General features: G+C 39.5%; 37 protein-coding genes and 1 pseudogene. 22 read left to right on the top strand and 16 right to left on the bottom strand.

The annotated features are described in order from the left end of the window. Positions 1 to 141: 141 nt before the first annotated feature. The 4 genes from GQR53_RS13220 (at position 142) to GQR53_RS13205 (ending at position 5,595) form a co-directional block, all read left to right on the top strand. On the top strand, positions 142 to 855 hold the full coding sequence (locus GQR53_RS13220) for a response regulator transcription factor (RefSeq protein WP_024604903.1): 714 nt from the start codon (positions 142 to 144) through the stop codon (positions 853 to 855). After that, a complete protein-coding gene (locus GQR53_RS13215; RefSeq protein ID WP_165744153.1) occupies positions 852 to 2,210 on the top strand; it encodes a histidine kinase sensor domain-containing protein in 1,359 nt (452 codons plus the stop codon). Before GQR53_RS13220 ends, GQR53_RS13215 begins: the two co-directional genes overlap by 4 nt. A 208-nt stretch (positions 2,211 to 2,418) precedes the next feature. Next, positions 2,419 to 4,455, top strand: coding sequence for a TonB-dependent receptor (locus tag GQR53_RS13210; protein WP_165744152.1), 2,037 nt, complete (start codon positions 2,419 to 2,421; stop codon positions 4,453 to 4,455). Between the two features lie 18 nt (positions 4,456 to 4,473). Next, the gene (locus GQR53_RS13205) at positions 4,474 to 5,595 is read left to right on the top strand and encodes a PepSY-associated TM helix domain-containing protein (protein WP_024604906.1); all 1,122 of its coding nucleotides are present in this window, start codon (positions 4,474 to 4,476) and stop codon (positions 5,593 to 5,595) included. Between the two features lie 125 nt (positions 5,596 to 5,720). Here the strand turns inward: GQR53_RS13205 and fadE are convergent, their stop codons facing one another. Then, a complete protein-coding gene (fadE, locus tag GQR53_RS13200) occupies positions 5,721 to 8,177 on the bottom strand; it encodes an acyl-CoA dehydrogenase FadE (RefSeq protein WP_165744151.1) in 2,457 nt (818 codons plus the stop codon). 323 nt (positions 8,178 to 8,500) lie between these two features. Here fadE and GQR53_RS13195 point away from each other — a divergent pair, with 323 nt between their 5' ends. Further along, positions 8,501 to 9,265: a class II glutamine amidotransferase gene (locus tag GQR53_RS13195; protein ID WP_165744150.1), complete on the top strand. Its 765-nt coding sequence runs from the start codon at positions 8,501 to 8,503 to the stop codon at positions 9,263 to 9,265. Between the two features lie 309 nt (positions 9,266 to 9,574). Here GQR53_RS13195 and GQR53_RS13190 read toward each other — a convergent pair whose 3' ends face one another. The 5 genes from GQR53_RS13190 to cmoA form a co-directional block, all read right to left on the bottom strand. Then, on the bottom strand, positions 9,575 to 10,309 hold the full coding sequence (locus GQR53_RS13190) for a DUF3108 domain-containing protein (RefSeq protein ID WP_165744158.1): 735 nt from the start codon (positions 10,307 to 10,309) through the stop codon (positions 9,575 to 9,577). Positions 10,310 to 10,325: 16 nt separating this feature from the next. Further along, complete coding sequence (purN, locus tag GQR53_RS13185) at positions 10,326 to 10,973, bottom strand: phosphoribosylglycinamide formyltransferase (RefSeq protein WP_002959994.1); 648 nt, start codon at positions 10,971 to 10,973, stop codon at positions 10,326 to 10,328. After that, positions 10,973 to 12,025, bottom strand: coding sequence for a phosphoribosylformylglycinamidine cyclo-ligase (purM, locus tag GQR53_RS13180; RefSeq protein WP_165744149.1), 1,053 nt, complete (start codon positions 12,023 to 12,025; stop codon positions 10,973 to 10,975). The genes purN and purM overlap by 1 nt, the downstream gene beginning before the upstream one ends. 190 nt (positions 12,026 to 12,215) lie before the next feature. Then, positions 12,216 to 13,184 (bottom strand): tRNA 5-methoxyuridine(34)/uridine 5-oxyacetic acid(34) synthase CmoB, encoded by a 969-nt coding sequence (gene cmoB, locus GQR53_RS13175; RefSeq protein ID WP_165744148.1) that lies wholly within the window; start codon positions 13,182 to 13,184, stop codon positions 12,216 to 12,218. Positions 13,185 to 13,196: 12 nt separating this feature from the next. Next, entirely contained in the window at positions 13,197 to 13,922 is a 726-nt protein-coding gene (gene cmoA, locus GQR53_RS13170; protein WP_007378000.1) for a carboxy-S-adenosyl-L-methionine synthase CmoA, read from the bottom strand. A 116-nt stretch (positions 13,923 to 14,038) separates the two neighbouring features. On the opposite strand from cmoA, the gene GQR53_RS13165 reads away from it, so the two are divergent. Beyond that, positions 14,039 to 14,725 (top strand): DUF3334 family protein, encoded by a 687-nt coding sequence (locus GQR53_RS13165; RefSeq protein ID WP_165744147.1) that lies wholly within the window; start codon positions 14,039 to 14,041, stop codon positions 14,723 to 14,725. Positions 14,726 to 14,894: 169 nt separating this feature from the next. Beyond that, a complete protein-coding gene (locus tag GQR53_RS13160) occupies positions 14,895 to 15,719 on the top strand; it encodes a hypothetical protein (RefSeq protein WP_165744146.1) in 825 nt (274 codons plus the stop codon). Here GQR53_RS13160 and GQR53_RS13155 read toward each other — a convergent pair. Together GQR53_RS13155 and GQR53_RS13150 are read right to left on the bottom strand one after the other, a co-directional pair. Beyond that, the gene (locus GQR53_RS13155; RefSeq protein WP_165744145.1) at positions 15,710 to 16,207 is read right to left on the bottom strand and encodes a YgjP-like metallopeptidase domain-containing protein; all 498 of its coding nucleotides are present in this window, start codon (positions 16,205 to 16,207) and stop codon (positions 15,710 to 15,712) included. The two genes, GQR53_RS13160 and GQR53_RS13155, sit on opposite strands and share 10 nt — an antisense overlap. A gap of 24 nt (positions 16,208 to 16,231) precedes the next feature. After that, positions 16,232 to 17,080 (bottom strand): DUF72 domain-containing protein, encoded by an 849-nt coding sequence (locus GQR53_RS13150; protein ID WP_165744144.1) that lies wholly within the window; start codon positions 17,078 to 17,080, stop codon positions 16,232 to 16,234. Between the two features lie 247 nt (positions 17,081 to 17,327). Between GQR53_RS13150 and aspS the strand changes: the two genes are divergently transcribed. The 3 genes from aspS to GQR53_RS13135 all read left to right on the top strand — a co-directional run bounded on the left by aspS (position 17,328) and on the right by GQR53_RS13135 (position 20,067). After that, on the top strand, positions 17,328 to 19,106 hold the full coding sequence (aspS, locus tag GQR53_RS13145) for an aspartate--tRNA ligase (protein ID WP_165744143.1): 1,779 nt from the start codon (positions 17,328 to 17,330) through the stop codon (positions 19,104 to 19,106). Between the two features lie 119 nt (positions 19,107 to 19,225). Further along, positions 19,226 to 19,456 (top strand): hypothetical protein, encoded by a 231-nt coding sequence (locus GQR53_RS13140; RefSeq protein WP_002959972.1) that lies wholly within the window; start codon positions 19,226 to 19,228, stop codon positions 19,454 to 19,456. 14 nt (positions 19,457 to 19,470) lie between these two features. Then, positions 19,471 to 20,067: a pentapeptide repeat-containing protein gene (locus tag GQR53_RS13135; RefSeq protein WP_165744142.1), complete on the top strand. Its 597-nt coding sequence runs from the start codon at positions 19,471 to 19,473 to the stop codon at positions 20,065 to 20,067. Positions 20,068 to 20,138: 71 nt separating this feature from the next. Here the strand turns inward: GQR53_RS13135 and GQR53_RS13130 are convergent, their stop codons facing one another. Then, entirely contained in the window at positions 20,139 to 20,462 is a 324-nt protein-coding gene (locus tag GQR53_RS13130; RefSeq protein ID WP_007377991.1) for a hypothetical protein, read from the bottom strand. Between the two features lie 129 nt (positions 20,463 to 20,591). Between GQR53_RS13130 and GQR53_RS13125 the strand changes: the two genes are divergently transcribed. Beyond that, on the top strand, positions 20,592 to 21,353 hold the full coding sequence (locus GQR53_RS13125) for an alpha/beta hydrolase (RefSeq protein WP_165744141.1): 762 nt from the start codon (positions 20,592 to 20,594) through the stop codon (positions 21,351 to 21,353). Between the two features lie 103 nt (positions 21,354 to 21,456). Here the strand turns inward: GQR53_RS13125 and GQR53_RS13120 are convergent, their stop codons facing one another. The 4 genes from GQR53_RS13120 to GQR53_RS13110 form a co-directional block, all read right to left on the bottom strand. After that, positions 21,457 to 22,029 carry a hypothetical protein gene (locus tag GQR53_RS13120; RefSeq protein ID WP_165744140.1) on the bottom strand — a complete coding sequence of 191 codons (573 nt, stop codon included), beginning with the start codon at positions 22,027 to 22,029 and terminating at the stop codon, positions 21,457 to 21,459. Continuing rightward, the gene (locus GQR53_RS13115; RefSeq protein ID WP_240917473.1) at positions 22,026 to 22,433 is read right to left on the bottom strand and encodes a M35 family metallopeptidase; all 408 of its coding nucleotides are present in this window, start codon (positions 22,431 to 22,433) and stop codon (positions 22,026 to 22,028) included. The genes GQR53_RS13120 and GQR53_RS13115 overlap by 4 nt, the downstream gene beginning before the upstream one ends. After that, entirely contained in the window at positions 22,430 to 22,630 is a 201-nt protein-coding gene (locus GQR53_RS21150) for a hypothetical protein (RefSeq protein WP_240917472.1), read from the bottom strand. The genes GQR53_RS13115 and GQR53_RS21150 overlap by 4 nt, the downstream gene beginning before the upstream one ends. Positions 22,631 to 22,776: 146 nt before the next feature. After that, positions 22,777 to 23,979: a bifunctional alpha/beta hydrolase/OsmC family protein gene (locus GQR53_RS13110; RefSeq protein WP_165744139.1), complete on the bottom strand. Its 1,203-nt coding sequence runs from the start codon at positions 23,977 to 23,979 to the stop codon at positions 22,777 to 22,779. 580 nt (positions 23,980 to 24,559) lie between these two features. Between GQR53_RS13110 and GQR53_RS13105 the strand changes: the two genes are divergently transcribed. Both GQR53_RS13105 and GQR53_RS13100 read left to right on the top strand, forming a co-directional pair. Next, the gene (locus GQR53_RS13105) at positions 24,560 to 25,399 is read left to right on the top strand and encodes a 2OG-Fe(II) oxygenase family protein (RefSeq protein ID WP_008172584.1); all 840 of its coding nucleotides are present in this window, start codon (positions 24,560 to 24,562) and stop codon (positions 25,397 to 25,399) included. Positions 25,400 to 25,599: 200 nt separating this feature from the next. Next, the gene (locus tag GQR53_RS13100; protein WP_165744138.1) at positions 25,600 to 26,994 is read left to right on the top strand and encodes a DEAD/DEAH box helicase; all 1,395 of its coding nucleotides are present in this window, start codon (positions 25,600 to 25,602) and stop codon (positions 26,992 to 26,994) included. 127 nt (positions 26,995 to 27,121) lie between these two features. On the opposite strand, the pseudogene GQR53_RS13095 reads toward GQR53_RS13100, so the two are convergent. Together GQR53_RS13095 and GQR53_RS13090 are read right to left on the bottom strand one after the other, a co-directional pair. Further along, positions 27,122 to 27,864: pseudogene (locus GQR53_RS13095) on the bottom strand (DUF3307 domain-containing protein). After that, positions 27,864 to 28,487, bottom strand: coding sequence for a hypothetical protein (locus GQR53_RS13090; RefSeq protein WP_010555313.1), 624 nt, complete (start codon positions 28,485 to 28,487; stop codon positions 27,864 to 27,866). Before GQR53_RS13090 ends, GQR53_RS13095 begins: the two are co-directional and overlap by 1 nt. 150 nt (positions 28,488 to 28,637) lie before the next feature. Between GQR53_RS13090 and GQR53_RS13085 the strand changes: the two genes are divergently transcribed. The 8 genes from GQR53_RS13085 to GQR53_RS13050 all read left to right on the top strand — a co-directional run bounded on the left by GQR53_RS13085 (position 28,638) and on the right by GQR53_RS13050 (position 36,137). Beyond that, positions 28,638 to 29,141 carry an NYN domain-containing protein gene (locus tag GQR53_RS13085; RefSeq protein WP_165744137.1) on the top strand — a complete coding sequence of 168 codons (504 nt, stop codon included), beginning with the start codon at positions 28,638 to 28,640 and terminating at the stop codon, positions 29,139 to 29,141. A gap of 174 nt (positions 29,142 to 29,315) precedes the next feature. Beyond that, positions 29,316 to 30,236 carry an NAD(+) diphosphatase gene (nudC, locus tag GQR53_RS13080; RefSeq protein ID WP_002962842.1) on the top strand — a complete coding sequence of 307 codons (921 nt, stop codon included), beginning with the start codon at positions 29,316 to 29,318 and terminating at the stop codon, positions 30,234 to 30,236. A 9-nt stretch (positions 30,237 to 30,245) separates the two neighbouring features. Next, positions 30,246 to 31,427 (top strand): cystathionine beta-lyase, encoded by a 1,182-nt coding sequence (locus tag GQR53_RS13075; RefSeq protein WP_165744136.1) that lies wholly within the window; start codon positions 30,246 to 30,248, stop codon positions 31,425 to 31,427. Positions 31,428 to 31,570: 143 nt separating this feature from the next. Then, on the top strand, positions 31,571 to 32,398 hold the full coding sequence (locus GQR53_RS13070) for an ABC transporter permease subunit (protein ID WP_165744135.1): 828 nt from the start codon (positions 31,571 to 31,573) through the stop codon (positions 32,396 to 32,398). After that, positions 32,395 to 33,303, top strand: coding sequence for an ABC transporter ATP-binding protein (locus tag GQR53_RS13065; RefSeq protein ID WP_007377980.1), 909 nt, complete (start codon positions 32,395 to 32,397; stop codon positions 33,301 to 33,303). Before GQR53_RS13070 ends, GQR53_RS13065 begins: the two co-directional genes overlap by 4 nt. Continuing rightward, positions 33,303 to 33,677, top strand: a complete 375-nt coding sequence (locus tag GQR53_RS13060) for a PH domain-containing protein (RefSeq protein ID WP_007377979.1) — start codon at positions 33,303 to 33,305, stop codon at positions 33,675 to 33,677. Before GQR53_RS13065 ends, GQR53_RS13060 begins: the two co-directional genes overlap by 1 nt. Before the next feature lie 199 nt (positions 33,678 to 33,876). Next, complete coding sequence (locus GQR53_RS13055) at positions 33,877 to 34,671, top strand: putative porin (RefSeq protein WP_002962833.1); 795 nt, start codon at positions 33,877 to 33,879, stop codon at positions 34,669 to 34,671. Positions 34,672 to 35,333: 662 nt separating this feature from the next. Then, complete coding sequence (locus GQR53_RS13050) at positions 35,334 to 36,137, top strand: putative porin (RefSeq protein WP_165744134.1); 804 nt, start codon at positions 35,334 to 35,336, stop codon at positions 36,135 to 36,137. Positions 36,138 to 36,203: 66 nt separating this feature from the next. On the opposite strand, the gene GQR53_RS13045 is transcribed toward GQR53_RS13050, so the two are convergent. After that, positions 36,204 to 38,051, bottom strand: coding sequence for a M2 family metallopeptidase (locus GQR53_RS13045; RefSeq protein WP_165744133.1), 1,848 nt, complete (start codon positions 38,049 to 38,051; stop codon positions 36,204 to 36,206). 167 nt (positions 38,052 to 38,218) lie between these two features. On the opposite strand from GQR53_RS13045, the gene GQR53_RS13040 reads away from it, so the two are divergent. After that, entirely contained in the window at positions 38,219 to 40,495 is a 2,277-nt protein-coding gene (locus tag GQR53_RS13040) for an acyl-CoA dehydrogenase (protein WP_165744132.1), read from the top strand. Positions 40,496 to 40,601: the final 106 nt, after the last annotated feature.

Below are 40,601 nucleotides of genomic sequence, written 5' to 3'. Positions count from 1 at the left end.
AAAACACTCAAAACACTCAAAACACTCAAAACACTCAAAACACTCAAAAAATCAACTTTCTCCACACTCACTGATTTTGATATTGATTTGTATTACCATTTGCTTTAATTTGTTTTAATACTATAAAAATTATGGCTTTCTATGTCTGCACCACAGGCCTATCAACGTAACAAATCTGATTTTGATATTTTAGTTGTTGAAGACGATACATTACTTAATGATCAAATTACTGAATTACTAGCCAACCAAGGATACTCTGTTACACAGTGTTTTGATGGTAATCAAGCGCTTGATTTAGCGGTTGCTCAACGTTTTAGTCTTATTTTATTAGATGTTATGTTGCCGGGCAAAGATGGCTTAGCAGTGCTTAATATTTTACGTAGTTGTAATAACACCCCTGTAATAATTGTATCGGCAAAACATGCTGAAGAAGAGCGCATTTTAGGTTTATCAGCTGGTGCAGATGATTACTTAGCAAAACCGTTTAATAGCCAAGAATTATTACTACGAGTAGATTCAGTACTAAGGCGCGTTTTTAAACAAGACACAAATACCCCTTACATTGCTAATATTGATGGACTTGAAATAGATAGCCTACACCAGCAGGTTTTTCTGCATTGTGAGCTATTAGCTTTTACGCCTATTGAGTTTGCCTTGCTGCAAATTTTAATGAAAAACCAAGAACAAATACTGTTAAAACCTTTTTTATATCAAGTGGCGCTTAACAAGCGTTTCAGTCAGTACGATCGTAGTTTAGATATGCATATGAGTCGTATACGAAAAAAATTAAATAACGCCGGCTGGGATGGCAGCCGTTTACACACTGTGCATGGGCAAGGGTACTGTATTAAATGACACGACGTTTATTTTGGAAGCTGTGCTTAATTATTGGTACTGGTGTTGTTGCGATGTTTTATTTAATTAATGTCGCGGTTAATCATTTTGAAAATGATATGAGCATGCTAAGTGACTCAAGTCGAGAAGAGTTAATTAATTGGCAAAAAAAGGCTGAGGTTATATTTGATCAAGGCGATATGAGCGAACTTGAGCGTTGGGTTGATGATTTACAACAACAAGAGAGTATTTGGGCTGTAATTGCTAAAGCCAATGTGGTTGAGTTAGCTGGTAATCGCTCTCATCGTTATGAGTATACAGGGTATAACTTGGGGCGAAGTATTGATTGGAAAATCCATCTGTATTTTGAGCATGCACCCGTTATGCAATTACCCTTTAAAGATGGTGCAACTAGCCTTGTTGTGCAGTTGCCTAAAAGAATGCGCCCAGGATCACTTTGGAATTTAACACGTTTGTCGTTACAAGTTTTATTGCCAATGCTGATATTGGTGTGTTTATCGATTGTGTTATATCGCCATATTATGCATCCTATTAAAGAACTCGACTTAGCAAGTAGAGCATTTAGCAAAGGAGACTTTAGTGTCAGAGTTCGAGAGCAGCTGGGCTCACGCAATGATGAACTATCCCAGTTAGCTGAAACATTTGATTTAATGGCAGAGCGGATCAGTGATCAGATTATGCATCAACGTGTATTACTAACTGATCTGTCTCACGAGTTGAGAACACCTTTAACACGCTTAGATATAGCAACTGACAATTTACTCTCTCACAGAGAAAAGGGTGTAGAAGACACGCAAATCAAATTAGAGCGTATTCACAAAGAGTCACAGCACATCCGTAAGTTAGTGGATGACACGCTTACTTTATCCTGGTTAGATAACGAGTCACCTCAGTTGCGCATCGAATCTTTGGATTTAGTCGATTTACTCGAAATTCTCATTGAAGATGGGCGTTTTGAGTACCCAGATAAACTTATTTTTGCTGACTTACCTAATCAAGCCCATATTGAAAACAGTAATCACAGAGCATTAGGTCAAGCACTGGAGAATATACTTAGAAATGCACTACGTTACACACCCATTAATAAAAAAGTATGGATTAGCCTCATTGATTATAAACATGAATATCAAATTATTATTGCAGATCAAGGTCCAGGAGTACCTAAAGAGCATTTAAATACTATTTTTAGACCTTTTTTCCGGATTGATTCAGCTCGCTCATGCAACAGTGATAGCTTTGGTTTAGGGCTTGCTTTAGCACAAAGGCAATTACATGCGATTGCTGCGACAGTATTTGCTAAAAATGATACTGCAGGTGGTTTAGTAATGACTGTAACGGTTCCAAAAGGTGTATAAATTACATTTCATATTGTGCTTGTAAAAACTGAGCAACGCTTTCTCGTCCTGTTCACGCCCTTACTTACATATTTTTAGGCAACTAAAGTAGATTGCACCTAACGCGTCTTTGTATATGTCCTAAATGTAACAAATGTAAAGTTGCTATACTTTCAATCAAAAGAAAATGATAATTCTTCTTATTTGCAATTAAGAAGGAACGTCCCCCTTGAAAAAATTAGCCCTAATGAGTGCCATTTGTGCATCATTTAGTTCACCTATATACGCGCAAGAACTTGCTAAAAATACAGCGTCTGTTGAAAAAATATCTGTAGTTGGTTCTGCAACTAATTTGAGTATTACAGCTGAAGAAATAGAACAATATCAAGCAATTGATCTGGCTGACATTTTTCGACATTCACCTTCTGTTAGTGTGGGTGGCTCGGTAGGCGTTGCACAAAAGATCTATATTCGTGGTGTTGAAGATTCTTTATTAAATATAACGGTTGATGGTACACAGCAAACATCAACGTTATTTCATCATATTGGTCGTGTAACAATAGATCCTGACCTATTACAGCAAATAGATGTGCAAGCAGGTGCCGGAGAAGCAACAAGTGGTCCTGGTGCGATTGGCGGCTCTATCCGCTTTAAAACTAAAGACGCGCAAGACTTACTTAATCAAGGTGAACAATTTGGTGGACGTGTTAAAGCAAGTTACTTTTCAAATGACGGTACGCGTTTAAGCACCAGTGTATACGGTAAATTAAGTGATACATGGGGCGTACTAGGGTATTTCAGTACTGTGGATCGCGAGAACATGGAAAATGGTGATGGCGATACTATTTATGGTACGGCCGCCGATCAAGATATGATGTTTATTAAAGCCAGTGGTGAGTTAACAGATAATCATCATTTGTCGGTAAGTATTGAAAAACGCGACGAAGAAGGGGATTTTTCAGCACGCCCTAACTGGGCGGTACAAGAAGGTGATGCTTTGTATCCAAGTGAAGCAGAGCGAGAGACTTACGTTGCTAATTATATATTTTCTCACAATAACTTATTGTATTTAGAGGCGACAGCATACAAAACCGAATCATCTTTTAATGGCGGCCGATTTGCTTGGCTTGCTGACATTGACACATATGGCTTAGATATTCGTAATACAAGTATTATTGATGAACATAAATTTGTTTATGGCGTTGATTATAGAAATGATGAAGTATCGAGTGGGTCTGCAGCAGGTGCAAAAGAAAATTCAGAACAAGGCAGTGTACTGGGTGTTTATGCACAAGGTTATAGTGATATTACTCCACAACTTTTACTGAGTTATGGAGTGCGTTTTGATAGTTATAAGTTTAAACAAGACATCCTATTAGATGAATATTATGGCACTGCAATTACAGAAAGTGCATCGAGTTTAGACGACAATGAAGTGAGCTTTAATATCGGTTTAGCATATGACATTAATGAAGCTTGGACAGTAGGGCTTGGGTATGCTGAAGCCGCGCGTGGTAAACAAATAGGGGATGGCTTTACCATTGATGGATATTTATATGACGGTTCAGATATTCCAGTAGCGGATGAAAGTTTAGTACCTGAGACCGTAGCTAATATTGAAGCATCCATAACATACACTAATGAAAATTTATCCGCTAAGGCAAGTATTTATAATTCGTCTTTAGATGATGTGATATTTGAAGGGTATGAAGGAAACTCGGTTTATAACAATATAGGCACGTTAGAGACTAAAGGATTTGAGTTTGACCTAGCATATCGTTTAAATTCATTTGATTTCTTCATTGGATTTTCAGCTACTGATACAGAGCTTGACCCACGTGATGGGTTGTACAGTGTAAGTTATGATGCAATTGATATTAATGGCTATGAGTTTGTCGGTTTAGGTAATAGTAGAGGCAATACATGGGTTGCTGGCGTTGATTACGACATTAACACCGATGCAAAGGTTGGTTTTAGTGTAACTAAAGTCGATTCACTCGATATTGATACTCTTCATCAAGCTGTTGACCTTGATTGGACTGATTCTTTATATACCCTAAATAAACCAAGCTATACCACTGTTGATTTATATGGGCAGTGGAATGTGACGAATGCATTATTATTTAATGTTGCTGTTACTAACTTATTTAATGAGTTATATATCGATCATTCAAGTGTGGGTGATTACAGTGAAGTATTTGACACTGTTGTTGGTCCATACGAATCTGGGCGCGATATTCGCTTATCGATTTCTTATCAGTTTTAAGAATAAGTAACTTATTTTATGTTCTTAAAATTGTTTAAAAAGTGGGTCTTTTGGGCTCACTTAATTATAGGTTTAATCGCCGGTTTATTTATTTTCAGCATGTCGTTCACTGGTTTTTTATTAACCTATGAACGACAGATTGTTGAGCTAGATGAAATGCGATTTACTGTAAAAAACACCTATGCTCAACAGCGGCTATCGACTGATGCTGTTGTAGATATTTTGCAAAAATCGCATCCGAGTCAATCACATATTTATATTCGTTGGGTAAATCGAGAAGGGGCTGCTATTCCTGCCTGGGCGGGAAAAAATAGCTACTTATTACACCCTTATACGGGAGATGTTATTCGTGAAGGAGAGGGGCTAGCGGCTGGTTTTTTTCACGTTGTAACTGATATACATCGTTATTTATTACTGCATGGCGCTTCACAAGTGATTGGCAAAAATATAAATGGCTACGCTAATCTATTTTTTATCTTTTTACTACTATCGGGTGCTTATCTGTGGTTACCAAAGCGATTTAATCGCTCTGCATTAAAAGGATATTTTTTACTAGCAAAGAGTTACAAATCATCACATCATCGAAATAGGCAGTGGCATTTAGTTTTTGGAATTTGGTGTTTGCCGGTTTTACTCGTTTTGTCATTAACGGCTACTTTGTTTCATTTTGATTGGGCGAATAAAGCGTTATATGGCGCGTTTGGGCAAAACGTACCCGAGCGAGAAAAGCATCTACCAGTATTAAATTTATCGGCTGATAAAGTACCTTACGATGCTTTATTCCAACTAGCTCAAATACATGCAATTCATAATGGTGCCACTGATTGGTATTCGATGTGGTTAGAATTAGGTGACAAAAAACACGAAGCACGTTTTTATATTGATACCAGTATCGGGAATCGCCAAGAATATGCATATTCATTATTTTTAGATACTCGCACTGGTGATGCAATTAAAACGCTAAAAAAATCTGATTGGACGCGAGGCGATCAAGCATGGGGAACATCTCGATTTTTACATACCGGTGAATACTTTGGTTTTATAGGGCAAACATTAGCTGGCTTGGCATCATTGCTCGCATGTTTTTTAGTGTATACAGGCATAGTTTTAGCATGGAAGCGATTGATAACTAAGCGCTAATTTACACTTATCGTCGAGTATTTGATTGCTTGATATGTGCGATTTGATATATAAGAATTTATTTTACACAAAAAAGCCAGCGCATTAGGCGCTGGCTTTTAGTATTCAAATGCTTACTTAGTTAATTAAGCAGCATCAGCTTCTTTTTTAACGCTATTACGCGCGGCTTTGCCTGCAAGTAAGTCAGCAGGGTCGAAGTCATCAACGTTAATAACATCTAAACGAGATTGCTCAACAGCAGCTAGTTTATCAGCCTCTGCTTGGCTTAATATGCCTGCTTCAAGCCCCATTTGCGCTACTTTATCAAGCTGGAAGAATGGCAGTTTAAGACCTTTTTCTTTGCATACACGGTCAAATAATGGCTCAACAGCAAGTACGTCTTTAAGCGTTTGCTCTTGACGACCTACAAGGTTAAGCGGCTCATTTGTTAAGTATACATAGCTTGCTAAACGGTTACGCGTTTCGCTAGGTACTTGTAGTAGTTGCGCAAGTTTATGCTCAAGTTGGTCAGTTGGTTTACGAACCGGGCGACCAAACGGGAATAACAATACTTTTAACACGGCACGTAGTGGAGCCGAAGGCATGTTATTAATTAAATCAGCAAGTGCACGTTGGCAATGGTAAAGGTGATCTTGGCAACTCCATTTTACTAGAGCAAAATCTTCTTTTTTACGGCCTTCATCGTTGTAACGCTTAAGCGTTGCAGACACTAAGTATAAGTAACTAAGTAAGTCACCTAAACGCGCTGAAATACGTTCTTTACGTTTCAGTGAACCACCAAATACTGCCATGCTAATGTCTGACATAAGAGCAAGTGATGCACTAAAGCGTGACGCTATACGGTAAAATTCAGCGGTTTCGTCGTTGTACGGCACACTTGTAAAACGAGCGCCAGTAAGTGCAAGCCACTTAGTACGTACAAGGTTCGACATAGTAAAACCAATGTGACCCATTAGCGCTTTATCAAATACGTTAAGCGCTTCTTCGCGGTCTTCAATTTCGCACGCACCTAGTTCGGTAAGTACAAATGGATGACAGCGAATTGCACCTTGACCATAAATAATCATATTACGGGTCAAGATGTTTGCACCTTCAACGGTAATGGCAATAGGTGCACCTTGATAGCCACGACCTAAATAGTTATTTGGCCCAAGCATGATGCCCTTACCGCCAAGTACATCCATTGCATGAATAGTTGCATCACGCATTTGCTCTGTCAGGTGGTATTTAATAATGGCAGAAACTACCGATGGCTTTTCGCCTAAATCAACCGCACCCGTAGACATACTAACCGCAGCATCAGAGCTGTAAGCGTAACCAGCAAGTTTTGCTAGTGACTCTTCAACACCTTCCATTTTACCAATAGGTAAACGGAACTGACGACGAATACGGCTATACGCACCCGTTGCAACGGCAATCATTTTAATGCCACCGGCAGAATTTGACGGCAATGTAATTGCACGACCAACCGATAAACACTCAACCAGCATGCGCCAGCCTTGACCAGCCATATCTGGACCACCAATAATATAATCAAGTGGTACGAAAATATCTTTACCGCGAGTAGGACCATTTTGAAATGGTACGTTTAGCGGGAAATGTCGACGACCAATTTCAACTCCAGGAGTGTCCGTTGGAATAAGTGCACAGGTGATGCCTGGCTCTTTATTGTCGCCAATTAGCCCATCTGGATCTTGTAACTTAAACGCAAGACCAAGTACGGTAGCCACTGGGGCAAGTGTAATGTAACGCTTATTCCACGTTAAACTAACACCCACAACTTCCTCACCATTCCATTGCCCTTTACATACCACACCGTAGTCTGGAATTGAGCTTGCATCAGAACCCGCTTCTGGCGAAGTTAATGCAAAACATGGAATTTCTTGACCGCTCGCTAGGCGCGGTAAGTAATGATCTTTTTGCTCTTTTGTACCATAGTGTTGTAATAATTCACCTGGGCCTAAAGAGTTTGGTACACCAACAATTGACGAAAGTAATGTTGATTTACTTGTTAGTTTTTGAAGTACACAAGACTGTGCAAATGCAGAAAACTCTAAACCGCCGTATTCTTTTTTGATGATCATGGCAAAAAATTTATTATCTTTTAGATACTGCCATACATCTTGAGGAAGGTCGGTTAGTTCGTGCGTTGCTTCCCAATCGTCCAACATGCTACAAACTACTTCAACAGGGCCATCAACAAAGGCTTGCTCTTCAATAGTAAGTTTAGGAACTGGGTATTGGTGAAGTTTTTTCCAATCTGGGTTACCGCAAAATAAGTCAGCTTCCCACCACGTCGTACCGGCATCAATAGCTGATTTTTCAGTATCAGACATACTTGGCGTTACTTTTTTAAACGTAGCAAAAATAGGCTTGATGATATATTGCTGACGAAGGCCAGTAACAGAAAGAGGAACCGTGATGATCAAAAAGATCAACCAGCTAATTAAACCAAAAGCACCCGCAAAGGTACCAATTAATAAAGTTATAGCCGAAACACCAAGTGCTGTGTTCCAACTTGCTCTGTGGTAAACCGCAGTGCAAAGCAACGCGATTAGAACCAGTGTAAATATGAGTGTCATTTTTATTCCTTAATAGAGGTCAGACCACCTCATCTAGAGTAGCGCTAGTAACAGTAATTTTCAAGTACATAACGATGTTAAATTGTAGTAGAAAGTAACTTAAATACGATATTTAATTACCCGACAGAGGAACGCTCAATAACTATCGTATAGTCAAAGCATTAGCCGTAAGTAGTGTTAACGTAAAAATAAATAAATCTAATAGCAAAATGACACTTTTTAAGTAAGTATAGCCGTTATAGCGGGCTGCAATTTAGTGTACGCTTAATACACAAATATTCGCTATTTATTTTAATGTATGGTTTTTAAGGGTTATTTTATTAATGTGTGAATTACTTGGCATGTCAGCCAATGTGCCTACCGATATTTGTTTTAGTTTTTCAGGCCTTTTAGAGCGCGGTGGAAATACCGGCCCGCATAAAGATGGGTGGGGTATTACATTTTACGAAGGTAAAGGCTGCAGAACCTTTAAAGATCCTGAGCCGAGTTATCAATCTGAAATAGCGAAGCTTGTTAAAGCATACCCCATTAAAAGTGTCTCGGTTATTAGCCATATTCGCCAAGGGAACCGTGGGAGAGTGTGCCTTGAGAACACCCATCCGTTTACACGAGAGTTGTGGGGGCGCGAGCTCACCTATGCACATAACGGGCAATTATCTAATTATCATGATTTAAAAACAGAGTACTATCGGCCAGTAGGTAACACCGATAGCGAACTCGCTTTTTGTTGGTTACTTGATAAAATTCGCGAAAAATATCCAAAACGTCCATCTAATATGGCGTCGGTTTTTAGATACGCCGCTAAGCTTTCGCATACGCTGCGCGAAAAAGGCGTGTTCAATATATTATTGACCGATGGGGTGTTTGTTTTAGCGTATTGCACTAATAACTTACATTACATAACGCGCCGTGCGCCATTTGGTAAAGCCACGTTGATTGATGCCGACATGGTGGTTGATTTTCAACAAGAGACCACACCAAACGATGTTGTAACGGTTATAGCTACAAGGCCTTTGACGAATGATGAGCGCTGGCAAAAAATGGAGCCTGGGGAATTTGCATTGTTTAAAATGGGTGAGCTAATTTAGCCCACCTATTTTAAATATTAGGACCTGTTTACCTTTCGAGGTTAAATTTGCAGCAGGCTGTTTGGTATTTAGGCAAGGCAGAGCCTATGTAGTGTGGTTATTCCCCATAAATAGGCGATAACGTAGCATAAATGCCAAACATGCGCTGTCCGAAGGGTTCTGCCTAGGGGCTATTTACTCTTTGTTGCTCGGTTTTTACTTAGCCCACTAGGTTACAAACCTCGCGCCGCGATTAAATAGCCCCTAGGTTGAACAAATTTTAATCCTGAAAGCTCAACAGGTCCTAGTTTAACTTTGGTTTAATTAAATTTAGTTAGCTTCTTGAGGTTGTTGTGCTGTTACAGGCGCAACAGCTGTAGGCGCAGTAACAGTAAATGAATTCATTTGAACTTCAAACTGCTCCATACCTTTTTCGCCTTTCCACATACGTACCAGCATGTAATCCATTTCTGGCGCAAACCATGCAATTGCTTGGCGTTTATCGTTATCGTATAAACGCTTTACTTTAATAGCTTCTACATTACCGATAGGCAACGAAATCATCTCGGTGCCAGATACTTCAAAGTTGTAGTCGCGGCGGTTACCTTTTTTATCTATAAGGGGGAATGAAAAGCTTGTTTCGCCTTTTTTCAATCCTTCGCGCACTTGCACTTGGTACGAAATAGCATCCTGAAATTCATCAGTCCATTCGCATTTAAGTGGGTATTCGCTAGCGCTGCTAGTCACTACTTTGTATGTTGTATCAAAATCAATTTTGTAATCTTTATCTGGGCCTGTACCAGTGCGGATCATATTGTAATGATGCGGGGTAACCTTGCCATCTTTGTACGTAAACTTTGAGGTTTCTTCGCGAGAGTCAGAAAAAATCATCCACTCAATATTACTGTGATAAGTAAGTACGTAGTTGTCTTCGCTTAATTTTTTAAGCTCACGTACGGCCTCACCATGATTTTTACCTTTGCGTAAAATATCATAGCTTGCTTGATACTGAGTCAATTCGCCTGCAATTAGGCTAGTTGGAAGTAAAGCGCCCGCACATAACAACAGGGCACTTATTTTTTTATTGTGGGTAGTGCGCGCCGTGTGCAGGAAGTTGTTTTTTGTCAAGAACTGCATAATCTGCTTCCATAGTAAGTCTGTGTTCACTGAACCACTTGACCACCAAAGGATAAATTATATGCTCTTGCTCATGCACGCGTTTTGCTAATGTTTCTGCTGTATCATCCTTGAGTACAGGTATTTGCGCCTGAAGAATAACGGGACCGCCGTCTAATTCTTCAGTAACAAAGTGAACACTTACGCCATGAACATCATCTTTTGCATCAATTGCTCTTTGGTGGGTATTCAGCCCCTGATACTTAGGCAACAAAGATGGATGAATGTTCAACATTTTTCCAACATATTTTTGCACTAAGCCAGGAGTAAGAATACGCATAAACCCAGCTAATACAACTAGATTTGGCATAAAAGAGTCGATAACGTTCATTAATTGCGCATCGTACGCTTCGCGCGAGTCAAAATCTTTATGACTGAGCACTTTTGTAGCAATACCTGCTTGTTTTGCACGCTCTAGGCCATAAGCGTCTGCTTTATTACTAATAACAGCCGCTATATGTCCGTTTATCTCGCCACGTTCGCAGGCATCTATGATGGCTTGTAAATTAGAGCCACTACCTGAGATTAAAACTACCAGACGAGTCGGTGCCATTACTTAGCACCACCTACAATTTCAACTTGCTCTTCGCCAGGCGCTGCATCTTGAATTTCACCAAGGTGCCATGCATTTTCGCCCAAGTCTTTTAGCATTGTTAAGCTTTGCTCAAGTTTGTCAGCAGGGACTACTAAAACCATGCCTACACCACAGTTAAATGTACGGTACATTTCGTGTGTAGTAATGTTGCCGTTTTCTTGTAACCAATTAAAAATTGGTGGCCACTGCCAGCTATCACCTTTAACTACAGCTTTTGCTGAAGCGGGTAATACGCGTGGAATGTTTTCCCAAAAACCGCCGCCAGTAATATGCGAAAGCGCATGTACGTCAACGCTTTTGAATAACTCAAGTAAAGGTTTTACGTAAATACGCGTAGGCTCAAGTAGAGTTTCGCCTAATGTTTTACCTTCAAAGTCAGCGCTGGTATCAGCTTTTGACACTTCAAGTACTTTACGAATTAAAGAGAAGCCATTTGAATGAGGACCGCTTGAAGCAAGTGCAATAAGCTGATCGCCTGCTGCTACTTTTGTGCCATCAATAATTTTTGATTTTTCTACAACGCCTGTACAAAAGCCTGCCATGTCGTAGTCTTCACCATCATACATACCTGGCATTTCAGCTGTTTCGCCACCAATTAGGGCACAACCTGAAATTTCACAACCTTTGCCAATACCTGTAACTACGTCAGCTGCTGTGTCTACATCTAGTTTACCAGTTGCATAGTAATCTAGAAAAAACAGGGGTTCAGCACCTTGAACAATTAAGTCGTTTACACACATTGCAACTAAATCAATACCAACCGTATCGTGTTTTTTTAAGTCGATTGCTAAACGTAGTTTAGTACCAACGCCATCTGTGCCTGCAACTAATACTGGTTGCTTGTAGCCTTCAGGAATTTCGCAAAGTGCGCCAAAACCACCAATTCCGCCCATTACTTCAGGACGACGAGTTTTTTTAACTACGCCTTTAATACGCTCAACAAGTGCATTACCAGCGTCGATATCTACGCCCGCGTCTTTATAGCTTAGAGACTGTTTTTGTTCGCTCACAGGTTTTCCTCAAAATAGTTGTTTTGGGTTGCTTAGAAACGCGCGTATTTTACAACAATTGCAAGGTCGCGGCTAGCGTAAATGTAATTTTGAAATAATTAACAAGGACACTTGTCCGCTGTTTGTTGTTTAAATAAACAAAAAAACGCCCGTAGGCGTTTTTTTAGTATTAAAGGCGTTAAATTAACAGCTATGCTTTTGCGGTTAATATGGCTCGAAGTGGAGCGGGGTAGCCTTCAATTGTTTTACTTGTATCGTTTGGATCTAAAAAGTCGATTAACGATTCGTTTTCCATCCAGCCGGTTTTGCGTTGCTCTTCAAGCGTGGTAATAGCGCAATCTTTTATTTGCACATCTTTAAAGCCAACGCGTTCCATCCACAGTTTTAATGCTGCAGTACTTGGAATAAACCAAACGTTGCGCATTTTAGCGTAGCGGTCGGTTGGGACTAATACCGTGTTTTCGTCGCCTTCAATTACTAGGGTTTCAAGTACGAGTTCGCCGCCTGGGCGAAGCTGCGCTTTTAACTGCGCTAAAAAGTCGATAGGTGAGCGACGATGATAAAGTACACCCATAGAAAAAACAGTATCAAACGCTTTAAGCTCGGGTAATGCTTCTACGCCTAGTGGCAGTAAATGTACGTTTTCATCTGGGTTGTAGTGTTTAATTGCCTGAAACTGACATAAAAATAAATCAGATGGATCAATACCCACGACAAACTCTGCGCCTTCACCGCGCATACGCCATAAATGATACCCTGAGCCACAACCAATATCTAAAACAGTGCGGCCTTTTAGTGGCTCAATATGAGGAAGCAGGCGGTCCCACTTCCAATCACTGCGCCACTCTGTATCTATTTCAATACCGTGCACACTAAATGGGCCTTTGCGCCATGGCATCATGCGTTTTAATAAATGCATGGCTTGCTTTTGCTCGCCATCACTCATCTCTCCTGGGGCGCCAATTTCTACCTTAGTAGAAATATCAACATGGGAAGTTTCCACCTCAGGCAAGTTTTTAAGTACTTTTTGCCATTTAGGCAAATCACCATGGCTAGCCTCGTTTTGCCAATGTTTTAATTGAGCAGGGAGGGTTTCTAGCCAGTGACTAAGTGGGCTTTGTGCGATAGATGCGTAAAATTGGTTAAACCATTGAGACATGGATGACTCTCTTTATTTAATTGCTACCATTGAGCAAAAATTAAAACATTGATACCACACTTGAGTTTGGCTAAAACCAATATCTTGTAAGCGAGTAAAGTGAGCGCTTAGTGTATCTGGGCGCATAACGTTTTCGATGGCGGTACGCTTTTGGCTTATTTCAAGCTCTGAGTAGCCATTGTGACGTTTAAAGTCGTGGTGCAAATCAATTAATAGGTTATCGCATTGCTCGTTTTCGGCTTTAATTTTTTCGCTAAGTAGTAGCACGCCACCAGGTTTAAGATTAGCGTATATTTTTTCAAGCACGGCTTGGCGCTGCGCATGTGGAATAAATTGCAGTGTAAAGTTCATTGCCACAACCGATGCGTTTTGAATCTCAAGCTCGTTAATATCGCCCAAAGTAACAGTAACCGGCACATCCGATTTAAAACCTTGTAAGTGCACCTTACAACGCTCAACCATAGCTTGAGAGTTATCTACCGCTATTATATGGCAGTTATCGGTGCGAATGTTACGGCGCATGCTAAGCGTGACTGCGCCCAAAGAGCAGCCTAAATCATAAAGATTTGAGTTACTTTGTGCGTATTCACCCGCAAGTTTACCCATTGTACTGACAATCGTTGCGTAGCCAGGTACAGAGCGCTGGATCATATCTGGAAAAACTTCGACTACATTTTGATCAAAGCTAAAATCTTTTACTTGTTGCTCAGAGGCATAAATACTGTCTTTTATGGTCACGAAGGCAGTCTCTTTGTAAATAATGGCGCTATTTTAACATTTTATACTGGATAGTCAGTGATAAATTCAGTAGCTTGACTAGAATTATGAATAATAAGTACAAAAGAGAAGATTAAATGAGCAAAAGTAAGGTCATCAGCACAGATGATATATTAGCAACCCTTTGTCATTCAGTGACAGGTGTACTCACATCAGCCAGCGGTAATGGTATTAGCTACTCAGCCATGGTGCAAAAAATAACACGTACATGTATGCGACCAGATATTGGTTGCTTTGTTTTATTTGACGGCGGTTTTACAGGGCTCGTAATTACCAACTTTACTTCGCAAGCGGCGATGGAAATTTATGGCGATTACATGCGTAACATGGGAATGCCAGAAGAAGAAATAGCGCATAGCCATTTATCAGACGATGTGTCTAACGTACTAGGCGAGTTGATGAATCAAATTGTTGGCGACTTTACGTCTAAAGTGCGTGAGCAATTACATACTTCAATTACACAAAACCAGCCAAAAATGATGGCAATAAACAAGCAAGTGCAAATATCGGTAGATACCACAATGGATCGCCCGCAAGCTCGCCGCGTAACATTCACCACAAGTAAGCAAAATATTTTCTACTTGGAATTAGCAATGGATAAAACAGAGTTCATTAAATTACACGACTTTGATATTGCAGAAGCACTCGACCCAGATGACATAATTGAAAACGAAGCACGTAAAAAAGCGGACAAAGAAAAATCATCTAAAGCAGTAGAACAAGATGATGGCGATGATGATTTTATGGCAGGCCTAGGGCTTTAAGTCTATTTACGTAGGTTGGGTTGAGAGAAACGAAACCCAACGACTGCTCTATCAACTCTTCGCTATCAGCTTTTAGTAGGTTGATACGACCCATAAAAACGCGATTTGATATCGCGTTTTTTATTAACCAAAATATAAATTCTCTTTAGTATTAGTAAGGATATTTTAAATGACTGATACGGAAAATGGTGATTGCAAGCTTACAAAAGAAGTTGGGAGGTTTGTAAAGTCGCACATAATACCGAAATCCCTAACTAGGCCAAACATTTCAGGGAATAAATTTATTGAAAAAAAAGTGACTAATCGCGGACCCTTTTATGGCAAAGCAAGTGATAGCTGGTATGACCCAAATATAGTGACCCAAAAAGGTGAAGATATTTTAGCGTATTTAGATACCTTAGCTATTGAGGAGCTTCGAGGTTTAGGTTTGGTTTGGTCTAGTCATTTATTTAAAGCAAACTCTGCCAAACAGCTAAATAGCCTCAGACTAGTAAAATTTCAAAGACCCAAATTAATTAGAAAATACTTTCTTAGCCTTTTGTGGAGAGCTGCAGTAACAAAAATTTCGGCATTTAGTGAAGTTAATTTAAATGCAAAAAACATTGAACTTCTTAGACAGATTATAGTTGGTGAGAAGGAAGATAATAGAGCTATTTTTCCAATTAGCTTGGTTCAGTTATCTACAAAAGGTCATACAGTCAATTTAGCACCATTTAAGCACAAGATGGATATTAATGGAGGTGAGAATATATATCGCTTCTATCATGATGGACTTGTTATTCATATGTATATTGATGATCCGCGGTTGTCTGTTTTAAAATCTTCGGTTGATTATAATCACCCTATGTTCGTTGGATTGGATATAACTATTATTAACCAAATCAATTATGAAAATTCATTTCAATATCAAAATACTTTGAAACATACAAAAGAATATTTCAATCACTTTCCTAGCCAACGTCCAGCTAAAGCATCTAAGAGTACTCATAAATAAGGATTTTCTCCCATTGCGACTACCACACAAAAAATTCTTAAATCTAACTCTAGCTGGTGATAACTCGACTCCATGTGGCAGCAAAGTTGATAAAAACCTTTGTTGTGGTCTTTTTCTTTAAAGTGGGCGAGCTCATGTACCACTAACGCTTTTAATAACGGCTCGGGAGCGCGGAGCAAGTCGCTGTTTATCGCTAAATCGTGCTTACGGGTTTTACCTTGCATTCGATACGTATGTGTACCGAGTGCATTGGTCACCATGTCGCCTTGTTTTTTAAACGCCGCACGACCAAATGGTGGCGCATTTTTTAAATATTGTTTTTTAAGCTCGGTTGCGTAGTTATAAAGTAGTTTATCGCTAGTAATGGTATGTGCTTGCGGATACTTTTTAAGTAAGTAGTCACATACCTTGTTGTTATCTATAAGGCTTAATACTTGCTCAACAATGTTAGCTGGGTAGCCGGTAAAGTAACGTGCGTATTCACTCATTATTGTTTCTCTGTCGTTTTACTTTTAAAAAAGTGCTTGCTGGTGGGCTTCTTTTGCGCCAGTAAATGGGTTTAATGCTTTGTGATCATAACCAAGGTCTTTGCAAAACTGCCTTGCTAATAACGGCGCTTCTCGGTTATCTGCCGTATGAAAAAACACATAAGGGGTTTTTCCTTCATCAAGCCATTGTTTTACTTTACTTAGCCACGGTTTATAAAAGGGTTTATAGTCGTTTTGTAAATCGGCTATTACAAAGCGCGCCATAGGCTCTGAGCCAGTAGCTATTGCATGTACCGGTAAGTGGGGCTTTTTTTGCTGTGCATCTATTAGCGCTTCGGTTGTTGGTTTTACCGCAAATAGGGCGCGAGTATCCATCGATATACGATTTATGTTGTTTGCCATTAATAATTGGTTAAGCGCTATTTCGGCTTCACCCTTTTGAAAAAACGCAGTATGACGTACCTCTACACCGTAATTAACCTCTTTTGGTAACAGGCTAATAAATTGGGCGAGTTTGGGTAAGTCACCAGGGCCAAATGTTTTAGGTAATTGCAGCATGATTTGCCCGGTTTTTTCTAAAATAGGGGAGAACAAGTTAAGCCAATCAGTAAGCTCGGTTTGAACATTAGTAAGATGCAGCTCGTGGCTAAAGCGACGATTAAACTTAAACGTAAATTTAAAATCATCGGGTACGCTGTTTGCCCAGCGCAATACGGTACTTGGCGATGGGTCAGCGTAAAAGCTGGTATTACCTTCAACAGAGTTAAAGTGTTGGGCGTATTGGCTAAGCATATCGGCGTTTTTACATTGGCTTGAAAATAAATTGCCTTTCCATGCATTACTCGACCACTGCGGGCATCCAATATATAACATACAAACTAGCGCCTTATTATAAAGTGGCGATAGTGTAGCAAATAACAAAACGAGCTGCTGTAAATTCAGGGGCAAAAGCGGCACACGCCCTAGCATCTTAATGTTAGTTGAGTATAATGCAGGGCTTAATTTGATTATTTTTAGATTGCTAGCGGCTTTATTTGTATTGTGGTGACCTGTTTTTTAAATCACACGCCTTAAAACAAATAAATATAACCGTTTAAGCCTTTTATCTGACAGGAAAACTATGCGCTCTATATATTGCGGACAGCTAAATAAAACTCACGTAGATCAAGAAGTTGAACTATGTGGCTGGATCAACAAACGACGTGACCTTGGTGGACTTATCTTTGTCGATTTACGCGATAGAGAAGGTTTAGTACAAGTTGTATTCGACTCTGACATTGAAGAGTTAATGAGTTCAGCTAACACACTTCGCCAAGAATTTTGTGTTCAGCTAAAGGGTACTGTACGTGCACGCCCTGATAGCCAAGTAAATAAAGATATGGCAACAGGTGAAATTGAAGTTTTAGGTACTGAGCTTACAATTATTAACCGCTCTGAACCGCTTCCACTTGATTTTAACCAAGTAAACTCAGAAGAGCGTCGTTTAAAATACCGTTACTTAGACCTACGTCGTCTAGAAATGAGTGACCGTATTAAATTACGTGCTAAAGCAAGCAGCTTTGTTCGTCGCTTTTTAGATGAAAACGGCTTTTTAGACATCGAAACACCTGTACTTACTAAAGCAACGCCAGAAGGCGCACGCGATTACTTAGTGCCAAGCCGCGTTCATAAAGGTAGTTTTTACGCTTTACCACAGTCTCCACAGTTATTTAAGCAATTGTTGATGATGTCGGGTTTTGACCGTTACTACCAAATTGTTAAATGTTTCCGTGATGAAGATTTACGTGCTGATCGCCAACCAGAATTTACCCAAATAGATATAGAGACCTCGTTCATGAGCTCTGATCAAGTACGTGGTATGACTGAAAAAATGATCCGCGAGATGTGGCAAACATTGCTAAACGTTGATTTAGGCGATTTTCCAATCATGCCTTACAGCGAGGCAATGAGTCTTTACGGTTCTGATAAGCCAGATTTACGTAACCCAATGAAATTAGTTGATGTTGCAGATTTAGTTAAAGACGTAGAGTTTAATGTTTTCTCAGGTCCAGCTAACGACGAAAAAGGTCGTGTTGCTGTATTAACTGTACCGAGTGGCGCTAAGCTTTCTCGTAAACAACTTGACGATTACACTAAGTTTATTGGTATTTACGGCGCTAAAGGTATGGCGTGGATGAAAGTAAATGACCACACTGCAGGCGCTGAAGGTGTTCAATCACCAGTGGCTAAGTTTTTAAGCGAAGACGTAATTACTAAATTACTTGAGCGTACTAATGCTCAGTCTGGCGATATCATTTTATTCGGTGCCGATAAGCGCAACACAGTAAATGAAGCAATGGGCGCACTGCGCGTTAAGATTGGTGTTGACTTAGAAATCACTAACCTTAATAGTTGGGCACCACTTTGGGTTGTAGACTTCCCAATGTTTGAAGAAGATGACGAAGGCACATTACATGCTGTGCATCATCCATTCACTGCACCAAAAGATATTACTGCAAGTGAGCTTGAAGCAAATCCAGCTGCGGCTATTTCAGATGCCTACGACATGGTATTGAACGGCTACGAAGTGGGTGGCGGTTCGGTACGTATTCATAATGCAGATATGCAAGAAACTGCATTTAGAATTTTAGGTATTAACGAGCAAGAGCAACAAGACAAGTTTGGTTTTTTACTTGATGCACTTAAATACGGTACACCACCACATGCAGGTTTAGCATTTGGTCTTGACCGTTTAGCAATGCTTTTATGTGGTACCGATAACATTCGTGACGTTATTGCTTTCCCTAAAACAACACAAGCGTCGTGTTTATTAACCAACGCACCAAGCAAACCTAACCTTGATTCGTTAGCTGAGCTTGCAATTAGTGTTGTTGAAAAAGCGATACCTAGCGAAGAGTAATTTTTGTTTAGCTTATTGAGCTAAATTTAAAAACCCTTAAGTTATATGCTTAAGGTTTTTTTTGTGGTTAAATTTGCAGCAGAGTGTATTTTAACCGAACAGACGAAAAAGGAATTATTATGTCGATCAATGCAACCCTATTTGGTGAGTTCTTAGTTTTTTTTATTGTGCTGAGTATTCCTATTTTTGCTGTAATTAGCTACAAAATAGGTAAGCGTAAAAGTACTATGCCTGGGGTTTTAGCTTTTGTGGGTGGCTGTTTAGCGCTATTTCCACTATTTGCTTTGATTTTTATTGCAGTGCTTGCGCTTAAAAAAGATTTACCTAAAAATAGCGTCTATGCCCATTAAAAACTAGGATAATAGTGTCAATTTCAAATAATAATCACTACTTCGACGAGCAATTTAATGCTTTGCAGCACGAAGAGCAACTAACTGAAAATTCTGAGTTTGAAGAGTGCACATTTATCGATTGCGACTTTTCAGACGGACAGTTTAAAAATTGCCGATTTATACAGTGCAACTTTAAAAACTGTAATTTATCGTCACTTAAATGGAACTACAGCTCGCTTGAAGATGTAAGTTTTAGCCACTGTAAATTAAATAGTCTGCAATGGACTGACGTGGATTGGCCAGCGCTTAGTATTAACGCACCGGTGAGCTTTAATTATTGCGAGCTCAGTAATAGTTCTTTTTTTGAATTAACCCTCAAAGCCCTCAAACTAACACACTGCTTTGCCAAAAATGTTGATTTTAGACATGCTGATTTAAGCGGTAGTGAATTTACAGGAACAGATTTTCGCGATAGTGAGTTTTTTCAAACTAACCTAACAAAATGTGATTTTGTAGGTGCGACAGCATTTAATATAGATTTGAATAATAATATGTTAGCGAATGCTAAGTTTGATCGCTTCGAAGCACTTAATTTGCTTACCAGCCTTAATATAGAGCTTTGTGATTAATTTAGTTTAATATGATTACTAACTAGAAGCGACAGCTTAGCTGGGCTTCTAGATACTGCGTGACTTCGTAATTAACGGCTAGGGCCATTTTTATTACGTGCACTGGCAAGTTGTCTCGCGATTGCTAATAACGCTGGTGAAATATCTTCAGCGCCATCTTTAATTAGTTTTGTAACGTCACCTGATGAAAACAAACCGTCACGTGGTGATTTAATACCTAACTCACGAACAAAATCCTTCGTTTTACCTGTGCTGCCTGTTTCAATAAACTTAAAAATAATACGTTCATTGTTGTTTTTAGCAGGGGTTTTTAGTGTTTCGATTTCGTCATGTATTGCAGTTAGTTTGTCTTCTAAAATTTCTATGCGTTCTTGAATGCTATTGTATGATTTCATTTATTGGATCTTTTACTAAATATATTTAAACAATGGCGGCTATTATCGCATAGTTTGACAATAGAGAATGCAAACCTATAAAGTAAAAGTTATTTTTAATTAAAAACAATAATTTATATAAGTTTAAATATGCAAAAAACACTTAAAAAGCTTTTTATATTAAGTGCACTAGCTCTAAGTACACCAGTAATAAGTAAATCAGTAATCGGCGCAACAGGCTATGCAAACGATGGCCTTATAACTGATCAAAGCCGTAATCGCACTATTCCTATAAATATCACACTACCAAGTAACAATGCTAAGTGCACTGAACAAGTAAAATGCCCTGTAGCGTTTATTAACGCAGGTTACGGGATTAGCCATAACGGGTATACGTTTGCCAGTAATGCGTTTAATCAGCGTGGATATTTAACAATAGCCGTTGCACATGAGCTAAAAAGTGACCCTTACTTAAACCGTGAGCAGCCTTACTTAACCACTCGCATGGAAAACTGGCATCGTGGCGTAGTAACGCTTAAGTTTTTAGTTAATGAGCTATCGAGTAAATACCCAGCATACGAATTTACAAAACTCACCTTATTTGGGCACTCAAACGGCGGGGATATTTCCGCATTATATGGCTCTATTTATCCCAATGAAGTAAGCCAAATTATTACGCTCGATCATCGCCGCATGTTGATCCCGCGCAATAAAAACATTCGCGTACTTACTCTACGCGGTAGTGATTACCCAGCAGATGCGAATGTGCTGTTAATCGATTCAGAGCTGGATAAGTTTTCTGTTACGCAAATAATGATAGAAAAATCGCGTCATAACGATATGTACGATGGCGGGCCAAAATGGCTGGTGGATAGAATGAGTAAAGAAGTAGAGGGATTTTTAGATAATTAGGCAAGATATAATCAAGCCAACTTTAAGCTGGCTTGATATATAAAGGTTTAAGCTGACGCAGAATTTTGAGTGGTATTAAACAAAGCATGTATATTATTGCAGGTTACCCTTGCGGTGTAGCAAACTGTTTTATTGGTCGTTCTTTTATTTCCATATCTTCAGTAGGAATAGCTAACAGTGAATATCTGGTTCTTATGGTAATGATATCAGCAAATTTACCGTTAATGTACAAGTTGACGAACGGTGTGATCGTACTTACTAAGTATTTTTTTTCAGGGTTTAAAGCAAACCTTTCTTCCATGCCTTTTAGCTCAATAAACTTTACTTCAAGCGGTTCGAACTCTATAGAGGATAATTGTTTGTGGGCACGCCGCCGTCCTTGTATAGGTTGTTCAGGGACTTTTGCACCTGGATTTTCCGCTCTTAATGAGAAGTATGCATCCACTTCATATATAAACATTGAGTTTAAGTCGATTCCCTGCTTATCGAAAGCGAGGGAGCTTAGCTTAACTTGATAAGGCGTAGTATTCGCCAATCTTATACTAGTGATACATTTAGTATCTAAATGACAAAATGTATAAGAGGATGCAGCAATAGGACCTTCGATAATCTCATCAGAGTTGGCAAAAGTAGAGTAACTAATTAAATAAAATATTATATTTACTAAAATTTTCATTGGGCTGCTCGTACTGCATTTTCAAAAAGATATGCCGAATATAGTAAGGTCTCTCTGTCTTCATTTGTTTGATAAATCTGTGCGCTTTGAGCAATGAAATTAAGATCTTTTATAGCAGTTCTCGCGTTATAGGCTGTATCTTCAGAGGTCCAGACTGCGTGGCTAAACTCATGAACAATAGTATCTACTTTTCGATCAGTACCTACGTTAAAAAAACTCTTACCAAATCCTATAATACCGTATCTATCATAATAGGTAGCATCACCAAATTCAGCGCTTTTATAAAGTTTTTGTGGGGTCAAATGCATGGAGCCGATAAGGTTAATTACTTTACGCGCTTGGCGAATTAAAAATGTTCGTGTTGCCTCAAATTTAATTGAATTAATAAAACCGTATTGTTTCATAATAGATTCGAATTTTTCTTTTCATCTGCGTTAGCAGGATTGTGCAATATATTAATAAAAGTTGTTAATGCTTTTGGGGTAATTAGCATAGCTAATTCAATTTGTTTCAGCTCAGATAGAGTTAACTCGATACCTGTTTTGTTTGTTACTTCGTAAATTGAAAAGTTATTGCGTTCGTAGTAAGTATTTTTATTCATACCGATCCTTGGTTATTAAATATTATTGTAAACTACTAAAAGTGTACCTATTATTCAACCCCTATATTTAATTTTAGAGTTTAAGTTTGCTTTATAAACAACTAAATATAACGCAGTAATAACTGCGCTATATTTACCGGATGTAGTTACTTTACCAGTTCACTAACAATAACAGGGTTATTATGTAGTGTTTTATGCACTGGGCATTTGTCGGCTATTTCGAGTAAACGCTGACGCTCTGGCTCTGTTAAGTCGCCACGTAAGGTGATTTTACGGGTAATGGCTTCAAGGTTACCTGTTTGCTCACAATCGTCGCAATCTTTGTTGTAATCGCGAGTGTGATCAAGCTCTACTTTTACATGCTCCAGTGGTAAGTTTTTACGTGTAGCGTACATACGCAGTGTCATGGCCGTACAGGCACCAAGCCCCGCTAATAAGTGATGATACGGATCAGGACCTAAGTTTTTACCACCTACTTTTATTGGCTCATCTGCAAGCCAAGTATGATCTTTTGTACTTACGTGCTGAGTAAATACATGGTCTTTTTCTTCAACGAGTACATTGCCACCCGTTAAACTTGCCGTGTATTTAGTTTTGTCGTACTTAACATAACGGTTTGCCCACGTTGCAATTATTTGTGCTGCGTAGTCGGCATCGTTTTTATTTGTTAAAAGGTGATCGGCGTTATCTAGGCTAATAAAGCTTTTAGGATGCTTGGCTGATGCATAAATTTTTTCAGCTTCACTAATATTTACAGTCGCATCAATAGGGGAGTGCATTACTAAAAGTGCGCGCTTAAGTTTACTAATGTGGCTCTTATCGTACTTGGCTATATCGTCTATAAATTGTTTTTTAATAGTAAATTCACGACCGGCTAAGTTTACTTTAGCTTCACCTGCTGCGTTAATTTCATCAAGGTGTGCTTCAAAGTTATGCGCTACGTGCTGCGCATCTGACGGTGCACCAATGGTTGTAATAGCCGATACTTCAGGAATATGCTCCGCAGCAGCAAGAACGGCAGCCCCGCCTAAACTGTGGCCAATGAGTAGTTGCGGCGCCGCAAAATGCTCACGTAAATGATTTGCCGCAGATACTAAATCTTGAATGTTTGATGAAAAGTTACTGTTAGCAAAGTCGCCATCGCTATTACCTAAACCGGTAAAGTCGAAACGTAGTACGGCAATGCCTTGTTGTGTTAAAGCTCGGCTAATACGAGTGGCTGCTGCAATGTCTTTACCGCAGGTAAAGCAGTGTGCAAATAGCGCGTAAAACTTAACGTCACCAGAGGGAAGTTCAAGTTGGCCGGCAAGTTCTAAATCGCCGCTTTTAAAAGATACTTTTTGTCGCATGGGGAGCCTTATTTACACAAATAAAATACATTATATTAGGGCGTGTTGACCGTTGTGGATTGAAATTTGTTCAATCTAGGGGCGATTTAATCGCGGCGCGAGGTTTGTAACCTAGTGGACTAAGTAAAAACCGAGCAAAGCTTCCGCGTCCTGCTCACGCCCCTTACCTACATCCATGTAGGCAACAAAGAGTTAATCGTCCCTAGAAAGAACCCAAAGGGTAGCGCATGTTTGGCATTTATGCTGCGTTATCGCCTATTTATGGGGAACAACCACACATCATAGGCTCTGCCTTGCTTAAATACCAAACAGTCTGCTGCAAATTCACCCACCAAAGGTCAGCACGCCCTAGTAGACCAGATATAAGTACTAAACCTTGCAAATTCAACGTTTTTTTATAAGTTGATCTTGATCAAGCCAAGTGGCGGTGACTATGCTTTGCGGACATATGTCCTTATGTTTTTGAGGTCATTTGTCTATCCTCGCATAGCGCTATAATGAAGGCTTTGCTACTTTATATAAGTAATTTAGCACTATTAAAAGCAACTCACTTCACACAACCTATTCACTGGAACGTACAATGCAATTACCTACTGTTGATTATAAAGCTCCCGATGCGGCTGCACAATTTGTTGAATCGTTAAGAAATACTGGATTTGGCGTTTTAAAAAACCACCCAATCCCACAGTCTTTAGTTGAGTCTATTTACAAAAATTGGCAAGACTTTTTTAACTCAGAGCAAAAGCACGACTTTTTATTCTCTAAAGAAACTCAAGACGGTTACTTTCCGCCTTCAGTATCAGAAGTAGCGAAAGGCTTTACAATAAAAGACATTAAAGAGTACTTTCATGTGTACCCTAAAGGTCGCGTTCCTGCCCAGCTTGAAGCTGATGTACGTGAATACTACCGTTTAGCAAGTGAATTTGCTGGCACATTATTAAGCTGGGTTCAGGCTGAAGCACCAGCTGATGTACGTGCTAAGTTTTCAATTGATTTAAAAGACATGATTGCCGATTCTGAGCAAACATTATTACGTATCCTACATTACCCACCAATGACGGGTGATGAAGAGCCAGGTGCTATTCGCGCAGCAGCCCATGGCGATATTAATTTATTGACTGTATTACCAGCTTCGAATGAGCCTGGTTTACAAGTTCAAAAAACAGATGGCGGTTGGTTAGACGTGCCATGTGACTTTGGCAGCTTAATTATTAATATCGGCGACATGCTACAAGAAGCGTCGGGCGGGTATTTCCCATCGACAATTCACCGTGTAATTAACCCAACGGGTAAAGCATCTACTAAATCGCGTATTTCATTACCGTTATTTTTACACCCGCATCCAGATGTTGTGCTTTCAGAGCGCTACACGGCAGATAGCTACTTGCAAGAACGTTTGCGTGAGTTAGGTGTTAAGTAACTCTAATACTTAGAGTAATTAAGTATAAACAAAAAACGGCTCATGGCCGTTTTTTGCATTTTTAAGCAACTTGAGCACTGGTTTAATTTTAATAAACTATGCTCAATTGCTCGCAACGTAAATAATGGCATGCATTCTTAGCTACTACAGGTATAATGCGCGCAACTGGCTAATGTAGCCTTATTTAAAAGAGAGTTTATATGAGTTTTGAAGGTTTAGGTTTATCACAGTCTTTGGTTAATGCGGTTTTAGAAAAGGGCTATGAAACGCCAACGCCGATTCAGGCTCAAGCAATTCCTGCAATTATTGAACGCCGTGATGTTATGGCAGCAGCGCAAACAGGTACAGGTAAAACAGCAGGCTTTACATTACCACTTATTGAGCGTTTGTCGTCGGGCCCTAAAGCTAAAAGTAACCACGTACGTGCACTTATTTTAACGCCTACGCGTGAACTTGCTTTGCAAGTAAGCGAAAACGTTGAAGAGTACGCTAAGCATTCGGATGTGAGCTCATTTGTAGTTTACGGTGGCGTTAAAATTAACCCACAAATGCAGCGTCTTCGTAAAGGTGTTGATATTTTAGTAGCAACGCCGGGTCGCTTAATTGACTTACATAATCAAAATGCAGTTAAATTTGATAGCGTTGAAGTGCTTGTACTCGATGAAGCTGACCGTATGTTAGACATGGGCTTTATTCACGACATTAAACGCTTAATTGCTAAAATGCCTGCTAAACGTCAAAACTTGATGTTTTCGGCTACATTTTCTGACGAAATTCGTGCATTAGCAAAAGGGTTAATTAATGATCCTGTTGAAATTTCAGTTGCAGCAAAAAATACCACTGCAAAAAGTGTTACTCAGTGCGTTTACGCGGTAGATAAAACACGTAAAACAGCATTGCTAAGCCACTTAATTCGCACTAACGATTGGCAACAAGTATTAGTGTTTAGCCGTACAAAGCACGGTGCTAACCGCTTAGTTAAACAACTTGAACGCGATGACATTGTAGGCGCGGCCATCCATGGTAATAAATCACAAGGCGCACGTGTTAAAGCACTTGATGGTTTTAAAAGTGGTGAAGTACGCGTACTAGTAGCAACAGACATTGTTGCACGTGGTTTAGACATTGTTGAATTACCGCATGTTGTTAACTACGACTTACCAAATGTATATGAAGATTACGTTCACCGTATTGGCCGTACAGGCCGTGCTGGTGCATCGGGTCATGCGATTTCGTTTGTAACGGTTGATGATGCTGTTGATTTATACGGTATTGAACGCTTTATTGGTGAGCTTATCCCACGTGCTGAAGAAGACGGTTTTGAGCCTATTAACCCAGTAGCAGAGCGCGCATTAGATGCTCGCCCACTGCCGTCTAAAAAGCCTAAGAAAAAGCAGCCTTTTAATAAGCCTAAATCTGATAGCAGCAAGCCTAACAGTAAAAAGCCGAACAATGGTGGTAATGGTACCGGCCCTCGTCGTGGTGGTTCTAAAAAGCCAGCAGCTAAAACAGATGATAATGCGCAAAACCCATGGGCAAAGCGTGAATCTGTTGGCGGTAGTGGCCAACGCCGTCGTCGCACAAATAACGATTAATGATCATATTGGCGTTTAATTAATTTAGAACTTGGTTAAAGGCTGATACAAAAAACGCGTTCTCTTCTTTTGAATAAATAGAAGCAGCGCGTTTTTTATTGTCTGTAATTTGTACTTACTGTATTGCCTACCTGATTAAATAGTTAATACCCAAGCCGACAAATAAAGTCACACTTACGCTAAGTAGTGTGCCGAGCATAACGTACTCGGTGAGTTTTTATCTTTACTTGCACTTAAATCGCCAAACCTAAATACCGACTTTGCCGCAAGTAAAAAACCAAGCCCTGCAAATTGGTCAAGCAATATAAAGCTCAGCATAAGTACGCGTTCCAACATACCAATGCTTTGCCCTGCAAGCGGTAAGCTACCAGTACTTGAAAAGTTACTTGTTAAACGCTCTAACATCATTCTTATAAATACGGCGCTGGGACTTAAAATAATTAAATAACCGCATACCACCCACAGTATTTTGGGATCAGTGAGCATATTATTAATTGCAGCCATAAAGCTATTGTTATCAGTTAGCCAAATACTGAGCGCAATAATAACGAGTATGTGCGCTATTTGATCTAGTAAAAAAGGCACCACGCCTTTATTAGAATACGATTTAGCTATATCAATAAAGTAATGGCTCAGCATAATGCTCGCCGTGGCAATTAAAACACTGCTTAGTTGCTGCCACCCGAATGTGTATTCCCACACGGTAATAATGAGTGCACTTGTTACACCATGCACTAGTACATGAAAATAAAGCTTACTGGCTTTAAAATGACGGGTATTTCTGTCGTTTACCCAACTCATAGGTTGCCAGTAAAAATCAGCGAGTAAGTGGCCAATAATAAGCGCGATCAGTAAAAGTGAAAACTCCATTATTCACCTCCTTTAATTATATTTTTTATAACGTGTTGTGTGTGCTTAATAAAGCGTTCTATAAGTTGGTAGTGCGCTAAATTTAGTAGTTTTGTTACATTTTCGCGACTTGTTTTAAGCTCTTTAGCCAGTGCCGCGTGGCTGTTGTCTGATGATGTTAAATAGACATACAGGGCATTTGCTTGTTTTTGCGTGATTTTAGTGAGTAATACGTCGGCAAAGGCTAAATTAAGATTTAAGCTTTCATCAAGCTGCTGCTCGTTAATATTAAAAACAAAGCGTTGATTGCCTATTTTATCAAGGCCTTGCCCCGAAAGAGTAAAAGCAGAACCGGTTGCTGTTTTTATATCGCTGCGTGGGTTATCTATTTGCCCAAGCGCCAAGCTTTGTCGTAGTTCATAACCTGACGATTTAAGGTGTAAATATACAAGTATGGCATTTTTAAAAAGGAGCTCAGGATTATTAACTTGTAACTGAAAGGCATCGCCTCGGTATATATTCCAAAGTGTTTGCTCCCCCGAAATGTTTCGCAAACTTTGCTCTAGTTGATAAAGCATGGCATCGTATTGCTGCTTAGGGATTGTTTGCGATTTAATAATATCGCCGCTGATCACACCAATCATAAAAATCTCAAAATGGTTACTTTTTAATATGTAACCAATATTGGTTACATAAGGGTATGTAACTAATTTAGGTTACTTAAATATAAATTGCAAGGTACACTTATTTTATAACGTTACTTTTATTGCTATTAATCCTCACTAGGACACTAAATGACTTTACAAAACGAGCAGCAAAGCACGAAACCACGCGTAGGTATTTTTGTTGATGTGCAAAATATTTATTACACGTGCCGCGAGAGTTACGGAAAAAACTTTGACTACAATGCGTTTTGGCGGGTAATGCAGGCGCAATACAATATTGAGTGTGCTTTTGCGTACGCTATTTATCGAGGTGATGAAAAGCAAAATCAGTTTCAAAATATTTTGCGTGCGATTGGTTTTGACGTAAAGCTAAAGCCATTTATTCAACGCCGTGATGGAAGTGCTAAAGGCGATTGGGATGTAGGTATAACAATAGACATGTTAGAGCAGGGTAAAAGCCTTGATAAGGTTGTTTTGCTCTCTGGCGATGGTGACTTTGCTTTGTTACTTGGGCATTTAAAAAATCAATATAATGTACCGTGCGATGTATACGGTGCTGACCGGTTAACCGCTGAGGTATTAAAACAAAGCGCAGAGCAATTTCATTTAATTGATAATACTTTGCTACTTTAACAGTAAAAAATAGTTAAAAAAGTGCAAGCTAAGTGCCTGCAACATGAGAGATTTTAATACAAAGCCGTAATAGATGAATTAAGCCTTATATAGGCTTTTTTTATTACTGTAATCAATTGGGTTTGCTAAATGATTATGGTAATTTTAAAGCATAACGAGTTACCAAGGACTTACATGCTTCATTATAGCAACATGCCACTAGATAGAGGCTCAAATTTTCGTAAAGACCCATCGTGGCTTAAAGCGCAAATGTCGGCGCAAAGTAAATGGGTTTTAGTTAAAAATAATCAAACCCTATTTATTAAAGATACTCCTAAAGTAAGCTATTTAACGTATCAACAAGTGGCACATTTAGATTTAACGAGTGCTATTTTTGTTGGTTTAAACAATGCTAAACATGGTGTGTTTGCATTGGATGTTTCTGATCTGGATGAAAGCGTACTTTCGCCTTTAATCGAGGGCGCTCAGTTTTTTGATATTCGCCAATATGGGCCTCAAGTAACCATTAAATATGCCTCAATAGCCGCCCTTGCGAGAGGGTTATGTTATTGGCATGCCACGCACCGTTTTTGTGGGCGCTGCGGTAGTAAAAACCGTTCAGTGGAAGCCGGGCATTCTCGTGTATGTGAAAACGAAAACTGTAAGCATCCTACATTCCCGCGCACCGATCCTGCGGTAATTATGGTCGTTACTAAAGTCTTTGCTGACGGAGTAGAACGCTGTTTATTAGGTCGCCAAGCTGCGTGGCCCACTGGTATGTATTCTTCGCTTGCTGGATTTGTAGACCCAGGGGAGACACTGGAACAAGCTGTTGCGCGTGAAGTTAAAGAAGAGGCAGGCATAGAAGTTGATAACGTACGTTATGTTGCATCTCAGCCATGGCCGTTCCCATCGTCAATTATGCTTGGCTTTTTTGCACAGGCGACATCTGAGCAAATTAACGTAGATAAAGAAGAGCTAGACGATGCAAAATGGTTTAGTCGTGAAGACTTAGAGCAATTTGGTAATTGGCACGAAGAAGGCGAGCATTTAAAGCTGCCTAGAACCGATTCTATCTCTCGTTATTTAATTGAGCATTGGCGCACAAACCCCTAAGGATTAATAATGTCGAGTAAAAGTAATAAAAACACTCAGCTGGTATCATCAGGGCGAAAAAAAGCCTATACACATGGCGTAGTCAATCCCGTTGTACAGCGTGCATCTACCATTGTATTTGATACTGTAGCCGATTTAAAAGAAGCAGCTAAAACCCGTGGCGATAAAACGTTATTTTATGGGCGCCGAGGAACAACAACACACTTTGCGCTACAAGAAGCTATTACAGAACTTGAAGGCGGCGAAGGGTGTGCATTGTACCCTTGTGGCGCTGCGGCGATCAGCCAAGTATTTTTATCGTTTTTAAAAACCGGTGATCATATTTTAATGGTTGATAACGTGTACGAACCAACTCGCGATTTTTGCGATAAAATTTTAGTGGGGCTGGGCATTACAACAACCTATTACCCGCCAACCATTGGCGCAGGTATTGAAGATTACATTCAGCCAAATACTAAAGTGTTGTTTTTAGAATCTCCAGGCTCTATTACGATGGAAGTGCAAGATGTGCCCGCTATGGTAAAAGTAGCCAATGAGCACAACGTAATGACCATGCTTGATAATACCTACGGTAACGGTTTGCATTATCGCCCGTTAGAGCACGGTGTTGATATTAGTATTCAAGCTGCAACAAAGTATATTGTTGGCCATTCAGACGTGATGATGGGGGTGGCTGTTGCTAATAAAAAGTATTGGCCAACCTTGCGCGAAAACTCATACTTACTAGGGCAATGTACCAGTGCCGATGATGCGTATTTAGCACTTAGAGGCCTGCGTACAATGGGTGTGCGTTTAAATCAACATGAAAAAGCAGCAATAGAAGTAGCTAAATGGCTCGAGCAACATGAGCTTATTGATCATATTCGACACCCTGCATTTGAAAGCTGCCCAGGGCATGAGTTCTTTAAACGTGACTTTGATGGCAGTAATGGGTTGTTTTCATTTGTGATGAAAACCGGGAATCAAAAAGCGATTGATGTCTTTTTAGATAGCCTTGAGCATATTAAAATGGGTTTTTCGTGGGGCGGTTTTGAAAGTTTAGTAACCGCTAATTTAACTATGAAAGGGCTGCGTTCAAATACAGGTTGGGATTTAGGCCCGGTTATTCGCTTGCATATTGGTCTTGAAGATGTTGAAGATTTAATTAGCGATTTAAGCCAAGCACTTGAGGTTTATAAGCAGCATTTATAATTTATATCGCAATTTATGCTGTTACATTTAAATGTATTGTTACAAAGCTCACCATAGGTGGGCTTTTTTTTGCTGGTAATTCAAGGTGTTTACACTTAGTGTGGATAAATACACAGAAAATAAAAAGTCATTAAGGATAGTCAATGGCAACACCATTACCGATAAACGTAGGGCGATTAACGCAAATAGCGGGATTTGAGCTTGTACGTATGTTTTTAACAAAACGTGGACTTATTGCATTAGCAGCCTTTGCATTGGTGTGGCTAATAATACTGCGCTACCCAATAGGGCAGGCAATAGGCATTGTAAGTGCGCCCGATTTTGAGCAAATAGCCCGTGATATATCAGGTTCTATTGGTTTAAGTAAATTATTGGATTGGCCTGAGGCCGAATTTGCTATGTACTGGTTAATAGCCTTATATAGCTTTCCCGTTTTTGGTTTATTTATTTGTAGCGACCAAACGGTAGGCGATAGAGAGCGCGGCACACTAAGGTTTTTATCACTGCGCTCCACTCGCTTTGAAATACTGTTTGGCCGTTTTTTAGGGCAGCTAGGAGTATTAGCATGTTTGGTGGGTATAACGCTTGTAGCTACACTCGCGGTATTGGGTTTTAGAGAGCCAAGTTTACTGGCTGGTGGTTTTGCCCGTGCGCTTTCTATATTTTTAATATTAGTGATTACTCTGTGCCCATTTGTAGCACTAATGACGTTAATTAATACCTTTGCTCGCTCATCACGTTTATCTATTGTATTGGCAATTTTATATTTTGCAGCAGGCGGTATTGTAGTTGGTATATTGCAATGGCAAATACCCGCATTAGGCTTGCTTGATTATTTATTTCCGGGTGTGCAAATAGAGCTATTAGCGGGGCAAAATTTACCATTATTGAGCGCTGTGGCTATTCCCCTTGTGCAAACTGCGGTATTACTAAGCGTTGCTCAACGTATTTTTGCAAGGAGCTCACTATGAGACCATTAATTACAGCTAGCGGTTTGAGTAAATCGTATGGTGCAAAACTTGCGCTTAATAATGTGGACTTTGAAATTAACAAAGGCGCGCCAGTGGCACTTGTTGGGCCAAATGGTGCGGGTAAAACTACCTTATTTAGTTTGTTGTGCGGCTATATTGCGCCAAGTAAAGGCAGCCTTGAAATATTAGGGCATAAACCTGGTAGTGCTGCTTTATTTAATAAAGTAAGTGCATTACCGCAAGACGCGCAACTTGACCCTCGTTTTAATATAGATAAGCAACTCGCCTTTTATGCAAAGCTGCAAGGTATGGGTGCTAAGCAAAGTCAAACTGAGGCGCTACGTGTACTTGATTTAGTTGGCTTAAAAGAAATTGCAAAGCAGCGTGCGGGGGATTTATCGCACGGTATGCGCAAGCGCGTTACGATAGCGCAAGCACTTATTGGCGCACCACAAATTGTAATGCTTGATGAAGCAACCGCAGGGCTTGATCCGATTCATGCCAGAGAAGTACGTGAGCTGGTATCAGAATTAAGTGAACAGGCTACATTTATTTTAAGCTCTCACGATTTAACTGAGCTTGAGCGACTATGCTCACAGGTACTTCATTTAGATAAAGGCGTACTAAGCGAGCATCAAACAAAAACTAATAATACCGATAAACACTTTTATACATTAATGCTAAGCGAGGCTTATCAAAATGTTGAGCAACAGCTTCAAGCAATTGCAGGTGTGAGTCGTGTGTATATGAGCCAACATAAAGAATATGTAGTTGAGTATCAGCCAACGAGCGATCCACTTGATATTGCACTACTGAATTTTTGTCATCAACAACACTGGCAGTACAGGCAGTTAGTTAATGGTCATACGTTAGAGAATCAAATATTTAAACAGGAGAAAGTATAATGGGTTTACTTAGCGGACTTATGGGTAATGCAAGCGAAGTTGACGATTCTGATTTAGAAAAAATCCTTGCCAATACATTAATTGACGGCGAGCAAGTAGAAAAAGCATATAAAGTAGTACGTGATATGTTTATTTTTACTAATAAGCGCTTAATCTTAATTGATAAGCAAGGTATGACCGGTTCTAAAATGGAAATGGTGAGTATTGCTTACTCTAAAATCACCAAGTTTAGTAAAGAAAGTGCAGGCCATTTTGACTTAGATGCCGAGCTAAAAATATGGGTTGGCTCAGATCCAACACCAATTAGTAAAGAGTTTAAGTCTGGCGATAATATTAACGATGTTTACCGAATTATTAGCCAACACGCGCTTTAATACGGTACATGTTTTAAGTGGTTGTTCACTAGATGTTGCAACTACTTTAATTTTACAGTTTACAACACTTCCTTACAATTAACTTAATAAATACAACTGGTTAGTTAAGTTTTCATTCAGTTTCCTAACGTTAGCATGTGCCTCGACTTTAGCAATACAGCTAGAGCATAAAAAGCAATGTACATAGGGAAGTCTTACAATGAAAAAATTAGCAGTTATTATTTCGAGCATTTTATTATCTAGCACTGCGGCTGCTGCAGACAGCTATAATTCAATTAGTAACCTAAGCTACAAAAATAGCGATAACAACGACACCGTTGCTGTAGATTCTATTTACTACTTATCTCCTAAAAAAACTTTAGGTCCGTACGATCAGTTTGAATACATCAATAAACAAACTAACGTATATGGTGGCTATGCTGATGACGACTTTGGCGATTTAACATCAGTTGGTGGTGAATACTTCATTAATGAATTTGTTGTTGGCGCATCTTACGAAAACCTAGACCCAGATTCAGGTTCTAACAGTGAGCTTTATAAACTGACGGGTGGTTACTTTTTCAACCCTGATTTACTTGCAAAAGTAACACTAGTTGAAAACAAAGACGGCGACGACTACGCATTATTTGATTTAGCTTACAACTACATGCTAAACAGCACAGATTACGTAGGTGTTACACTTACATCAGACGACGATTTTGATTACCGTGCAGTTGCTGCTAAATACTTTATTGATTTACAGCAAGGTAACTACCTAACTTTTGAAGGTAAATACGAAAGCATTGATGACGCAGAAAACCAATGGGTAGCAGAAACTAACTACTACTTCTCAAAAGCAACATCTGTATTTGCTAACTACAACAAGCAAGACACTTACAGCTTTGGTGCTCAACACTTTATCAATAAAAATATTGGTGTAAAGGTGGGTTACGAAAACAACGCTGATGATTCTGATAACGATGCGTACTTTGCTAACATGCGTTTCCAGTTTTAATTAAGTCCCGTACTAAGTTAATACAAAAGTAATATCAAAGGCCCGCTAAATTTAGCGGGCTTTGTTGTTTATAAACGTTTGATCTTTTAACTATAAACTTTTACTAACCATAATTACGGCTTTTATTATGTTCATCTAAATAACCCCTTTAAGTTATAAATAGAGTTGCCATAAATGGCTAGATTGTTATTAAAGCCATTAAGTAGAGTCGATGATAATAGTTATAAAATAATGAGTATTGGAGTTTTTTTGCTGGTAAATAATAGTTATTGGAAAAAACAGATAAAAATATGCACTTATACAAACCTATTTTTTATTATAAATTCAGAAATAATGAATTAATTATAGTCATTATTTTGAGAAATTAGAAAAATTTAGTGAGGGGAGGTTATATTGATGAGGTTTATCGAATAATTAAGTTGTGTTTAATTTAGCGACAACTTGTACCTTATTTGTTACTTTTTGAGTTTAAATGATGACAGACTATTGTTACGTAGATTTTGATGATACCTATTGTTTACATTTGCTTGTAATTATTTACATTTTCAGTGGTTTAAATTCGTCCTCTTATTCAGTTTTTGTTCATTTTTTGGCGTTAGGATGCGCCCCGACTTTGGCTAGACAGCTGAGGCATAAAAAGTAATATTTATAGGGAATTTAAAATGAAAAAATTAGCCGTTATCATTTCGAGCATTTTATTATCAAGCGCTGCAACCACTGCAATAGCTGCAGATACTTACCAATCAATCAGCCATGTAGGATACGTGGATGTAGATGGTGATGACACAGTAACTGTTGACTCAACTTATTATTTTTCTCCAAAAGCGACTTCAGGTCCTTACGATCAATTTGAATACATCAATAAGCAAACAAATGTTTATGGTGCATACAGTGATAATGATTTTGGAGATGTTACTAGCGTTGGCGGTGAGTATTTTGTAGAAGATTTTGTATTAGGTGCACAGTACAATAATTTCGATAGTGATTTTGGCTCAAGCACGGATGTAATTGAACTTTCAGCTGGTTATTTCTTTAACCCAAACCTTGTATTAAAAGCAACGTTTATTGATGTAGAAGATGCTGACAATCAGTTTGTGTTTGATTTGGCATATAACCACCAGTTAAACAACACTGATTATATTGGCTTTACAGTAACAGCAGATGATGAGTTTGATTACCGTGCAGTAGCAGCTAAGTACTTTGTTGATTTACAGCAAGGTAACTACTTGACTGTTGAAGGTAAATTTGAAGATGTTGATGGCGGTTCAAGTAACTGGGAATTAGCATCTAACTACTATTTCAGCAAAGCAACATCGGTTTTTGTTACAGTTAATAAAAATGATGATTACACTCTTGGTGCTCAACACTTTTTCAACAACAATGTTGGTTTAGAAGCAGGTTACGGCAATAACTGGGATGATTCTGATTATGATGCTTACTTTGCAAATTTAAGCTTACAGTTCTAATTTAACTAAAATTAGAATATGAATAAAAAGCCCGCTCATTTGAGCGGGCTTTTTGTTCAGCGCTATTTACCAGCCGCAGTTGCGGCCTTCGTTTTGTTTATCTAAATATGTTTGTAATGGTGCAAAGTAATCGAGCATTGCTGTTGCATCCATTTGCGGCTTACCTGTTACAGTTTCAAGCGCTTCTTGCCAAGGGTGAGATGAACCCATTTCAAGCATAGCGTTTAGCCTATCCCCTGCTTCTTTTGAATTATAAATAGAGCAGCGATGAATGGCTTTATCGTTACCGGCAATTTCACATAAGCTGCGATGAAACTCAAATTGTAAAATATGCGCTAAAAAGTAACGTGTATAAGGCGTGTTACCCGGAACGTGGTACTTAGCACCCGGATCAAAGTCGTTTTCGCTACGTGCGATAGGAGCTTGCACTCCTTGGTATTTTTCACGTAATTCCCACCAAGCTTTATTGTAGTTCTCTGGGGTTACTTCACCTGAAAATACCTGCCAACGCCACTGATCAACCATTAAGCTAAACGGTACAAAGGCTACTTTATCAAGCGCCATTTTCATCAACAAACCGATATCTTTAGATTCGTCAGGTACTTGTTCAAGTAAGCCGATTTCTTTTAAGTAACCCGGTGTAACCGATAAAGCAATGGTGTCTCCAATGGCTTCATGAAAACCATCGTTTGCACTTTCTTGATAAAATAAAGGTTGTTTATTATAAGCGCGTTGATAAAAGTTATGACCTAATTCATGGTGAATAACTGAAAACTCTTCGCCTGTGCGCTGAATACACATTTTAATGCGTAAATCGTCTTTGCTATCGATATTCCATGCTGATGCATGACACTGCACATCTCTGTCTTTTGGTTTTACAAACAGTGAACGCTCGTAAAATGTCTCTGGTAGTGCATCAAAACCCATTGAGGTAAAAAAGTTTTCAGCCCCTTTGACCATTTTAAGTTCGTCGTAATTATTTTGAGCTAATAACTCGGTTACGTCGTAACCCGGATCGGCGTTTTCTGGTGCAACTACATCGTAAATATTACCCCATGCTTGCGCCCACATATTACCAAGTAAGTGTGCTGGTATTGGCTGATCTTGAGGTACTTTGTCGGTGCCGTACTTTTCACCTAACTTTGCGCGAACATGGCAATGTAGCGAGTTATAAAGTGGTTTAACTTGGCCCCAAATACGGTCAAGCTCAGTGGTGAAGTCATCAGCAGGCATATCGTATTTACTGCGCCACATAGCGCCCGTATCGGCATAACCAAGCTCCTTTGCACCTTCGTTGGTAAGTGCTACTTGTTGCTCGTAAAGTGGGCGCATGGGTTTTGATATTTCACGCCAGCCTTGCCATAAATCAAGTAGTTCGTTGTAATCTCGGCTGGTGGCCATTTTTGAGGTCATGTCGCCAAGGCTCAAACAGCTGCCATCTTCTTTACAGTATTTACCTTTACCATATAGCCCGCCAAGCTCTGCGACAATTTGTGAAAGCTTCGCTGTTTTATCAGCGTCTTGTGGGGCAGGAAGTGTAAGTGCTAGTTTTAGTTTATCAAGCTTACGGCGAGCATCGTAATCAAGCTCTAGTTCGTCGTATTTTGCAGCTTCATTTGCTAAACGCACGACTGTTTCGGTCATTTTACGGTTAACTTCAGCCGATAGAGCAGATGTATCGTGAGTAATAAAGTTTGCGTAAATCCATTCTGCGCGGCTCGATTCTAAATAAAGTGCACTCAGTTCTTTTTCTGTGTTTGTTATAAATGTATTTGCATCTTTTGCAGTTACTGCTTTTGTAGCTTGTGATGAATCGGTAGTGTCGATAGATACTTGCGCATCGCAGGCCGTTAAAGCAAGAGTACTTGCTACCATTAAGGCGCTCATACTTAGTTTAAATCGAAAGGGGGTCATGCTATTCCTTTAATTTATTGTTATTAAAACGTTGATAATAGCAGTGATGTTTAAAACAATAAAATGAATGCGTTAAGGCTCACGACTCGTCGTGCAATGATTGTATTTAAATTAAGATGGGTCATAATTAAGTTACTATTTTCATTCAATGTGTAAGGAATGTGCGCATGTTAATATTTATAATATTGCTGGTCGTGGTGGTGGTTATTTTTGCGGTTAAAGATATTCGCCTAAACTTGATTAGTCGTCCTACGTTTAAAATGTTCAAAAAGGTGCTTCCGCCATTATCGCAAACAGAGCGAGAGGCGATGGAAGCAGGTGATGTTTGGTGGGATGGTGAGTTATTTAGTGGTAACCCAGACTGGCAAAAACTGCACCGTTTTCCTAAACCAGAGCTTAGCGATAAAGAAAACGCATTTATGGCTAACCAAGTAGAAACCTTGCTGGCTATGCTTGATGATTATCAAATTGTACAAAAAGACAAAGACTTACCAAAAGAAGTGTGGGACTACCTAAAAACGGAAGGTTTTTTTGCGCTGATCATTCCTGAAAAATTTGGCGGTCGTGAGTTCTCGGCAATTGCTAATTCAACGATAGTATCAAAAATTTCGACTAAAAGCTTAACAGCCGCAGTCACTGTTATGGTGCCTAATAGCTTAGGTCCGGGCGAGTTACTTCTTCACTATGGTACTAAAGAGCAGCAAGATCGTTGGCTGCCAAGTTTAGCTAATGGTACAGATGTTCCTTGTTTTGCATTAACGGGACCTGAGGCGGGCTCTGATGCTGGCAGTATTCCTGATTCAGGCGTGGTGTGTATGGGTGAGCATAATGGCGAGAAAGTAATGGGCCTGCGTTTAAATTGGTCAAAGCGTTACATTACACTTGCACCCGTGGCTACTGTACTCGGCTTAGCATTTAAAATGTATGACCCTGATGCTTTATTAGGTGATAAGAAAGAGCTAGGCATTACATGTGCTCTAATACCAACCGATCATCCGGGTGTCGAAACGGGTGAGCGTCATTATCCGCTTAATATGGCCTTCATGAATGGTACCACTTACGGTAAAGATGTATTTATACCACTGGACTGGATCATTGGTGGTCAAGAGTGTGCAGGGCGTGGCTGGAGAATGCTTGTTGAGTGTTTAAGTGCAGGGCGTGGTATATCACTACCAGCATTGAGTGCAGCAACTGGACATTTAGCTTCAAAAATGACATCGGCATATGCTATGGTACGCCAGCAGTTTGGTGTATCTATAGGGCAATTTGAAGGCGTGCAAGAGGCACTTGCGCGTATTGGTGGTTTAACTTACACACTTGAGTCATGCAGATTAATGACCGCAGGTGCGATTGATTTAAAATTAAGCCCGTCGGTTGTAACAGCGATTGCTAAATACCATATGACTGAAATGGGTCGTACGGTAATGAATGATGCAATGGATATTCATTCAGGTAAAGGAATTCAAGTAGGGCCTAATAACTATTTGGCGCATGGCTATATGGGTATTCCAGTATCAATTACGGTTGAAGGCGCGAATATTTTAACGCGTAACTTAATGATATTTGGCCAAGGTGCAACACGCTGTCATCCATTTGTTTTAAAAGAAATGGAAGCCGCTGCAATGGAAGATGACGACGCAGCACTTGAACAATTTGATGGTTTATTAATGAACCATATAATATTTGCAGCAAGTAATGCAGGTATGGCATTTGTGCATGGCTTAACACGTAGTTATTTTGCTAAAGCGCCTGTAGGTGGTGAAACGGCTATTTATTATAAGCAACTGAGCAGAATGAGCCGAGGCTTAGCTATTTGCACAGACGTGGCTATGTTAATGCTTGGCGGTGAGCTTAAACGAAAAGAAATGATATCGGCACGTTTGGGTGATGTATTAAGTCATTTGTACTTAGCATCAACTGTTTTAAAACGTTATGAAGACGAAGGGCGCCAACAAGCTGATTTACCATTTGTAAAATATGCTATTGAGAACTCATTATTTGAAATTGGCCAAGCGTTTAATGGCTTCTTTAAAAACTTTTCAAACCCGGTTGTTAATTTTATCCTTAAACGTATCGTGTTCCCGCTTGGAAATCATTACCACAGACCAAGTGATGAAATTGCACAAAGTATTTGTGAGCGTATGACTCAACCGGGTGTATTTAGAAACCGCTTAACGCATTTATGTTATGTAGATGAAAATGCAGGTACAGGGGTCATGGAAAGCGCATTTTTAGCTATGCATGATATGCAAGCGCAGTTTAAAGACTTAAAACAATGGCAGCGTAAGGGCAGTGTGCCTGCAACGCTTGATATTGAAGGTGCTATAAATTATGCGCTTGAAAATAAGTTGTTAGAGCAAACTGATGCTGATGCAATGCATCATGCTAATAAGCTACGTAAGAAAGCCATTGCAGTTGATAACTTTCAACCTGGTGAGCTGTAGCGCAGTACTTTAAATGCTAGGGCGTGTTGACCCTTCGTGGTTGAATTTGCAGCAGGCTGTTTGGTTTTTAGGCAAGGCAGAGCCTATGTAGTGTGGTTATTCCCCA

The sequence above is a fragment of the Pseudoalteromonas sp. Z9A6 genome (assembly GCF_011378805.1).
In the GTDB taxonomy this organism is placed as follows: Bacteria; Pseudomonadota; Gammaproteobacteria; order Enterobacterales; family Alteromonadaceae; genus Pseudoalteromonas; species Pseudoalteromonas distincta.
This window is presented reverse-complemented; position numbering and strand designations above follow the sequence as displayed.

Coding starts and splice junctions, on each gene's coding strand:
- GQR53_RS13220 (WP_024604903.1), top strand. CDS start 142: ATGTCTGCACCACAGGCCTATCAACGTAACAAATCTGATTTTGATATT.
- GQR53_RS13215 (WP_165744153.1), top strand. CDS start 852: ATGACACGACGTTTATTTTGGAAGCTGTGCTTAATTATTGGTACTGGT.
- GQR53_RS13205 (WP_024604906.1), top strand. CDS start 4,474: ATGTTCTTAAAATTGTTTAAAAAGTGGGTCTTTTGGGCTCACTTAATT.
- fadE (WP_165744151.1), bottom strand. CDS start 8,177: ATGACACTCATATTTACACTGGTTCTAATCGCGTTGCTTTGCACTGCG.
- GQR53_RS13195 (WP_165744150.1), top strand. CDS start 8,501: ATGTGTGAATTACTTGGCATGTCAGCCAATGTGCCTACCGATATTTGT.
- purN (WP_002959994.1), bottom strand. CDS start 10,973: ATGGCACCGACTCGTCTGGTAGTTTTAATCTCAGGTAGTGGCTCTAAT.
- cmoB (WP_165744148.1), bottom strand. CDS start 13,184: ATGTCTCAATGGTTTAACCAATTTTACGCATCTATCGCACAAAGCCCA.
- GQR53_RS13165 (WP_165744147.1), top strand. CDS start 14,039: ATGAGCAAAAGTAAGGTCATCAGCACAGATGATATATTAGCAACCCTT.
- GQR53_RS13160 (WP_165744146.1), top strand. CDS start 14,895: ATGACTGATACGGAAAATGGTGATTGCAAGCTTACAAAAGAAGTTGGG.
- GQR53_RS13155 (WP_165744145.1), bottom strand. CDS start 16,207: ATGAGTGAATACGCACGTTACTTTACCGGCTACCCAGCTAACATTGTT.
- GQR53_RS13150 (WP_165744144.1), bottom strand. CDS start 17,080: ATGTTATATATTGGATGCCCGCAGTGGTCGAGTAATGCATGGAAAGGC.
- aspS (WP_165744143.1), top strand. CDS start 17,328: ATGCGCTCTATATATTGCGGACAGCTAAATAAAACTCACGTAGATCAA.
- GQR53_RS13140 (WP_002959972.1), top strand. CDS start 19,226: ATGTCGATCAATGCAACCCTATTTGGTGAGTTCTTAGTTTTTTTTATT.
- GQR53_RS13130 (WP_007377991.1), bottom strand. CDS start 20,462: ATGAAATCATACAATAGCATTCAAGAACGCATAGAAATTTTAGAAGAC.
- GQR53_RS13125 (WP_165744141.1), top strand. CDS start 20,592: ATGCAAAAAACACTTAAAAAGCTTTTTATATTAAGTGCACTAGCTCTA.
- GQR53_RS13120 (WP_165744140.1), bottom strand. CDS start 22,029: ATGAAAATTTTAGTAAATATAATATTTTATTTAATTAGTTACTCTACT.
- GQR53_RS13115 (WP_240917473.1), bottom strand. CDS start 22,433: ATGAAACAATACGGTTTTATTAATTCAATTAAATTTGAGGCAACACGA.
- GQR53_RS21150 (WP_240917472.1), bottom strand. CDS start 22,630: ATGAATAAAAATACTTACTACGAACGCAATAACTTTTCAATTTACGAA.
- GQR53_RS13110 (WP_165744139.1), bottom strand. CDS start 23,979: ATGCGACAAAAAGTATCTTTTAAAAGCGGCGATTTAGAACTTGCCGGC.
- GQR53_RS13105 (WP_008172584.1), top strand. CDS start 24,560: ATGCAATTACCTACTGTTGATTATAAAGCTCCCGATGCGGCTGCACAA.
- GQR53_RS13100 (WP_165744138.1), top strand. CDS start 25,600: ATGAGTTTTGAAGGTTTAGGTTTATCACAGTCTTTGGTTAATGCGGTT.
- GQR53_RS13090 (WP_010555313.1), bottom strand. CDS start 28,487: ATGATTGGTGTGATCAGCGGCGATATTATTAAATCGCAAACAATCCCT.
- GQR53_RS13085 (WP_165744137.1), top strand. CDS start 28,638: ATGACTTTACAAAACGAGCAGCAAAGCACGAAACCACGCGTAGGTATT.
- nudC (WP_002962842.1), top strand. CDS start 29,316: ATGCTTCATTATAGCAACATGCCACTAGATAGAGGCTCAAATTTTCGT.
- GQR53_RS13075 (WP_165744136.1), top strand. CDS start 30,246: ATGTCGAGTAAAAGTAATAAAAACACTCAGCTGGTATCATCAGGGCGA.
- GQR53_RS13070 (WP_165744135.1), top strand. CDS start 31,571: ATGGCAACACCATTACCGATAAACGTAGGGCGATTAACGCAAATAGCG.
- GQR53_RS13065 (WP_007377980.1), top strand. CDS start 32,395: ATGAGACCATTAATTACAGCTAGCGGTTTGAGTAAATCGTATGGTGCA.
- GQR53_RS13060 (WP_007377979.1), top strand. CDS start 33,303: ATGGGTTTACTTAGCGGACTTATGGGTAATGCAAGCGAAGTTGACGAT.
- GQR53_RS13055 (WP_002962833.1), top strand. CDS start 33,877: ATGAAAAAATTAGCAGTTATTATTTCGAGCATTTTATTATCTAGCACT.
- GQR53_RS13050 (WP_165744134.1), top strand. CDS start 35,334: ATGAAAAAATTAGCCGTTATCATTTCGAGCATTTTATTATCAAGCGCT.
- GQR53_RS13045 (WP_165744133.1), bottom strand. CDS start 38,051: ATGACCCCCTTTCGATTTAAACTAAGTATGAGCGCCTTAATGGTAGCA.
- GQR53_RS13040 (WP_165744132.1), top strand. CDS start 38,219: ATGTTAATATTTATAATATTGCTGGTCGTGGTGGTGGTTATTTTTGCG.